The organism is Agrococcus sp. BE272, from assembly GCF_031457935.1.
Lineage (GTDB): Bacteria > Actinomycetota > Actinomycetes > Actinomycetales > Microbacteriaceae > Agrococcus > Agrococcus sediminis.
On the sequence record NZ_JAVDXL010000003.1, the window covers coordinates 1 to 56,049 of the forward strand.

Below are 56,049 nucleotides of genomic sequence, written 5' to 3' on the forward strand. Positions count from 1 at the left end.
GCTGGTCGCCGTCGGCGAGAACTTCGCCCGCATCCGCTCCGAGTCGGCGCTGGCGCGCCTGACCGGCACCGCGCCGATCCCGGTCTCCAGCGGCAGGACCCACCGGCATCGCCTCCACCGCGGCGGCAACCGGCAAGCGAACCGCGCTATCCACACGATCGCGCTCACCCGACTCGCGCACGACCCCCGCACCCGCGCCTACCGTGATCGACGGCTTGCCGAGGGCCTCTCCAAGCGCGACATCATGCGAGCGCTGAAGCGAGCTATCGTCCGAGAGATCTTCCGCAACCTCAGAACCGATCTTGCGCATCCCGAGACATAGAACTATCCAGCGGGGGGGGGCGTCCCGCTTGGTCGAGGAGCGCGCGGGCGCAGCCCGCATGCGTCACGAGACCTGGCGCACGCGGCTACCGGGTGGTCTCGAGACGCCGCCTGCGGCGGCTCCTCGACCAGCGGAGAGCGTCGCGCTTGGTCGAGGAGCGCGCGGGCGCAGCCCGCACCCGTCACGAGACCTGGCGCGCAACGCGGCCGTGTGGTCTCGAGACGCCGCCTGCGGCGGCTCCTCGACCAGCGGTGGTCAGAACTGGATGCGCGGCGGCTCCGCGACGGCGCCCGCCTGGTCGACCTCGAAGAACTCGCGCGGCACGCCCGCGGCGCCCTTGAACAGCGACGTCGGGAACCGGCGGCCCTTGGCGTTCAGCTCGCGCGCGCCCGTGTTGTAGTCGCGGCGGCGCGCCTGCGCCTCGTCGTCGAGCGCCGCGAGCGCGGCACGCGCATCCGCGGCCGCCGATCCCGTGGGCTGCGACCCGGCCGCCTGCACGAGCGGGCGCAGCGCCCGCTGCACCGCGGCCTCCGCCTCGGCCTTCTCCCCCGGCAGTCGAGCGCTCTCGAGCCGGCCGAAGGCATCCGCCGCCGTGCGGCGCTGCCCCTCTTCGGCGGTCGACAGCAGCGGATCGGCCACGCCGCGGCGGCGCTCGAGCGTCTCGGCGAGGGCGCTCCAGCGCGCGTCGACCGTCTCGGCGAGGCGCCGCATCGACGCGGCGGCCGAGGCCGTCCACACGACGAGGACGAGCACGACGACGACGATCGCGCCGATCGCGATCCAGAGCCAGAGGAGGGGGTCTTCCATGCCCTCCACTGTAGGACGGTCAGGCCCCGAGCACCCTGCGCGTCCACGAGCTCGCGAAGACGCGCGCGGGGTCGAGCTCGTCGCGCGCCTGGGCGAACGCGGCGAAGCCCGGGAAGCGCTGGGCGAGCTCGGGCGCCCGCAGCGAGTGCAGCTTGCCCCAGTGCGGCCGGCCGTCGTGCGCGAGCAGGATGGGCTCGACGATCTCGAACAGCGGCCGCGGATCCTCGCGCCACCACCGGTGCGCCGCGATGTAGCCGGTGTCGCGCCCGAGCGCCGTCGACAGGTGGGCGTCGTCGGCGGCGGCGGCGCGCAGCTCGAACGGGAACGTCAGCACGAGGTCGGCGCGCCGCAGCGCCCGGTCGATCTCGCGCAGCGCCTCGGGCACGGCCTCGACCGGCAGCCCGTACTCGAGCTCGCGGAACCGCACCGCGCGCGGCGCCGCGAACACCTCGTGGCTCGGCTCGACGAACCTCCCGCGCGGCAGCAGCCGCGCCGACAGCTCGTTGAGCGGCGCGGCCGTCGCGGGCACGAGCGCGCCGAGCGCGAGCAGCGCCCGGTGGCCGACGTCGGTGAGCAGCCGCTCGTCGACGAAGCGGCCGACGGCCGAGCGCGGCCGGAGCGGCCCGTCGACGCGCGTGTTCGACTTCGTCGCCGCGACCCGCGTGGCGGCGAACCAGTAGCACTCGAAGTGGTCGGTGCGCTCGAGGAGGCCCATCCAGTCGTCGAGCACGGCGTCGAGCGCCACCGTCGTCTCGACCGCGTCGAGCGCGAACGCGGGCACGCACTGCAGCGTCACGTCGACGAGCACGCCCAGCGCCCCGAGCCCCAGCCGCACGGCGGGGAGCAGGTCGGGCCGCTCCTCGTCGCTCACGCGCACGAGGCTGCCGTCGCCCGCGACGAGCGTCGCCGCGACGACGGATGCGCCGATCGAGCGGTGCGCGAGTCCCGTGCCGTGGGTGCCGGTCGAGATCGCGCCCGCGATCGTCTGCACGTCGACGTCGCCGAGGTTGTCGAGCGCCAGCCCGTGCTGCGCGAGCAGCAGCGACAGGTCGCGGATGCGCGTGCCGGCCAGCACCGTCGCCCGCCGGCGCTCGCGGTCGACGTCGAGCAGGCCGGTGAGGCCGTCGAGCCGCAGCTGCGCGTCGTCAGGCCGAGCGGCGCCCGAGAACGAGTGCCCGCTGCCGACGGGGCGCATCGTGCCGCCCCGCGCCGCGACGCGCTCGACGGCGCGGCGCACCGACTCGATCGTCCGCGGCGCGTCGACCTCGCGCGGCTCGGCCCGTTGCGACCGGGCCCAGTTCGTCCACGTCACAGCAGCGCCCTCCCCTCGCCACGGTACGTGGGGATGCTGGTCACCACCTGGTCGCCCGAGACGACGTGCAGGCGGTCGGTGCGCTCGCACAGCTCGCCGGCCTTCGCATGGCGCAGCCACACGCGGTCGCCGAGCCGCAGCCGGTCGGCGGCCTCCCCGAGCACGGGCGTCTGCACCTCGCCCGCCCCCTCGCGCGGATCGAGCCGTATGCCCTCCGGCCACGCGACGAGCGGCTGCTGGTCGGCGCCCGCGGGCCCGGAGGCGACCCAGCCGCCGCCGAGCAGCGTCACCGAGCCCGGCCCCGGCCGACGCACGACCGGCAGGGCGAACGCGAGCGCCGGCGCGGGCCGGAAGCTGCGGTAGCCGTCGAAGAGGTGGGGACCGAACAGGCCGCTGCCCGCCCCGATCTCGGTGACCGACGCATCCGCCGCCGTCGACTCGATCGATCCCGTGCCGCCGCCGTTGACGAGCTCGAGCTCGGCGACCTCGCGGACCGCGGCGATCGCGGCGCCTCGCCGCTCGCGCAGCTCGCGGCGCGAGAGCCCCTGCATGGCCCGCACCGCGGCGGCCGGCGCGAGCCCGCGCGACCGGGCGTCCTGCACGCCGGCGATCTGCGCCTCGTACGCCATCACGCCCACGAGCCGGAACCCGCGACGGTCGGCGACGGCCCGCGCGAGCGCGCGCAGCTGCTCGGGGCGGTGCTGGGGCGATCGCCGCACACCCGCCCGCAGGGGCCCCACCTCGAGCGACGCGTCGAGCTCGATCGCCACCCGCAGCTCGGGGTGGCCGGGAGCCGCGCGGTCGATCGCGTCGAGGTGCTCGACGCTGTCGACCATGAGCGTCACCCGCTCGCGCGCCAGGTCGTCGCTGGCGAGCGCGCGCAGCGCACCCCGGTCGACGGTCGGGTAGCCGAGCAGCACGTCGTCGACCGTCGCGGCGAGCCAGAGCGCCTCCGGCAGCGTCGCGGCGAGCACGCCGTGCCAGCCGGGCAGGCGCAGCACAGCCTCGATCACCGGGCGGCTGCGCACCGACTTCGTGGCCAGCCGCAGACGCGTGCCGGCCGCGCGGCGCGCCATGTCGGCGGCGTTGTGCGCGAGCGCCTCGAGCGACAGCGCCGCGAACGGCCCGTCGAAGTGCGCGGTCGCCGCGTCGAGCCGGCGCCAGTGGCCCTCGGCGAGCCAGGGCGCCGCACCCTCGAGCCGGATCCCGCTCACGAGCGGTCGTCGATCGTGCGCCGCACGAGCGGCACGGCGGCCTCGATGAAGCGGTGGGATGCCTCGGTGTCGTGGGTGCGCAGCCAGCAGTACGTGAGGCCGTCGGTCAGGTGCAGCACGAGCGCCGCCGCGTCGCGGGCGGGCATCGCCGCGCTCGCGCCGAAGTGCTCGCGCAGGCCCTCCACCGCATCCGTCACGGCTTCGAGGTAGCGCTCCTGCACCTCGCCCGGGAGGTGCGCGAGCGAGGGCGTGCGGCTGCAGTACGCCATGATCTCCATGATCGCGAGCTCGTACTCGGGGTGCTCGAGGAACCGCTCGAACCACAGCGTGAAGATGGCGCGGATGGCGTCGTCGAGGGTCGCGCCCTCCGGCATCGCCGCCATGGTGTTCTCCTCGGGGCGCAGCGCCACGAAGGCGTAGGCCTCGCCGATCATCTCGTCGCGCGACGAGAACACGTAGTGGAAGGTCGCGAGCGGCACGCCCGCCTCGGCGACGATCGCCCGCACGGTTGCCCCGTGCATCCCCTCGCGCGCGATCACGCGCAGCCCTGCCTCCACGAGGTCCCGACGCCGCACCGCGGCCGGCTTCCGCGCCACGCGAGCTCCGTTCTGCACGCCTACTTGGACGGGCGTCCACGACAACGATACGACAGCGCCGCGCCCCTCGGAAGGGACGCGGCGCTGTCGTGTCGCGAAGAGCGAAGCCTAGGCGTCGACCTTCGGCTTCGGGCGCGACGCGAACGTCTCGAACGCCTGGCGCGGCACCTCGCGGTCGGAGAGCTCGGCGATGTCGCGACCCAGCCAGAAGTTGTTCCACCAGCCCGTGAAGACGCGGATCTTGCGCTCCCACATCGGCATCGCGAGGCCGTGGTAGCCGCGGTGCGCCAGCCAGGCCAGCGGCCCCTTGATGGCGATCTTGCCCTTCTGGAACACGCCGTTCCAGAGGCCGAGGCCCGCGACGGCGCCCTCGTTGTCGTGGATGTACTCGCGGGGCGCGTCGCCGCGCAGCACCGCGACGATGTTCTTCGCGAGCAGCTTCGCCTGGCGCACCGCGTGCTGCGCGTTGGGCACGCAGAAGCCGCCGGGGCCGGGGGTCTTCGACTTGTCGGGCACGGCCGAGACGTCGCCCGCGGTCCAGGCGTCGGGCACGACGACGCCGTCGCGTGCCACCTGCAGCGTCGCGAGCGCGGTGATGCGGCCGCGGTCGTCGAGCGGGAGGTCGGTGGCACGAACGACAGGGTTCGCCATGACGCCGGCGGTCCAGATGATGAGGTCGGAGCCGAAGCGCTCGCCCGTGGAGAGCTCGCACACGCCGTCGAGCGCGCTCTGCAGCTGCGTCTCGAGGTGCACGTCGACGCCGCGCTTGCGGAGGTCCTCGACCACCCAGTCGGCGGTCGAGGCGCTCACCTCGGGCATGATGCGGCCCATCGCCTCGACGAGGTGGAACGCGACGTCCTCGAACGCGATCTCGGGGAAGCGCGAGAGCAGGTGCGTGGCGAAGTCGCGCAGCTCGGCGATCGTCTCGATGCCGGCGAAGCCGCCGCCGACGACCACGACGGTCAGGAGGCGGTCGCGCTCGGGGCCGGCGGGCAGCGCCGCGGCCTTCGCGAAGTTCGAGATGAGGCGGTCGCGCACGGCGGCGGCCTCCTCGATCGTCTTCATGCCGATCGCCTCGTCGGCGACGCCCGGGATCGGGAAGGTGCGCGAGACGGAGCCGGCGGTCATGACGATGACGTCGTACGCCATCGCGGTCGGCTCGCCGAGCTCGGGCTGGATCGTCGCGACCTTGGTCGCGTGGTCGACGTTCGTGACCTTCGCCTGCACGACGCGGGTGCGGCTCAGGTGGCGGCGCAGCGGCACGACCGCGTGGCGCGGCTCGATGGAGCCCGCGGCGACCTCCGGCAGGAACGGCAGGTAGGTCATGTACGACAGCGGATCCACGATGGTGATCTCGGCCTCGGCCTCCCCGAGCAGACGCTCGAGCCCGCGTGCGGTGTACAGGCCGGCGTAGCCGCCGCCGACGATGAGGATCTTGGTCAAAGCGCGCTTCTTCCCCGGTATCAGATGTGGATGTGGGAGCAGTCTATCGCGGGTGGGAGTCCGCGCCGGTCGCGCGCGGGCCCCGGTCCTCGGGCGGGCAGGCGCACACCTCGGGCGACCAGTCGGCGATCGCCAGGGCGGCGTCGCCGATCGGGTTCACGCCCGGTCCGGCGGCGAGCGAGTGCGCGATCACCGCGTGCAGGCACTTCACCCGCGTCGGCATGCCGCCGGCCGAGATGCCGGCGATCTCCTCGACGTGCCCGTGGGCCTCCCGGTCGGCGAGGTACGCCGCATGGGCCGCGGCATACGCATCCGCCGTCTCCGGCTCCTCGAGCCGCCGCTGCAGCTCGGCCATCGTGCCGTCGGCCTCGAGCCGCGACGCGGAGGCGGCGGCGGCCGGATGCGTGAGGTAGTAGAAGGTGGGGAACGGCGTGCCGTCGGGCAGTCGCGGCGCCGTCACCACGACGGTCGGCGCGCCGCACGCGCAGCGGGCGCCGATGCCGAGCACGCCGCGCATCGTGCGGCCGAGCTGGGACGCCATGATCTCGAGGTCGCGCTCGGTGGCCGGGTCGATCACTGCGGCTCCCCCACCTCGGCCGGCTCGCCGAACGACGACGGCCCGTCGTCGGTCAGGCCCGCGACGAGGAACGACGTGGCGGTCGCGGCGACCCAGTCCTCGGTCGGCTGCTCGATCGTCGCCGAGGGCACGTCGGCGGAGGCCGTCTCGAGCGCCGACCGGTCGTCGAGCAGCACGAAGCTCGTCTCGCCCGGGTAGACGAAGAACAGCCGGTCGCGCGCCTGCGCCTCGATGTAGGCGGGGTCGTCCCAGCGCGCCTGCTCCTGCTGCAGCGCCTCGACGTTCTCCTGCTGCGCCGTCACCTGCGCCTCGAGCGCGGCGATGTCGCGGCGCTGCTCGAGCAGCAGCCCGATGGAGGGCGCGAGCGTGACGACGCCGGCGAGGACGAGGCCGACCGCGACGAGCAGCAGCCACGACACGCGCAGCTGACCGGAGGCAGGACGGACGGAGGGCACCCGCCGAGGATATCGGCGAGTGCCCTCCCGTCGCGGCCGAACCGCGGGGGTCAGCCCTCGAAGCGCGGGAACGCGGCGGCGCCGGCGTACTCCGCGGCCTCGCCGAGGTCCTCCTCGATGCGCAGCAGCTGGTTGTACTTCGCGACGCGCTCGCTGCGAGCGGGGGCGCCCGTCTTGATCTGGCCCGCGTTCACGGCGACCGCGATGTCGGCGATCGTGGTGTCCTCGGTCTCGCCCGACCGGTGCGAGAGCACCGACGAGTAGCCCGCCTGCGTCGCGATGCGGATCGCGTCGAAGGTCTCGGAGAGCGTGCCGATCTGGTTGACCTTCACGAGCAGCGCGTTCGCGGCGCCGCGCTCGATGCCGTCGACGAGGCGCTCGGGGTTCGTGACGAACAGGTCGTCGCCGACGATCTGCACGCGGTCGTCGAGGCGCTCGGTGATGCCGGTCCAGCCCTCCCAGTCCTCCTCGCTCATCGGGTCCTCGATCGTGACGAGCGGGTAGGAGTCGACCAGCTCGGCGAAGTAGTCGGACATGTCGGACGCCGACCGATCCTGGCCCTCGAAGCGGTAGACGCCGTTGTCGAAGAACTCCGTCGCCGCGACGTCGAGGCCGAGCGCGATGTCGGTGCCGGGCGTGAAGCCGGCCTTCTCGATGGCCTGCACGAGCAGGTCGAGCGCCGTGCGGTTGCTCTGGAGGTCGGGCGCGAAGCCGCCCTCGTCGCCGAGGCCGGTCGAGAGGCCCTGCTCCTTGAGGATGCTCTTGAGCACGTGGTAGGTCTCCGTGCCCCAGCGCAGGCCCTCGCGGAACGACTCGGCGCCGATCGGCAGGATCATGAACTCCTGGATGTCGACGCCGGTGTCGGCGTGCGCGCCGCCGTTGATGACGTTCATCATCGGCACGGGCAGCAGGAACGCGTTCGGTCCGCCGAGGTAGCGGAACAGGGGCAGCTTCGCCGAGTCGGCGGCGGCCTTCGCGACCGCGAGCGAGACGCCGAGGATGGCGTTGGCGCCGAGGTTCTTCTTGTTGTCGCTGCCGTCGAGCTCGATGAGCGTCGCGTCGACGACGCGCTGGTCGTCGGCGGTGAGGCCCTCGATCGCCTCGGCGATCTCCTCGTTGACCGCGTCGACGGCCTGCTCGACGCCCTTGCCGGCGTAGCGGGCGCTGTCGCCGTCGCGCAGCTCGTACGCCTCGAAGGCGCCGGTGGATGCGCCGCTCGGCACCGCGGCCCGGCCGACCGAGCCGTCCGAGAGCAGCACCTCGACCTCGACGGTCGGGTTGCCGCGGGAGTCGAGGATCTCGCGCGCCTGCAGGGTGTCGATGAGTGCCACGGGTGCTCCTAGGGTTCGCAGTGGACGGCCGCTGACGAGCCTAGTCCTGGGCGCATCCCTGCACACCCGCCCGCTGCGGGCGGGGCATCCGCCCTGCCGCGCGCCCCCCTGCATCGAGTGGCGCCCCCTGACACCGAGCGGCGCGCGCGGCGGTCGAGTGGCGCCTCCCGACATCGAGTGGCGGGTCCGGGGATCGAGTGGCGCCCGCGGACATCGAGTGGCGCCTTCGCGACGGAATCGCGGATGTCGCCAGTGCAAGGGCCGGGCGTCACTCGATCGCGCGGAGCGCCACTCGATCACGCAGGGCGCCACTCGATCGCGGGGAGCGCCACTCGATCGCGCGGGGCGCCGCTCGATCGCGCGGGGCGCCGCTCGATCGCGGGAGGCGCCGCGCGAGGCGGCGGCTCAGGCGATCGGCTTCACCTCGAGGCTCGCGGCCGAGTCGCCGGGGCGCACGAAGGCGAAGCGGGTGGCCCCGGATGCGGCGAGCTGCTCGAGCATGCCGGTCACGTTCTTCGTGCGGCGCTGCATGCGCACGGTCTCGCCCGCAGCGACGAGGTCGCGCTTGATCGCGAGCGCGTCGGCCGGCGGCGTCGCCTTGTCGACGAGGAGCGCGAGCGCATCGCGCGCGCCGCCCGCGGGCAGCTCGACGAGGTCGACGAGCCGCTCGAAGCCGAGCGAGATGCCGACCGCAGGCATGTCCTGGCCGAGGAAGCGGCCGATCATGCCGTCGTAGCGGCCGCCGCCGCCGATCGAGAACGGCAGCTGGGGGTGCGCGATCTCGAAGATGGGGCCGGTGTAGTAGCCCATGCCGCGCACGAGCGTCGGGTCGAACTCGAGGCGGATGCCGACGCGGGCGTCGAGCAGGGAGCGCACGTCGTCGAGCACGGCCGGGTCGAAGCCGTCCGGCAGCGTCGCGCCGTCGCGGATCGCGTCGAGCGTCGCGAGCAGCCGGGCGCCGTCGATGCCGCGGCTGCCCAGCTCCTCGGCCACGCCCTCGCGGCCGATCTTGTCGAGCTTGTCGACCGTGATGAGCGCGCCCTCGCGCTCGGCCTCGGGCACGCCGGCGTGCTCCAGCGCCGCGGCGAGGATGCGGCGGTCGTTGATGCGCACGAACGCGTCCGGGATGCCGAGCCGGGTCAGCGCATCCCCCGTCGCGGCGAGCAGCTCGAGCTCGGCCGCGATGCCCGGCTCGCCGGCGATGTCGATGTCGCACTGCATGAACTGGCGGAAGCGCCCGCGCTGCGGCCGCTCGGCGCGCCACACCGGCGCGATCTGGATCGCGCGGAACACCGGCGGCAGCGCCGCCCGGTGCGTGGCGATGAAGCGCGCGAGCGGCACCGTCAGGTCGAAGCGCAGCCCGAGGTCGGCCAGGTCGAGCGGCGCCGCGGCCGAGCGGAGGTCGTCGACGGCGAGGCCCCGGCGCATGACCGCGAACGCGAGCTTCTCGTTGTCGCCGCCCAGGCCCGCGTGCAGGCGCTCGGCGTCCTCGACGACGGGCGTCTCGATCTCCTCGAACCCGTGGTCCTCGTAGGCGTCCCGGATGACGCGGAGCACGCGCTCGCGGCGGCGCTTCTCGACGGGCAGGAAGTCGCGCATGCCGCGCGGCGGGTGCACCTGGGTTGCCATGGCGACCATTCTCCCGCACGGCGTGCGCGGGCCGCGCCGCCCGCGCATCCGCCGATGCCATCATGGGCTGGTGCGACGTCGCTGGCCCCTCCACGACCGCGCCGTGCCCGTCGTGGCGTGGCGGGTCGGCATCCTCCTCCTCGCCGTCTCGGCCGAGGCCTGGAACATCAAGAACATGCTCGAGTCGGGCGAGCGCGCGAGCGAGCACTTCGCGTACTTCACGGTGCAGTCGAACCTGCTGGTGATCGCCCTCATCGCGTGGATGCTGGTCGTGCCGCAGTGGCGCAGGCCCCGCTGGTTCGACCACGTGCGCGGCGCGATCACCGCCTACATCGTGCTCACGGGGCTCGTCTACGCGGTGCTGCTCGCGAAGCCCGACGAGGTGTGGGCGTGGACGATCGAGTACACGAACGCCGCCCAGCACCGCTTCATCCCCTGGATGGTCGGGCTCGACTGGCTGCTCGTGCCCGCCGCGGGGCGCATCCGGCTCTCGCGGGCCGCGTGGTGGATGGGCTATCCGGTGGCCTACCTCGCCGCGTCGTGGCTGCGGGGCGCCCTCGTCGACGGCTGGTTCCCCTACCCGTTCCTCGACCCGGGCGAGCACGGCGGATGGGCGGGGCTGGTGTGGCCGACGGGGCAGGTGCTCATCGCGTTCGTCGTGGGCATCTTCATCGTCGCCGGCCTCGGGCGCCTCCGCTACCGCGAGTCGGGCGTCCAGGCCGCCAGCCGCGCCCCGATCGCGTCGAGCACGAGCTCGAGGCCGTACGCGAACTCGTCGCCGTAGTCGTAGTCGCCGCCGACGACGAGCTCGGCGACCAGCTCGGCCAGGCGCGGGAACCGGCCGGCCGGCAGCGCCAGCCCGTCGACCATCGCCTCGGCGCCGCCGGGCTCGAACGGCAGGTGCTGCTCGGTGAGCGCGAAGCCGTAGACGTAGGCGTCGAGCACCGAGAAGGCGTGGGCCGCGAGCCGCAGCGGCACGCCGTCGGCCCGCAGGCACTCGAGCACCGCCTCGTGCCCCTGCATGAGCGCCTCGCCGGGGGCGCGGCGCGACTCGACGAAGCCGAGCCCCCAGGCGTGCGCCCCCATGACGGCGCGCGCGGAGTGCGCGCGACGGCGCAGGCCCTCGCGCCACGCGTCGCCGGGCCGCGGCGGCTCGATCTGGGCCATGAGCCAGCCGGCGAGCTCGTCGAGCAGGGCCTCCTTGCTCGCGACGTGGTGGTAGAGCGACATGGCCTCGACGCCGAGCTCCCGCCCGACGCTGCGCATGCTGACGCCGGCGAGCCCGTCGCGGTCGGCGACGGCGACCGCCGCGGCGACGACGCGCTCGCGGCTGAGCGGCTCGCGGCTGCGCCGCGCTGGTCGGCTCCCCTGGCTCATGCGCCACCTCCTCGACGGGACCCTTGCGGGCTTACAACTGTAAGGCTACGCTGGCGCCAGATCGGCTTACACCTGTAAGGAGCATCGGATGCGCGCAGTGGTCATCGACCGGTACGGCCCGCCCGAGGTCGCGCGGGTCGCCGAGGTCGCGGCGCCCGTGGCGGGCCCTGGCGAGGCGCTCGTGCGGGTCGCGGCGGCGACCGTGAGCTCGGGCGACGCCCGGATCCGCGGCGCGCGCTTCCCGCGCGGCTTCGCGGTGCCCGCCCGCCTCGCGCTCGGCCTGCGCGGGCCGCGCCGGCGCATCCTCGGCTTCGCGCTCTCGGGCACGGTCGAGGCGGTCGGCGAGGGCGTCGAGGGGCTCGCGCCGGGCGACGCCGTGGTGTGCGCGAGCGGGCACGGCGGCCACGCCGAGCTCATCTCGCTGCGGGCCGACCGCCTCGTGCGGGTTCCCGAGGGCGTCGCGCTCGAGGATGCGGCGGCCGTGGTCTTCGGCGGCACGACGGCGATGCACTTCCTGCTCGACGTCGCGCAGCTGCGGGAGGGGCAGACGGTGCTCATCGTCGGCGCCGCGGGCGCGGTCGGCACGAGCGCGGTGCAGGTGGCGCGGCTCGCGGGCGCGCATGTGACCGCGGTCGTGAGCGCTCCGAACGCCGAGCTCGTGCGCCGGCTCGGCGCGGAGGAGGTGGTCGATCGCGCGACGACCGACGTCACCGCGCTCGGCCCCCGCTTCGACGTGGTGCTCGACGCGGTCGGCGCGCTCTCCCCCACGACCGGACGGCGGCTGCTCGCCGACGGCGGCACGCTCATCCTGGTCGCCGCCACGCTCTGGCAGACCATCACGGCGCGCGGCCCGGTCAAGGCAGGGATCGCCCGCGCCCGGCGCGAGCACATCGAGCGGCTGCTCGAACTGCTCGCGACCGGCGAGCTCGAGCCGGTCGTGCAGTCGCTGCCGATGGCCGAGATCGCCCGCGCGCACGCGATCGTCGACTCCGGCCACAAGGTCGGCAACGTGGTGGTGCGGCCCTAGGCCCGGCCGCGGCGGTGCCCGCGGCCACCGCTCCCCGCCGAGTGGTCACGAAGTGCTGCTCCGCCGGGGCGCAGCCGACCGATCGTGACCAATCGACCGGGGGGGATCAGGCGCGGCCGGCCTCCTCGGCGCGGAGGCTCGCCTCGAGCTCGCGGGTGGCGGCGCGGAGCGCCCGCTCGGCGTCGAGCCCGCGGGCAGCCGCGCCGCGCACGAGCGCGAGCAGCTCGGCGCCGAGCGCCTCCTCGGTGGCCGGGCCCGTCGCATCCGATGTCGTCAGGCCCGCGCGCTCGGCGCGGCGCAGCACCTTCTCGGCGCGCGCGAGCGCGGGCAGGCCCGCCGGGATGCCGTCGAGCGCGCTGCCGCGCTCGGGCTTCTCGGCGCGCTTCAGCGCATCCCAGTTCGCCACCACGTCGTCGACGCCCGAGACGGCGACGTCGGCGAAGACGTGCGGATGCCGCCGTCGCAGCTTCTCGGCGAGCCCCTGCGCGACGTCGTCGAGGTCGAACCGGCCCTCGGCGCGGGCGATGTCGGCGTGGAAGACGACCTGCAGCAGCACGTCGCCGAGCTCCTCGCGCAGGTGGGCGTCGTCGGCGTCGCCGGCCTCGATCGCCTCGGCCAGCTCGTGCGCCTCCTCGATGAGGAAGGGCACGAGCGACGCGTGCGTCTGCTCGGCGTCCCACGGGCAGCCGCCGGGCGCCCGCAGCCGCGCCATGACGGCGACGAGGTCGTCGAGGGCGCTCACGCCGTGCGCTCCCCCGCCGGCTCCCCGGCGGGCTGCGCGGCCTGGTCGTCGGCCGGCCTGGGCGGCGGGAAGATCGCCGTCAGCAGCGCATCCACCCACGCGATGAGCTCGGCATCGGGCAGCGGCTCCGCCTGCGTGCCGGCGAGCCGGCCGCCGCCGGCCGTGGGGATCGGCACGACGAGCGTCTTCGCGGTCTCGTTGACCTTCGCGCCCGGGTACATGCGCCGCAGCCGCAGCTGCACCGAGTCGGCGAGCTCGGCGGGGCCGATGCGCAGGTTCGGCCCGACCGTGATGACCTCCGAGAGCTTCGCGCGCTGCGCCTTGCGCCGCAGCCGCGCCATGGCGACGAGCGCCGTCACCTGCGCCGGTGGCGGGCCGTAGCGGTCGCGCAGCTCCTCGAGCACGTGGTCGATCGACTCGTCGTCGCGCGCCGACGCCGCGGCCGAGAGCTTCTGGTAGGCCTCGAGGCGCAGGCGCTCCGAGTCGACATAGTCCTCGGGGATCACCGCGTCGACCGGCAGCTCGAGCCGCAGCTCGCGCGGCCCCTCGTCCTCCTCGCCGCGGAAGACCGCGACGGCCTCGCCCACCATGCGCAGGTACAGGTCGAAGCCGACGCCGGCGATGTGGCCCGACTGCTCGCCGCCGAGCAGGTTGCCGGCGCCGCGGATCTCGAGGTCCTTGAGCGCCACCTGCATGCCGGCGCCGAGCTCGTTGTGCACGGCGATCGTCTCGAGCCGGTCGTGCGCCGTCTCGGACAGCGGCGTCTCGGCGTCGTAGAGGAAGTACGCGTAGGCGCGCTCGCGGCCGCGGCCGACGCGCCCGCGCAGCTGGTGCAGCTGGCTGAGCCCGTAGCGCTCGGCGCGATCGACGATGAGCGTGTTGGCGTTGGGGATGTCGAGGCCGGTCTCGACGATGGTGGTGGAGACGAGCACGTCGTACTGCTTCTCCCAGAAGTCGACGATCACCCGCTCGAGCGCCGTCTCCGGCATCTTGCCGTGCGCGACGCCGATGCGCGCCTCGGGCACGAGCTCGGCGAGCTGCGCCGCGACCTTGTTGATCGACGAGACCCGGTTGTGCACGAAGAACACCTGGCCCTCGCGCAGCAGCTCGCGGCGGATCGCGGCAGCCACCTGCTGCTCGTTGTACGCGCCGACGAAGGTGAGCACCGGATGCCGCGCCTCGGGCGGCGTCGCGAGCGTCGACATCTCGCGGATGCCCGTGACCGCCATCTCGAGCGTGCGCGGGATGGGCGTCGCCGACATGGCGAGCACGTCGACGTTGGTCTTCAGCGCCTTCAGCTGCTCCTTGTGCTCGACGCCGAAGCGCTGCTCCTCGTCGATGATGACGAGCCCGAGCTCCTTGAAGCGGATGCGGTCGGAGAGGATGCGGTGGGTGCCGATCACGACGTCGACGGTGCCGTCGGCGAGGCCCGCGATCGTCTCGCGCACCTCCTTGTCGGTCTGGAAGCGGCTGAGGGCGCGCACGTGCACCGGGAAGCCGGCGAAGCGCGACGCGAAGGTCTCGAAGTGCTGCCGCACCAGCAGCGTCGTCGGCACGAGCACCGCGACCTGCGCGCCGTCCTGCACCGCCTTGAACGCGGCACGCACGGCGACCTCGGTCTTGCCGTAGCCGACGTCGCCCGAGAGCAGCCGGTCCATCGGCACCGAGCGCTCCATGTCGCGCTTCACCTCGTCGATGGTCGTCAGCTGGTCGGGCGTCTCGGCGTACGGGAACGCGTCCTCGAGCTCGCGCTGCCACGGGCTGTCGGGGCCGAACGCGCGACCCTTCGACGCCATCCGCGCCGAGTAGAGCTGCACGAGCTCGACCGCGATCTCGCGCACGGCCTTCCTGGCCTTCGCCTTCGACTGCTGCCAGTCGCTGCCGCCCATCTTCGACAGCTGGGGCGACTCGCCGCCGACGTAGCGGCTCAGCTGGTCGAGCTGGTCGGTGGGCACCGAGAGCCGGTCGCCGGGGTGGCCGCGCTTCGAGGGCGCGTACTCGATGACGAGGTACTCGCGGGTCGTCTTCACGGCGCTGCGCCCGCCGGTGGAGACGGTGCGCTGCGTGAGCTCGACGAAGCGGCCGACGCCGTGCGTGTCGTGCACGACGTAGTCGCCGGGCTTCAGCTGCAGCGGGTCGACGACCGAGCGGCGCCGGGTCGCGAGCCGCCGCGACTGGCGCTGGTCGACGCCGACGGCGCGGCCGAAGAACTCCGCCTCGCTGACGAGCTCGAGCCGCTCCTCGGGGAGCGAGAAGCCGTGCTCGACCGACGCCTGCGTGACGTGCACGACGCCCGGCTCGAGCTCGGCCGGCAGCGCCTCCACCTCGCGGGCGGCGAGGCCGTGCTCGCCCAGCACCTGCGCGGCCCGCTCGACCATGCCGTGCCCGGCGGCGGTGACGACCATGCGCCAGCCCTCGCGGGCGCGCTCGCGCAGGTGCTCGACCGCGCCGTCGGCCTGCCCCGCGAAGCTCGGCACGGCGTCCGCCTCGAGGGCGGTGACGTCGTCGCCGCCGCGCAGCACCGAGAACGTCCACCAGGGGGCGCGCACCGACTCGCGCAGCTCGTCGAGGTCGAGAAACCCGCCGGCGAGGTCGACGGGCGCCTCGCCGCCGGCGGTCGCGGCGCTCCACGCGGCCTCGAGGAACTCGTGGTTCGTCTCGTTGAGGCTCGCGACGCGGTCGCGGATGCGCTCGGGCCCGAGCACGAGCACGCCGGCGTCGGGCAGGTAGTGCGTGATGGGGACGAGTCGCGGCAGCAGGGCCGGCGCGAGCGACTCCATGCCCTCCACGGGCATCCCCTCGGCGATCTTCTCGAGCATCTGCTGGATGCCGGGGAACTCGGGTGCGAGCTGGCGGGCCCGCTGCCGCACCGGTTCGGTCAGCAGCAGCTCGCGCGTGGGCGGCAGCACGACGCGCTCGATCGGCTCGGCGTCGGAGCGCTGGTCGGCGACGTGGAACCAGCGCATCTGCTCGACCTCGTCGCCGAAGAGCTCGATGCGCACCGGGTGGTCGTCGGCGGGCGCGAAGACGTCGACGATGCCGCCGCGCACCGCGAACTCGCCGCGGCGGGTGACCATGTCGACCCGCGCGTAGGCGAGGTCGACGAGGTGGCGCGAGAGCGCCGCGAGGTCGATGCCGCGCGCACCCGCGACGAGCTCGATCGGCTGCACCGACAGCAGGTTGTCGGCGACGGGCTGCAGCGCGGCGCGCACCGAGGCGATCACGATCGTCGGGCGGGAGCCGTCGCGCTCGGCGACGGCTCGGAGCGTGGCGCCGCGCCTGCCGACGGTCTCGGCGGAGGGGCTGAGCCGCTCGTGCGGGAGGGTCTCCCACGCGGGCAGGTCGAGCAGCTCGGCCTCGGGCAGCCACGCGGCGAGGTCGTCGCGCACCGCCTCCGCCTCGCGGCGGGTCGCGGTGATGACGAGCAGCGGCCGCTCGTGGGCGCTCGCGATCGACGCCGCGACGGGCGCGCGCATCGCCTCGATGCCGGTGAGCGCGCCCCCGCGGCTCGCCTCGACGACCGGGGCGAGCGCGCCGCGCTCGAGCAGCTCGAGCAGCGGCCGGAGGCTCACGAGGTCATGACGACCGCGCCGGAGGCGTCGGTCACCTCGAGCCGCCATCCCTGGTCGTTCGCCTCGTAGTCGGGCAGCACGAGCGCGAACACGGAGGGGGCGTCGTCGGCCTCGCGCTCGCCGGCAGTGAGCGGGAGGCTCTCGCCGTACCAGCTGAGGGTCGCGGTGGTGCCCTCGGGCGGCCCGATGACGAGCAGCATCGCGGGCTCGAGCGGGTCGTCCCAGCACATGAGCGGCCCGGAGCCGAGGCACGAGTGGATCATGCGGCCCTCGGGCGTCTCGAGGATGAGGTCGGTGAGCCCCGACTCGGGGCTGCGGTCGGACCAGAGCTCGGATCCGTCGTCGAGCGTGGCGGCGAGCTCGTAGCCGTTCGGGCCCTGCGCCTCGGCGGGCGCCTCGGGGTCGCCGCTCGCGCAGCCGACGAGCACGAGGCTCGCCGCGATGAGGGCTGCGGCTCGCAGGGCGGTTCGGCGCACGGGCGCACTCCTTCCGATTCGGCTCCCCATGCTACGGGGCGTGGATGCGCTGCTGCGCCTCCAGGAAGCCCTCGGCGATGATCCGCTCGACGGCGTCGGCGCCGAGCTGCACGAGCAGGTCGGCCTCGTCCTGCTCGGCCTTCGCGAAGGGCCGGAGCACGAAGTCGGCGGCGTCCTGCCTGCCGGGCGGCCGACCGATCCCGAGCCGCACCCGCAGCACGTCGCCGCCGCGCGCGGCGATGATGTCGCGCATGCCGTTGTGGCCGCCGTGGCCGCCGCCCTGCTTGAGCCGCACGGTGCCGAGCGGCAGGTCGAGCTCGTCGTGCAGCACGATGACGTGGTCGGGCTCGACGCCGTACCAGTCCATGAGCTTCGCGACCGGACCGCCGGAGCGGTTCATCCAGCTGGTGGGGAACGCGGTGACGACCTTCGGGCCGCCGATGATGCGCGACTCGGCGACGAGCGCCTCGGCGCGGCCGTGGCGCTTCGGCGTCGCGCCGGCGCGCCGCTCGACCTCGGCGAGGGCCATCTGGCCGATGTTGTGGCGCGTGCGCGCGTAGTCGGGCCCGGGATTCCCGAGCCCGACCACGAGCCACGTCTGCGCCACGGAGCGCTCCTCGCGGACTACTCCGCCGACTCGCCCTCAGCCGACTCCTCGGACTCGCCCTCAGCCTCGGCCTCGGCCGTCTCGCCCTCGGCGGGCGCGGCGTCCTCGTCCTCGAGCACGGGGGCCGCGGGCACGATGATGCCGACGACGAGCGCCTCGGGGTCGGTGAGCAGCGTGGAGCCCTTGGGGAGCTCGACCTGGCCGGCGAGCACGTGCGCGCCCTCCTCGAGGCCCTCGATGGAGACCGTGATGGAGTCGGGGATGTGCAGCGCCTCGACCTCGATGGAGATGGAGGTCGACTCGAAGTTGGTGATGGTGCCGGGGGCCGACTCGCCCTCGAGGTGCACGGGCACGTCGACCGTGACCTTCTCGCCGCGCTGGACGATGACGAGGTCGAGGTGCTCGATCGCCTGCACGCCCTGGAGGACGGGGTTGCGCTGGATGTCCTTCACGAGCGCGAGCTGCGACGAGCCCTCGATCTGCAGGTCGAGCACCGCGTTCGAGCGGCGCACGAGCATGAAGACGTCGTGCGCGTCGAAGGTGAGGTGCTGCGGCTCGGTGCCGTGGCCGTAGAGGACCGCGGGGACCTTGCCGGCGGCGCGCAGCTTGCGGGCCGCGCCCTTGCCGAAGGACGAGCGGATCTCGCTGGAGAGCTTGTTGTCGTCGGTGCTCATGGAAGTGCTCCTCGTGGGCCGGGGCCCGTCAGTGTGTGTCGACTCGAACGCGCGAGGCGTGAGGACTGCGCCTGTTGGAGACTGTGTCCGCTGCTGCCACCGCGTCGATCACGGATGCCGATGCACCCCTCGCCGAAGTCCAGCCTCCCACTCTACAGCACCGGGGGCCCCTCGCGAGGCCCCCGGTGCTGCACAGCGCGATCCGCGGTCAGCCGAACAGGCCGCCGACCAGGAAGATCGCGTAGCTGATCACGAAGCCGACGATGGCCATGAGGCCCTGCGCGACCGTCCAGGTCTTCAGCGTCGTCTTGACGTCGAGGCCGAAGAACTTGCTGACGAGCCAGAAGCCCGAGTCGTTCACGTGGCTGAAGCCGACCGAGCCTGCCGCGGTCGCGAGCACGATCGCCGCGACCTCGACGGGGTTGAAGCCGCCGTTCACGACGACCCCCGCCATGAGCGACGCGGCGGTCGTGAGGGCGACGGTCGCCGAGCCCTGCGCGATGCGCACGATGAGCGAGATGAGGAACGCGGCGACGATGACCGGCATGCCGATCGAGTTGAGCGAGTCGGCGATCGCGTCGCCGATGCCGGTGACGCGCAGCACGCCGCCGAACATGCCGCCGGCGCCGGTGACGAGCACGACCGAGGCGATCGGCCCGAGCGCGCTGTCGGCGACCTTGTCGATGAGGCTGCCGGACTTGCCCATGCCCCAGCCGAGGAGCCACATCGAGACGAGCACGGTGATGAGCAGCGCGATGGGCGTCTCGCCGAGGGTGCGCAGCAGCGCGATGACGGGCTCTGCCTTGAAGGCGTCGGGGTCGTCGGTGGTCGAGGCGTACATGTTGAGGCCGGTGTTCATGAGGATGAGCACGAGCGGCAGCGCGAGCAGCAGCATGATCTTGCCGAACGACGGGTTCGACTCCATCTCGCGGTCCTCGTCCGGGGTGCCGTCGAGGATCGTGGGCACCGCGATGTCGTACTTGCGGCCGACCCAGCCGCCGAAGAGCACGCCGACGAGGTACCAGACGGGGATCGCGACGACGAGGCCGAGGATGAGCACGAGGCCGACGTCGGCGCCGAGGATGGCGGATGCCGAGACGGGGCCCGGGTGCGGCGGCACGAAGATGTGCATGGAGCTGAAGGCGAGCGCCGCGGGGAACGCGACGGTCAGCAGCGATCCGCCGAGGCGGCGCGCCACGGCGTAGATGATCGGCATCATGACGACGAGGCCGGCGTCGAAGAAGATCGGGAAGCCCATCAGCAGGCTCGCGACGCCGACGGCCATCGCGGCCCGCTGCTCGCCGAAGCGCTCGATGAGCTTGTCGGTGAGCACGCGCGCGCCGCCGGAGGTCTCGATCATGCGGCCGAGCATCGCGCCGAGCGCGACGAGCAGCATGACGTTGCCGAGCGTCGGGTTGAAGCCGAAGGCGATGGCCTCGAGCAGGCGGTTGAAGGGGATGCCGGCGGCGATCGCCGTCAGCAGGCTCGTCATCATCAGCGCGACGAACGCGTGGATCCGGAACGCCATGATGAGCACGAGCAGCAGGGCGATGCCCGCGGCTGCGAGCAGCAGCAGGCCTCCCGTGCCGAGCTCCCAGTTGAGGACGAGGTCATCCATCGGTGTCTCCTGTGTGTGGGGTGGTGCGGTGGGGACGCAGTGGGGTCCGACTGCGGCGGTGGGACAGGTGCGGGCGGGTCAGGCGCGCGGCAGGTCGATCGCGCCGGTGAGGGCGGCGCCGGGGCCCGGCTCGACGGGCCGGCCGGCTGCGCGGCCGATGAGGATACGGGTCACCTCGTCGACGATCGCCGCCGGGGTCTGCTCGACCGAGATGACGATGCCGCGCTCCCAGTCGGCGAGCGGCTCGAGGGTCTCGAGCTGGCTCGTGAGCAGGGTCGTCGGCATGAACTCGTGGTCGCGGTGCGCGAGGCGGTCGGCGAGGAGGCCCTGCTCGCCCGACAGGTGCACGAAGACGAGCTCCTGGTCGCTCGAGCGCAGCAGCTCGCGGTACCAGCGCTTGAGCGCCGAGCACGCGACGATCGTCACCCGGCCGGCGGCGCGCCCGTCGGCGATCGTCTGGCCGATCGTCTTCAGCCACGGCACGCGGTCCTCGTCGGTGAGCGGCGTGCCCGCGGCCATCTTGGCCTTGTTGGCCGGCGGGTGCAGGTCGTCGCCGTCGACGAAGTCGATGTTCAGCCGCTCCGCGAGCGCCTTCCCGATCGTCGACTTCCCCGAGCCCTGCACGCCCATGATGATCATCGACGGGTAGCGCGTCTCGCTCATCGCCCTGCTCCTTCGTCAGTCTCAGCCGCGAACGTCAGCAGCACCTTCGAGGATACGGATGCGTCGCGCGCGAGCTCGAGCGCCACGGCGCCCTGCTCGATCGGCAGCTCGTGGCTGATGACCGCCTCCGCGTCGAGCGAGCCGTCGGCGAGCGCGGCGAGCACCTCGTCGATCTCGTCGTTGAACCGGAACGAGCCGACGAGCGTCAGCTCGCGGGTGATGGCGCTCGCCATCGGCACCGGCACCTCGCCGGCGCGCTGGAGGCCCAGCAGCACGACGGTGCCGCCGCGGCGCGCGCCGCTGATCGCGGCGGCGAGCCCCGGAACGGTGCCCGACGACTCGATGACCACGTCGGCGTGCACGGCCGCGATGCCCTCGGCATCCGCCGCGTCGAGGGCGCGGGCGCCGAGCCGCTCGGCCAGCGCGCGCGGATGCGGGTGGAGGTCGGTCGCGACGACCTCGGCCGCGCCGTGGTGGCGCGCGACGGCGACCGCGAGCGCCCCGATCGGGCCGGTGCCGATCACGAGCACCCGGCGGCCGGCGATGTCGCCCGCCTGGCCGACGCCGTGCCAGGCGACGGCGGCGGGCTCGGCGAGCGCCGCGAGGCGCAGCGGCAGCGCGGTCGGGATCGAGCGCAGCATGCGCGCGGGCAGCGCGACGCGCCGCGCGAACGCGCCGTGCGTGTGCGGCATGCGCGCCGCGGAGCCGAGGTAGGTGCCGGCGGGGCTGAGGTTCGGCCGATCGGCCGGGTAGGGCGCCGAGCCGTCGTCGACGGGCGTCGCGGGGTGCACGGCGACGGGCTGCCCCGCCGCGGGGCCCGTGCCGTCGGCGGCGGCGGCCAGCACCGTGCCGACGATCTCGTGGCCGAGCACCATCGGCTCGCGGAGGATCGAGGCGCCCGCGGCGCCGTGCAGCCAGTAGTGCAGGTCGGAGCCGCAGATGCCGCCGTAGGCGATCTCGACGACCGCCTCGTCCGGCGCCGGCTGCGGCTCGGGCAGGGCCTCGACGCGCACGTCGCCCTTCGCGTGGGCCACCAGGGCCAGGTTCTCGCTCAACTCGTGCTCCTCAGACGACCGCGGTCATGCCGCCGTCGACGTAGATGGTCTGGCCGTTGACGAAGGCGCTCGCGTCGCTCGCGAGGAAGACGAGGGTGCCGACGAGGTCCTCGACGCGGCCCCAGCGGCCAGCGGGCGTGCGCTGGGCGACCCAGGCCGAGAACTCCGGGTCGTCGACCAGCCGCTGCGTCAGCTCGGTGGCGAAGTAGCCGGGCGCGAGCGCGTTGACGCTGATGCCGTGCGGCGCGAGGTCGGCGCAGAGACCCTTCGTGAGCATCACGATCGCGCCCTTGGTCGCGCTGTAGGGCGCGATCGAGGGGCGTGCGAGCTGCGACTGCACGCTGCCGATCGAGACGATGCGGCCCGAGCCGCGCTCGACCATGCCGCGGGCGACTCGGCGCGAGAGCAGGAACGCGCTCGTGAGGTTGGTGGCGACGAGGTCGTGCCAGTCCTCGTCGGTGAACTCCGTGATCGGGGCTCGGCGCTGGATGCCGGCGTTGTTCACGAGGATGTCGGGCGTGCCGAGCCGCGCCTCGACCTCGGCGATCCCGGCGTCGACCGCCGACGCATCCGTCACGTCGAAGGTCGCGACGTGCGCCTCGCGGCCCGTCGCGGCCGCGATCTCGGCGGCGGCGCGCTCGGCCTTCGCCCGGTCGCGGCCGTGCACGACGACCGTCGCCCCGGCCTCGGCCAGGCCCTGCGCGAGGGCGCGGCCGATGCCCTGGCTGGAGCCGGTGACGAGCGCGGTGCGCCCCGTCAGGTCGAACAGGGCGGGGCCGGTGCTCGGCATCAGTAGAACTCCTTGGTGTCCATCACGTTCTCGAGCGGGGCGCCGTCGAGCAGGCGGGTCGCGTTCGCGGCGAACAGCTCGGCGATGCGACGCGGCTCCTGGGTCGAGAGCGCGGCAGTGTGCGGGCTGAGCAGCACGCCCGGGTGCGACCAGAGCCGGCTCTCCTCGGGCAGCGGCTCCACGGCGGTGACGTCGAGCGCGGCGAAGCCGATGCGGCCGTCGTCGAGGGCGTCGAGCAGTGCGGCCTCGTCGACGACGGAGCCGCGGCCGACGTTGACGAGGATCGTGTCGGGGCGCACGGCGGCGAGCACCTCGGCGCCGACGAGGCCCTCGGTGCGCGCGGTGCCCGGCAGCGTCACGACGATCGCGTCGACCTCGGCGGCAGCCTCCGCGAGGTCGTCGATGTGCACGAGGCGGTCGACGTGGGCGACCGGATCGCCGCGCCGCGTCGTGCCCCACACGGTCGCGCCGAGCCCGGCGAAGCGCTCGGCGACGACCTTGCCGATGCCGCCGAGGCCGACGACGAGCACCGTCATCTCGCCGACGTGCCGCATGATGCGGCGGCCGTCGCCCCACGTGCGGCTCGCCTGGTCGGCCTCGAGGCGGCGGAGCCCCTTGGCGCCGGCCAGCACGCCGAAGAGCGCCCACTCGGCGAGCGTCGTCGCGTGCATGCCCGCGCTCGTCGTGACGGCGACGCGCGCGAGCTCGTCCTGCGTGAGCTGCGCCTTCCGCACCTGGCCGCCGCCGCCGGCCGCGGTCGTGTGCACCCAGCGCAGGCGCGGGTTCGCGCGCACGGTGCGGGCGAGCGCGGCCGGATCGACGTCGGGCAGCCCGAAGAGCGCGTCGGCGCCGTCGAGCAGCGCCTCGAAGGCGGCCTGCTGCTCGGGTGTGCGCTCCCAGTCGGGGTCGCCCTCCCAGTCGCCGCTCCACCGCCACGGGCGGGTGAGCGCGGGGTCGCGCAGCAGCTCGACGCGCGGCTCGAGGGCCCGGACGCGGTCGGCGGATGCGTCGTCGAGGGTCACCGCGACGGCGACCTTCAGGGTGTGCTCGGGCATGGCTGTCCTCCGAAATCAGACTACCCGGGCGGCATGCCCTCGCCGGGCCCGTCAGCGCGCGCGGAGCCGCGGCCCGAGCTCGTCGGCGAAGAACGCGAAGAACGCGTCGGGGTCGGGTCCGCCGTCCATGAGGGCGAGGTGGTCGAAGCCCGCATCGGCGAACTCGCCGAACGCCTCGACGTGCCGCTCAACGTCGGGACCGCACGCGAACGCATCCGCCATGTCCTCGACGCGCACGTGCTGCGTGGCCTGGTCGAACGCGGTCGGGTCGGGCAGCTCGGCGAGCACCTTCCAGCCGAGCGGGCCGAAGCGGAAGCGCGCGTGCGCGGCCTCGGCGCCGGCGCGCTCATCGGGCGCGAACGCCGTCGGGACCTCGGCGTAGCGCGGGCCGGAGCCGCCCGCGCGCTGCCACGCCTCGATGAGCGACACGTCGGGGTCGGTCGCGAAGAGCCCGTCGCCGAGCTCGGCCGCGAGCGCCGCCGACTGCGGGCCGCCGGCCGCGACGACGATCTCGGGCAGCACGTCGGGGAGGTCGTAGACGCGCGCGTCCTGCAGCTGCAGGAAGTCGCCGCGGTAGGAGTGGGTGCCGCCCGACCAGAGCAGCCGGATGATCTCGAGCGCCTCGCGCAGGCGCCGGTGGCGGTCGCCCACCTCGGGCCAGCCCTGCCCGACGATGCGCTCGCTGAGCCGCTCGCCCGCGCCGATGCCGAGCGTGAATCGGCCGTCGGAGATGATCTGCAGCGTCGCCGCCGCCTGGGCGATGATCGCCGGGTGGTACCGGATCGACGGGCACGTGACGCCCGTCGCGAGCCGCAGCGTGTCGGTCTTGGCGGCGATCGCCGACAGGATCGCCCACGCGAACGGCGAGTGCTGGTGCTCGGGCAGCCAGGGGTGGAAGTGGTCGCTGATCTCGACGAAGTCGAAGCCGGCGCGCTCGGCCTCGACGGCGCGGCGGATCAGCTCCTTCGGGGCGACGTCCTCGGCGAAGAGCTTGTATCCGATCTGCATGCCCCGACGGTAGGAGCCGCGCCTGGGTGCGCGGTGGGCGCGGTGCGGCTCAGCGGGGCTCAGTGCGCGGCGGCCGTCGTGGCGGTGCGGATGCGGTAGACGCTCGTGGTCGCGGCGATCCACAGCCAGCCGTCGTCACCGAAGCAGAGGTTGGCGACCGTCTCGGGGACCGGCACGTGCGCGAGCCGCGTCCCGTCGGGCGCGATGACGTGCACGCCGTCGGCGCTCGACGACCAGATGCGGCCCTCGGCGTCGACCGCGATGCCGTCGGGCGTGCCGGCGTCCATCGCGAAGACGCGACGCCCGTCCACCGCACGGGCGTCGGCCCCGGAGCCCTCGAGCCGGTAGGCGCGGATCGTGCTCGCCTCCGGCGTCTCGTCCTCCCCCGCCGACTCCGTCACGTAGAGCGTCGCGAGGTCGGGGCTGAAGGCGATGCCGTTGGGCCGGGCCATGTCGGTGACCACCGCGCGGATCCCGTCGTCGGCGCTCCAGCGGAAGACGAAGCATCCGCCGTACTCCTGCTCGCCGGGGTGGCCCTCCTCGGTCTTCTCGATGCCGTAGGGCGGATCGGTGAACCAGACGGAGCCGTCGGGGTGCCCCGCGACGTCGTTGGGCGAGTTGAGGCGGTGCCCCTCGAAGCGGTCGACGAGCACGCGCACGTCGCCGTCGGCCTCCAGCTCGACGGCGCGGCGGCCGTGCGAGCACTGCACCACGCCGCCGAGGCCGAGCGCCCGCCCGTTGGTGAACTCCACCCCGGTGCGGTGCTCGCGCATCCGCCCGGCCTCGTCGACCTCGAGGATGCGATCGCCGTGGATGTCGCTCCAGCGCAGCACGCGCTCGCCGGGCAGCCACAGCGGCCCCTCGCTCCAGGAGGCGCCCGTGGCCATGCGCTCGAGGCGCGCCCCGGGGGCGAGCAGGTCGGTCGTCGCGTCGTCGCTCATGCGGCGATCGAAGCACGCGCGCCTCCGCGGCCGCTGGGCGGCGGAGGCGCGCGCAGGCGTCACCAGTTGTGCATCGACCCGTCGAGCAGGCGCGCGACCGGCAGGTACGCCGGCGAGTAGGCGTGGCCGGCGCCCGCCTCGTCGTCGTACTCGACGCCCAGGCCGACCGCCTCGCCGGGCTTCAGCATGCCGTCCTCGAACGCGAAGTCGGTGCGGAAGACCTCGTGGGTCGCGGCGGAGTGCTTCATGTACTCCTGGATGCCGAAGTTCGGGATGGCGATGCCGAGGTGGATGGCCGCGGCGAGGCCGACCGGCGAGACGTCGGTGGGTCCGTGCACGCCCGACTTGATCTGGTACACCGACGCGTAGTCGAAGATGCGGCGCAGCGCCGTGATGCCGCCGGCGTGCGTGATGGGGCTGCGCACGTAGTCGATCAGCTGCTCCTCGAAGAGGTCCTTGTAGTCGTAGATCGTGTTGAAGACCTCGCCGATCGCGAGCGGCGTCGTGGTGTGCTCGCGCACGCGGCGCAGGGCCGCCTGGTTCTCGGCGGGCGTGACGTCCTCGAGCCAGAAGAGGTCGTAGGGCTCGAGCAGCTTCCCGACCTTGGCGGCCTCGATCGGCGTCAGGCGGTGGTGCGCGTCGTGGAGCAGCGGCAGCTCGGGGCCGAACTCGTTGCGGACCGCCTCGAAGACGGTCGGGATGTGGCGGATGTAGGCGCGGGTGTCCCACGACTCCTCGACCGGGCGCTCGCCGGGCCGCGCGGGCTCGTGGTCGTAGCGGGTCGTGACGCCCATGCCGCCCTGCTGCGCGTTCGCGCTCGAGGCGACGCCGTAGACGCTCGGCAGGCCAGGCACGCCGGTCTGCACGCGGATCGCGCGGTACCCCTCCTCCTGGTGCTCGCGGATCGAGTCGAACAGCTCGGGCAGCTCGGCGCCCGACGCGTGGCCGTAGACGAGCAGTCCCTCGCGGCTGCGGCCGCCGAGCAGCTGGTAGAGCGGCATCTTCGCGACCTTGGCCTTGATGTCCCACAGCGCCGTGTCGACCGCCGCGATCGCCGCCATCGTGATCGGCCCGCGGCGCCAGTAGGCGCCCCGGTAGAGGTACTGCCAGGTGTCCTCGATGCGGTGCGCGTCGAGGCCGATGAGCAGCGGCACGACGTGGTCCTCGAGGTACGAGGCGACGGCGAGCTCGCGCCCGTTCACGGTCGCGTCGCCGAGGCCCGTGTAGCCGTCGTCGGTGGTGATGCGCAGCGTGACGAAGTTGCGGCCCGGGCTCGAGACGAGCACCTCGGCGGATTCGATCTTCATGGTCAGGGCTCCTTGGTTGCGGTGGTGTGCGCTGCGGCGCGGGCTGCAGCGAGGAATCGCTCGTCGTCGGCGAGTCGGGGGTCGACCGCTGCGACGAGGGCGCGGACGGGGTCGGATGCGGCGCGTGCGGCGGCGAGGTCGGCCTCGCCCCGGTCGGGCTCGCCGAGGCCCGCGGCCACCCGGCCCGCCCAGGCGCCGATCGCGCTCGCGGCGCCCTCGGGCGTGCGGCCGGCCGCCAGCTCGGCGAGCGCGACGGGCGCGACGCGCACGCGCAGCTTCTGCAGGCTGTCCTGCGCGATCTGCGCGAGCCGGTGCCGGATGCGGGCGTTCTCGAAGCGCTCGACGAGCGCCGAGCGGTAGGCGGGCACGTCGAGCTCGAAGGGCAGGTGCCGCTCGGCCTCGTCCCACAGCGCGTCGACGGCGCGGCGCAGCCCGGGGTCGGCGATCGCCTCGGCGACCGTCTCGTGGCCGCGCGCCGGGCCGGCGTTCGCGAGCAGGGTGTGCGCGCCGTTCAGCAGCCAGAGCTTGCGCTGCTCCCACGGCTCGAGGTCGTCGACGAACCGCGCGCCGGCGGCCTCCCAGGCGGGGCGGCCCGCGGGGAAGTCGCCCTGGATCACCCAGTCGCGGAACGGCTCGGTCACGACGGGCGAGCGGTCGTCCCAGCCGGTGAGCGCTCGCACCGCGTCGACGTCGTCGGCGGTGGTGCGCGGCGTGATGCGGTCGATGGAGGTGGAGGCGAAGGCGACGTGGGCGTCGATCCAGCCCGCGAGCCCGGCATCGAGCTGCTCGGCGATCCCGAGCACCGCGGCTCGGGCGAGCGGCCCGTTCTCGGGCAGGTTGTCGCACGGGACGACGGCGATCGGTCCGGCGGCGGCGCGGCGGCGCGCGTCGAGCGCGGTCACGAGGCGCGCGATCGCGCCGCGCGGCTCCCTGCCCGCCGCGATCGCGGCGACGTCGTCGGACCACGCCGCCGCATCCGTCGGGTAGCCCGCCTCGGTGATCGTGAGGGTGACGACGGCGGTCGCCGATGCGGCGACGATGCGGCGGAGCGCGGCGACGTCGGCGCCGTCGTGCGCCTCGCTGATCGCGCGGATCACCTCGACCTCGTCGTGGTCGGCGTGCTGCGTGAGGAGCGCGTAGAGGCCGTCCTGCGCCGCGAGCTCGTCGGCGGCCTTCGGGCTGCGGCCGGTGAACGCCGCGATGCCCCACTCGCGCGCGGCGTCGACCTGCTCGGTGTACCAGGCCTGGTGGGCCCGGTGGAAGGCGCCGAGCCCGATGTGCACGATGCGCACCGGGGCGGCGGCCGAGTCGACGCCGGAGCGGGCGAGCGCGGCGCGGTCGAGCGCGGTCACAGCTTGAACACCCGCTTCGGCAGGTCGACGGTCAGGTCGCGGGCGATGCGCTCCGCCTGCGGCACCGAGAGCCTGCCCTCGCGCACGTACCGGGCGAGGAAGCCCGCGTCGGCGCGCCGCGCCATGTCGTGGCGGGCCGGGATGGACAGGAAGGCGCGCGTGTCGTCGATGAAGCCCGAGCCGCGAGTGAACCCGGCCGTCTCGGTCGTCGCCTGCCGGAAGCGGGCGATCGCGTCGGGCGCGTCGATGAACCACCACGGCACGCCGATGTAGACGCTCGGGTAGAACCCGGCGAGCGGCGCGACCTCGCGCGAGTAGATCGTCTCGTCGATGCCGAACAGCACGAGGTGCAGGCCGGGCTCGAGGCCGTGCCGCTCGAGCAGCGGCCGCAGCGAGCGCGTGTACTCGACGGCGGTGGGGATGTCGTGGCCGGTGTCCGGGCCGAAGCGCTCGAAGGTGGCGGTCGAGTGGTTGCGGAGGACGCCCGGGTGGATCGTCATGACGAGCCCGTCCCGCGCGCTCATGCCGGCCATCCGGGTCAGCATCGTCGCCTGGAAGAGCCGCTGCCCGTCGGCGTCGAGGTCGCCCGCGACGGCGGCGCGGTAGAGGGCTGCCGCGGCGTCGTCGTCGAGGTCGGCGGTCAGCGCCGTCTCGACGCCGTGGTCGGCCGAGACCGCGCCGTGCTCGATGAAGTGGGCGCGCCGCGCCTCGAGCGCCTCGAGATAGCCGCCGAAGTCGTCGGCGCTGCGGCCGATGCCGGCGGTGAGCCGCTCGACGCGGTCGGCGAAGTCGGGCCCCGCGGGGTTGAGGTAGGCGTCCGGGCGGAAGGTGGGCAGCACGCGCCCGCGGAACGTCGGGTCAGCCGCGAGCGCCGCGTGCTCGGCGAGGTCGTCGAGCGGGTCGTCGGTCGTCGCGAGCACGTCGATGCCGAAGCGCTCGAAGAGCGCTCGCGGACGGTAGGCGTCGGTGCGCAGCCGCTCCTGGATGCGGTCGAAGATCGCGTCGGCGGTCTCGGCGCTCGGCTCGACGTCGATGCCGAACAGGGTGACGAGCTCGTGCGTGAGCCAGGTGCCGCTCGCGGTGCCGAGCAGCACGTGCCAGTGCGCGCACAGGATGCGCCACGCCTCTCGCGGGTCGACGGCGCCCGAGCGGCCGACGCCGAGGCGCGCGAGGTCGACGCCGGATGCGTGGAGCAGCCTCGTGACGTAGTGGTCGTGGGTGATGAAGAGGTCGGCCGGGTCGCGGAACGGCTGGTCGTCGAGCAGGAGCGACGGCGCGACGTGGCCGTGCGGCGAGATGATCGGGAGGTCGGCGATCCCCTGGTACAGGTCGCGTGCGATCGCGCGCGTCGCAGGGTCGGCGGGCAGCAGCCGGTCGGGGTCGAGCTCGAGCGTCATGGCGGGCCTCTCAGCGTGCGGGTGCGCCGGTCGAGCCGCGCACGATCAGGGTGGACGGCAGCGGCTCGTGCCGCTCGGGCTCCTCGTCGGCGACGATCGCCTGCAGCGCGCGCACCGCCTGCTCGCCGAGCTCGGTGAGCGGCGCCTTCACGGTCGTGAGCTGCGGCGTGGTGAAGTCGGCCCCGAAGATGTCGTCGAAGCCTGCGACGCTGAGCCGGCCCGGCACGGCGATGCCGGCGGCGGTCGCGGCGCGCAGCAGGCCGATCGCCATCACGTCGTTGTACGCGACCGCGGCGGTTGCCTCGGACTCGAGCACCGCACCGAGCTGCGCGGCGCCGCCGTCGAGGGTCGGCTCCCCCGGGCCGATCTCGACGGCCTCGATGCCGCGCTCCGCTGCCGCGTCGCGGATCGCCTCCCAGCGGCGCGCGCTCGTCCACGACTGCGCGGGCCCGTCGAGGTACGCGATGCGGCGGTGCCCGAGGTCAGCGAGGTGCGCGACGAGCTCGGCGATGCCGGCCTCGAAGGCGGGCACGAGCGACTCGACGCAGTCGACGCGGCGGTTGACGAGCACGACGGGGCTGGTCGAGGCGACCTCGCGGATGGCCTCGTCGTCGAGTCGCGACATCGCGAGCACGAAGCCGTCGACGGCGGGCAGCAGCCGGTCGAGCACGCTCGACTCCTCGGTGCCCGACTCCTGCGACTCGGCGATCACGAGCGTGTAGCCGCCCGCCGCGGCGCTGCGCTCGGCCCCGCGGATGATGTCGAAGACGACCGGGTTCGTGATGTCGGCGACGAGCAGCGCGAGGGTGCGGGTGCGCCCGGTCGGGAGCGCGCGCGCCGCGGGGTTCGCGCGGTACCCGAGCTCCTTCGCCGCCTGCATGATGCGCGCCTCGGTCTCCTCGCTCACGCGCCCTGGGCGGGTGAGCGCGCGGGACACCGTCGACGGGTTGACGCCCGCGCGCTGCGCGATGTCGTAGATGGTCGCCCTCCCGCGCCGCTTGCGCGGGAGGGGCTCTGCGGCTTCGAGGCTCATCGTTCTCTTCCGTCGTTCGAGGTCGGGTGCGGCGTCAGCCGACGATCAGGCCGAGCGCGGTGGGCAGCCACATCGACAGCTGCGGCACGAACACGACGATGAACAGGCCGATCACGAGGGCCAGCAGGAACCAGCCCAGCCGGGTGATGACCGGTTCGATGCCGAGCCTGGCCACGCGCGATCCTACGAACAGCACGTTGCCGACCGGCGGCGTGATGACGCCGACGCACAGGTTGTAGACGATCATCGTGCCGAAGTGGATCGGGTGGATGCCGAACTCGGTGACGATCGGCAGGAAGATCGGCGTGAAGATCAGGATGGCCGGGGTGGGATCCATGAACGTGCCGATCACGAGCAGGATCGCCATCATGATCACGAGGATGATCTGCGGGTTGTCGGTCAGGCCGATCAGCGCGTTCGAGATGAGCTCGGGGATGCGGGCGAACGACATCACCCAGGACAGCGCCGCCGAGACCGCGACCAGCAGCATCACGATCGCCGTGGTGCGCGATGCGTCGAGCAGCACGCTCGGCAGCTCCTTGACCTTCAGCTGCCGGTAGGCGAAGCCGAGGATCAGGCAGTAGACCACCGCGATGGCGCTCGACTCGGTCGCCGTGAACCAGCCGACCAGGATGCCGCCCACGACGATCACGATCATCAGCAGGCTGGGGATGGCGCGCCACAGCACCAGCGCCGCCTGTCCCAGCGTGGGACGCGCAGCGCTGCGCAGCTCGCGGTGGCGGAGCGAGTAGAGCACCACGACCACGCCGCACGCCGCGGCCCAGACGAGCCCCGGGCCGAGCCCGGCCATGAAGAGCGCTGCGATGGACGTCGAGGAGACGAGCGAGTAGACGATGAACGTGTTGCTCGGCGGGATGAGCATGCCGGCGGGCGCCGAGGCGACGTTGACCGCGGCCGCCCAGGCCGGGTCGTAGCCCTCCTTCTTCATGCGCGGGTGCATCACGGTGCCGACCGCCGCAGCGGCCGCGACCGCGGCGCCCGAGACCGCGCCGAACATCGCGTTGGCGGCGATGTTCGTGTGCGCGAGCGACGCCGGCATGCGGCCGACGAGCACCTGCGCCGCGTCGATGAGCCGTGCCGCGATGCCGCCGCGGTTCATCAGCACGCCCGCGAGCACGAAGAACGGGATCGCGAGCAGCGGGAAGGAGTTGATTCCCGTGAACATGCGGTTCGACGAGGCGAGGATCGCCTGGTCGAAGCCGAGCAGGCTGACGGTCGCGAGGATCGCGGTGAGGCCGATGCCGACCGCGATCGGCACGCTCGTGACGATGGCGATGACGATGCCGACGACGAGGATGACGCCTGCCAGTGTGACGGGATCCATCAGACGACCTCCGCGTCCTCGATCGTGGGCTGGGGGTAGGGGTCCTTCGTGCCGCGCAGGATGCCGATGGCGTTGAGCAGCGCGAACAGGATGATGAGCACCCCGACGATCGGCATCACCAGGTACATCTGACCGAGCGTCAGCGGGAGCGAGCCGAGTCCCTGTCCCCACGCGCCGGCGGCGGCGCGCGAGCCGCCCCAGACGAGGCCGATGCCGGCGAAGGCGATGATGACGAGCTCGACGTAGACGCCGGCGAGGCGCTGGCCGAGCTTCGGCAGCAGGCGGACGAGGAAGTCGACGGCGATGTGGCCCCGCTCGCTGAACACGAGCGCGGCGGCGAAGAAGCCGACCCACACGAACGTGAAGCGCGCGGCCTCCTCCGTCCAGGTGGCGGGGGCGCCGAGCATCCTCGACGCCACCTGCCACACCACGATCACCACGAGCAGCGCGAAGAGCGTGACGGCTGCCACCTGCAGCACGCGCTCGAGCGCCTTCTGGATCCTGTCCATCTCAGTACCGCCTGCCGCCGTGCCGGGTCACTCCGCCGACGCCCGGATGGCGTCGAAGAGCGCCTGCTGCTCGTCGGTCTCGATGAACTCCTCGACCATGGGCGCGAGCGCGTCTGCGAAGGCGTCGGAGTCGAGCTCGTGGAACGTGGCGCCGCCCGCCTCCGCCTGCGCGATGGCGTCGTCGGTGGCGGTCTGCCAGAGCTCGGTGTGCTCGGCCCAGGTGGCGTCCCACTCCTCCTCGAACGCCGCGCGGTCCTCCTCCGACATGCCGGCGAGGCGGTCGGAGTTCACGATCACGTAGTCGGTGCCGATGAGGTGGTTCGTGCTCGTGAAGTGGGGAGCGACCTCGAAGTGGCGCTGGGTGAAGTACGACACGGCGTTGTTCTCGGCCGCGTCCACGACGCCCGACTGCAGCGCGCCGTAGAGCTCGCCGAACGCGAGCGGCGTCGCGGAGGCGCCCATGGCCTCGGCCATCGCGATGTGCAGCTCGGACTCCTGCACGCGGAGCTTCTTGCCGCTCAGGTCGCCCGGCTCCTGGACGGGGCCGAACGTCGTGTAGACGTGCCGCTCGCCCTGCGTGAGGCCACCGAGCACCGTGATGGCGTTGGACTCCTCGAGCGACGCGTAGAGGTCGCCCACGACCTCGTCGTCGCTCAGCGCACCCATCTGGTGGTCGATGGAGCTGAAGACCGTCGGCAGGTTGAGCACGCCGAAGTCGGGGTTGAGGTTCTCGAGCTGCGTGCCGGAGACGACCGACAGGTCGACCGAGCCGTCGGAGACGAACTGCAGCGTCTCGGCCTGGGCACCGAGCAGCTCGTTGGCGTAGACCTCGATCTCGTAGCGGCCGTCGGTGGCCTCGGAGAGCCGCTCGCCGAAGCCCGTCAGCGCGATGTACGACGGGTGCTCCTCGGCCTGGTTGAGCGCGAGGCGGAGCGTGGTCGTGGTGCCTGCCGCCGGCTCTCCGGAGCCGCTGGGAGCAGCTGCGCCGCTGCAGGCGGAGAGCATCAGGGCTGCGGCGCCGACGGCGGCGACGATGCCGAGCGTCTTGGTGGTGCGCATGGTGTTCCTCACTGTGCGTAGGTGCGACCAGGAGGAGCTGGCGGGCATCGCTCGCAGGTTCGCATCATCGGGAACCCGCGGTGGTCCGGGGCTCGAGCACCACTGAAGCATGGATCGGGGCAGTTGTGCAACCGGTTGCCAAACTTTTTGGCAACCGGATGCCAACGCGTTGTCCGGGTCGTGGTGAGGGGCGCCCCCGACCCGGCCGCCGCATCCGGCCCGGGCTACGCTGGCACCGTGACCCAAGCCAACATCGCCGTCGTCGGCCTCGCCGTGATGGGCTCGAACCTCGCCCGCAACCTCGCCAGCCGCGAGGGCAACACCGTCGCCGTCTACAACCGCACCACCGCGAAGACCGACGACCTCATCGCCGCGCACCCCGAGGCCGGCTTCGTGAAGGCCGCCACGATGCAGGAGCTGGCCGACTCGCTCCAGCAGCCGCGCACCGCGATCATCATGGTCAAGGCCGGCCGCGCCACCGACGCCGTCATCGACGAGCTCGTGAGCGTGTTCGAGCCGGGCGACATCATCGTCGACGGCGGCAACGCGCTCTTCACCGACACCATCCGCCGCGAGGCCGCCGTGCGCGAGACCGGCATCCACTTCGTCGGCTGCGGCATCTCGGGCGGCGAGGAGGGCGCGCTCAACGGCCCGTCGCTCATGCCCGGCGGCACGGCCGAGTCGTACGAGACGCTCGGCCCGATCCTCACCGGCATCGCCGCGGTCGCCGAGGGCGAGCCCTGCGTCACGCACGTCGGGACCGACGGCGCCGGCCACTTCGTGAAGATGGTGCACAACGGCATCGAGTACGCCGACATGCAGCTCATCGCCGAGGCCTACGACCTCATCCGCCGCGGCACGGGCAAGAGCCCGGCCGAGATCGCCGACGTCTTCGACGAGTGGAACCGGGGCGAGCTCGAGTCGTACCTCATCGAGATCACCGCCGAGGTGCTGCGCCAGGTCGACGCCGCGACCGGCCAGCCGCTCGTCGACGTCATCCTCGACGCCGCCGGCGCCAAGGGCACCGGTGCCTGGACGGTGCAGACCGCGCTCGACCTGGGCGTGCCCGTCTCCGGCATCGCCGAGGCCGTCTTCGCCCGCTCGCTCTCCTCGCGGCTCGCGCAGCGCGCCGCCGCCTCCGACCTGCCCGGCCCCGCTGAGGCGTGGCAGGTCGACGACACGGATGCGTTCATCGAGGACGTGCGGAAGGCCCTGTTCGCGTCGAAGATCGTCGCCTACTCGCAGGGCTTCGACGAGATCGTGGCCGCCGCCGAGGAGCACGGCTGGGACATCCGGAAGGGCGAGGTCGCGCGCATCTGGCGCGCCGGCTGCATCATCCGCGCCCGCTTCCTCAACGACATCACCGACGCCTACGCCGCCGACCCCGACCTGCCGGCGCTCATCCTCGCGCCGTACTTCCGCGACGCGATGGCCGAGACGCAGGAGGCATGGCGCCGCGTGGTCGTCGCGGCTGCGCAGGCCGGCATCCCGTCGCCGGCGTTCTCGTCGAGCCTCGCCTACTACGACGGGCTCCGCGCCGACCGGCTGCCGGCCGCCCTCGTGCAGGGCCAGCGCGACTTCTTCGGCGCGCACACCTACCGCCGCGTCGACCGCGAAGGCACCTTCCACACCCAGTGGTCGGGCGACCGCACCGAGATCGAGGCGGTCGACACGCACTGACCGTGGCACGACCGAGGGCCGCTCCCTGCCGGGGGCGGCCCTCCGTCGTCCGTGCCCAGGTCGTGCGCGTCAGCGCCGTCCGAGTCAGGCGCTCGCGAGCTCCAGCCCGAGCGCCGCGGCGACCCCGGCGTGCTCGATGCGGCCCGCGCGCACGTTGAGGCCCTTCGCGAGCGCCGCGTCCTGCGCGAGCGCCGCATCCGTGCCGAGGTCCGCGAGCCGCAGCACGTACGGCAGGGTCGCGTTCGTCAGCGCCCGGGTCGAGGTCTCCGGCACCGCGCCGGGCATGTTGGCGACGCAGTAGTAGAGCGACTCGTGCACCGGGAAGGTGGGCGCGTCGTGCGTGGTCGGGCGCGAGCCCTCGAAGCAGCCGCCCTGGTCGATCGCGATGTCGACGAGCACCGAGCCGGGCCGCATGGCGCGCACCATGTCGTCGGTGACGAGCTTCGGCGCGGCGGCGCCCGGGATGAGCACCGACCCGATCACGAGGTCGGCGTCGGCGAGCTGCTCGGCGATCTCGAGCCGCGAGGAGTGCCGGGTCTGGATGCTCGTGCCGAACGAGGCCTCGAGCTGCCGCAGGCGCGGCAGCGACAGGTCGATCACGGTCACGTCGGCGCCGAGGCCGACGGCGTTGCGCGCGGCGTGCTCGCCCGCGACGCCGCCGCCGAGCACGACCACCTTCGCGCGGCGCGTGCCGGGCACGCCGCCGAGCAGGGTGCCGCGGCCGCCCGCCGGGCCCATGAGGTGGTAGGCGCCCATCGCGATCGAGAGGCGGCCGGCGACCTCGCTCATGGGCGCGAGCAGCGGCAGCGAGCCGTCGGGCAGCTGCACCGTCTCGTAGGCGATCGCGGTCGTGCCCGCGTCGAGCAGCGCACGCGCGCACTCGGGGGCTGCCGCGAGGTGCAGGTAGGTGAAGACGGTCTGGCCGTCGCGCATGCGGGCGAACTCGGGCGCGATCGGCTCCTTGACCTTGAGCAGCAGGTCGCCCTTCGCCCACGCCTCGTCGGCGTCGGCGGCGAGCCGCGCGCCGGCCGCGACGAACTCCTCGTCGGGGATGCGGGAGCCGAGGCCCGCACCCGACTGCACCCACACCTCGTGGCCGCGGCGCACGAGCGCGTCGACACCGGCGGGCGTGATGGCGACCCGCTGCTCGTGGGGCTTGATCTCGGTGGGGACGGCGATGCGCATGGGAGACCTCTCGTCTGGTTGCATCGATCATGGGAGAGGATCCGGCGATGCAGAGCACTCGCCGAAGCATTCGTCGATGGATGGGCGCATCTGGTGGAAAGATGCAGGCATGACTCCCGCAGCGCCCCCCGAGCCGAAGCCGTCGCAGCCCGTCGACGGACTCGACCCGGTCGACCATGAGCTCGTCGCCGCGCTGCGGGCCGACGCGCGCACCACGAACCGCGAGCTCGCGCGCGCGGTCGGCATCGCCGAATCGACCGCGCACGCCCGCGTGCGCCGCCTCGAGGAGCGCGGGGTGATCGCCGGCTACGAGGCGGTCGTGCGGCAGGAGCGGCTCGGCCGCGGGCTGCAGGCGCTCGTGCACGTCACGCTGCGCGCCGGCGCGCGCGCCACGATCCCCGACTTCGCCGAGCGGGTGCAGGCGCTCCCCGAGGTGAGCCAGGTCTTCTTCCTCGGCGGCAACGACGACTTCATCGTCCACGTCGCGGTGCCCGACTCGACGGGGCTGCGCCGCTTCGTCGTCGACCACCTCTCGGCCGACGCGACCGTCGCATCGACCCGCACGAGCATCGTCTTCGAGTACCGGCGCAACGTCTCGACCGCGGCCTTCTCCTAGCCCACCGGGACGGCCTCGAAGCGCTGGCGCGGCAGCGCGTCCGGGTGGTGCTCGCGCAGCCACGCCACGAGCCGCTCGCGCACGTCGGCCCGCAGCGACGCGAGCTCGCCGCCGTCGGCCGCGGTGACGAGCACCCGGACGCGCACGACGCCGCCCACCGCATCCGTCACCTGCAGCACGCTGTCGCGCCCGTCCCAGTGCGGATGGCCGTCGAGGATGCGCGCGAGCTCGTCGCGCATGCCGTCGACCGGCACGCTCCAGTCGACGTCGAGCTCGACGGCGCCCATGACCTCGCTCGAGGTGCGGGTCCAGTTCTCGAAGGGCGTGGTCGTGAAGTGCGTCGACGGCAGCACGAGGCGGCGGTCGTCCCAGATGCGCACCACGACGTAGGTGAGCGTGATCTCCTCGATCGTGCCCCACTCCCCCTCGACCACGACGACGTCGTCGACGCGGATCGCGTCGGAGGCGACCAGCTGGATGCCGGCGAACACGTTGCCGAGCACCGACTGCGCCGCGAGCCCCGCCACGAGCGACGCGACGCCGGCCGAGGCGAGCAGGCTCGTGCCGGCCACCCGCGCGGCCTCGAAGGTGAACAGCACCGCGCCGCACGCGATGACCACGACGATCACCGCGAGCACGCGCCGGAGGATCTCGACCTGCGTGCGCACCTTGCCGGCGCGGCGGTCGCCGTGCGCGACCCCGTAGCGCGCGAGCACCGCGTCGCCCGCGACCCGCAGGAGGCGAACGAGCAGCCAGGCGCCTGCGACGATCGCGAGGATGAGCAGCGCGTGCGCGAGCAGCGGCCCGCCCTCGCCCATCGCGCGCTGCAGGCCCGTCGCCGACGACGCGAGGCCGAATGCGACGAGCAGCGCGAGCACCGCGACCGGCCAGCGCAGCGGCCGCCGCACCGCGGCGATGCGGCTGCGGGAGCGCGTCGCGGCGGCGGCGCCGGCGACGAGCAGCAGGCTCGCCGCGACGGCTGCGGCGACCGCGACGCCGATGGAGATGCCCAGCAGGGCGAGGACGTCGATCACGGGCACGGGGCTCCTCTCGCTCGGGAGCGGGCCACGCTATCGCAGCCGCCCGGCGGCCCTGGTCAGCCCCGGGAGTACTCGAGCTCAGGCCGGCCGCGCGCGCCGTAGCGCGGGCTGCGCTCGACGTCGCCGGTCGCCGCGAGGTGCTCGAGGTAGCGGCGCGCCGTGACGCGCGAGAGCCCGACCTCGGAGGCGACCTCGGCCGCGGAGCGCGCGGTGCCGTCGGCGAGGAGCGCCGCGACCGCCTCGAGCGTCTCGGCGCTCAGGCCCTTCGCGAGGCCGGGGGCGTTCGTGGTGCGCAGCGCCGCGATCGCCTGGTCGACCTCCTGCTGCGTCAGTCGGCCCGCGCCGTCGAGCCGCTCGTGGTACTCGCGGTAGCGCTCGAGCCGCTCGGCGAGCGCCGCGAACGCGAACGGCTTGATGAGGTACTGCACCACGCCGACCGCGATCGCGTCGCGCACGGTCTCGAGCCCGCGCTCGGCCGTCACGGCGATGACGTCGACCAGGTGGCCCTCGGCGCGCATCCGCCGGCACACCTCGAGCCCGTGCCCGTCGGGCAGCTGCATGTCGAGCAGCACGAGCTGCATCGGCACGCCGCTCGCGGCCGCGTCGCGCATCGCCGCCATCGCCGCCGCGGCCGTGTGCGCGACGGCGGCGACCTCGAAGCCGGGGCATCGCCGCACGTAGGCGACGTGCGCGGCGGCGGTGCCCCGCTCGTCCTCGACGACGAGCACCCGGATCACGAGGGCGCCCCCGGCCTCGGCAGCAGCACCGTCACCACCGCGCCCGCGTGCCGCGCATCCGCGCCGCCGGGCTGCCCGATCTCGACGCTGCCGCCCAGTCGCTCGACCGTCTCGCGCACGATGCCGAGCCCGAAGCCGCGTCCGTGCGGGCCCGGCTCCTTCGTCGACCAGCCCGGCGCGAACGCCTGCTCGCGCCGAGCCTCGGGCACGCCGTCGCCGCTGTCGCTCACCTGCACCACGATCGCCCCGTCGTCCTCGTCGAGGTAGACCTCGACCCACGCGTCGGCGCGCGCGCCCGTGCCGATGAGGCGGCCGGCGCGCTCGGCGGCCGCGTCGATCGCGTTGTCGACGAGGTTGCCGAGCACCGTGACGAAGTCGACCGGGTCGATCCCGTGCGTGCCGGGCGCGAGGTGCGTCTCGACGTGCAGCTCGACGCCGCGCTCGTGCGCCTGCGCCGCCTTGCCGAGCAGCAGCGCGGCGATCACCGGCTCCTCGTCGTCGCCGACGACCCGGTCGGCGAGCCGCTGGCCGAGGTCCCGGCCGGCGGTCGCGACCTCGAGCGCCCGCTGCGGCTCGTCGAGCTCGATGAGGGTCGCGACGGTGTGCATTCGATTGCCGAACTCGTGCGTCTGCGCCCGCAGCGCGCTCGCGAGCGTGCGCACCGCGTCGAGCTCGCCGGTCATGCGCCGCAGCTCGGTGCGGTCGCGGATCGTGAGCGTCGTCGTGCCCGCGCGATCGGTCGCCTGCCGCTCCACGAGCAGCCACCGGTCTCCGACCCGCACCTGCCCGTGCGCGGCGAGCGCGTCGCGCACCCCCGCCGGCAGCGGCGCATCCGCCCCGATCGGCAGCGCCCGCTCGCCGAGCCCCAGCAGCGCCCGCGCGCGGTCGTTCGCGAGCACGACGGTGCCGTGCTCGACGAGCACGAGGCCGTCCTCCACCGAGTGCAGCGCCGCCTCGTGCGCGGCGAAGAGCCGTGCGAGCTCCTCCGGGCGCCGGCCGCCCGTGGCGCGGTCGAGGCGGCGGGCCAGCAGCCACGCGCCGAGCGCCGCCACCGCGAGCGCGCCGACGAGCAGCAGGCCCACCGCGAGCAGCCGCTCGACGACGAGCGAGCCGACCCGCTCGATCGTGACGCCGGCCGCGACGAGGCCGACGACGCGGTCGCCGTCCAGCACCGGCGTGACCGCGCGCACCGAGGGCCCGAGCGTGCCCGCGAACACCTCGGTGAAGGTCTCGCCCGCGAGCGCGGGCGCCGTCGAGCCGAGGAAGGTGCGGCCGATCTCGTCGGGGTCCGGATGCGTGTAGCGCGTGCCGTCCGGATGCATGACGGTGACGAAGTCGAGCCGCGTCGCCCGCCGGACGTCCTCGACGTACGACTGCAGCGCATCCGTCGCGCCCGCGACCGCGCCCGCCGGGTCGGCCTCGTAGCGCTCGTGCGCCTCGGCCACCGCCGCGCGCACCGTGGGCGTCGCTGCCATCGCCAGCGCGAGCTCCTGGCTCGCGAGCGCCGCCTCGCGCTCGTGCGCCTGCTGCGCGTCGAGCGCGAGCAGCCCGAACGCGGCGAGCGCGGCCGCCACGAGCAGCGCCGCGGTCTGCACGAACACGCGCGTGGCGATGCTCGCGGACCGCCACCATCGCCGCATCGCCGGGCCCCCTCCGCGTTCGCGCTGAGAACACTATGCACGAAACGGGCCCCGCGCCGAGCCGCGCCCGCAGGCTGGCCACTCGAGAGCACCGCGCAGTGGCGGTGCCCGATGCGAGGAGCACAGCATGGCAACGACGCCCAGCACCGACCGACCGAGGCTCTCGAGGCTGCGGCGGATCGACAAGACCCACTGGCTCTACATCTCGGTGATCGTCGCCGTCGTGCTCGGCGTGATCGTCGGGCTCGTCTCCCCCACCACCGGCGAGGCGCTCGCCCCCATCGGCAAGGGCTTCGTCGCGCTCATCAAGATGATGATCGCGCCCGTCATCTTCTGCACGATCGTCGTCGGCATCGGCTCGATCGCGAAGGCCGCGACGGTCGGCAAGGTCGGCGGGCTCGCGCTGATCTACTTCCTGGCGATGTCGACCTTCGCGCTCGCCATCGGCCTGGTCGTCGGCAACTTCGTGCACCCGGGCGAGGGCCTCAACATCGCCGGCGCCACCTACGAGGCCTCCGGCGAGGCCGAGACCACGACCGACTTCCTGCTCGGCATCATCCCCACGACGCTGTTCTCCCCGCTGACGGGCGAGTCGGTGCTGCAGACGCTCTTCGTCGCGCTGCTGGTGGGCTTCGCGGTGCAGGCGATGGGCGAGCGCGGCAAGCCGATCCTCACCGTGGTGAAGCACCTGCAGGCGCTCGTGTTCCGCGTGCTGACGATGATCCTGTGGGTCGCCCCCATCGGCGCCTTCGGCGCGATCGCCGGCGTGGTCGGATCCACCGGCTGGGGCGCGGTCGTCGCCCTCGCGACGCTCATGCTCGGCTTCTACCTCACCTGCATCGTCTTCATCGTCGTCGTGCTCGGCACGCTGCTGAAGCTCGTCACCGGCGTCAACATCTTCACGCTCATGAAGTACCTCGGCCGCGAGTACCTGCTGATCGTCGGCACCTCCTCCTCCGAGTCGGCGCTGCCCCGCCTCATCGCCAAGATGGAGCACGCGGGCGTCTCGAAGCCGGTCGTCGGCATCACCGTGCCGACGGGCTACTCGTTCAACCTCGACGGCACCGCGATCTACCTGACGATGGCGTCGCTGTTCATCTCGACCGCGATGGGCATGCCGATGTCGATCCCCGAGCAGATCGGCCTGCTGGTCTTCATGATCATCGCCTCGAAGGGCGCCGCCGGCGTCACGGGCGCCGGCCTCGCGACGCTCGCGGGCGGCCTGCAGACGTACCGCCCCGACCTCGTCGACGGCGTCGGCGTCATCGTCGGCATCGACCGCTTCATGTCGGAGGCGCGCGCGCTGACGAACTTCACCGGCAACGCCGTGGCGACGCTGCTGATCGGCACGTGGACGAAGCAGATCGACATGGAGCAGGTGCGCGGCGTGCTCGCGGGCGAGCGGCCCTTCGACGAGCGCACGATGCTCGCCGACGACCACGGCGCGGACGCCGAGCCCGACGCCGACGCCGAGCCCCTGGAGCAGCGCGCGCAGGCGGCCCCGGACGACGAGCGCGAGCTCGAGCCGAGCGCTCGCTGACCACGACGGGCCCGTGCGCCGCGCTGCGGCGTGCGGGCCCGTCCGCGTGTGCGGGCCCTGCCGCGCTCAGCGTCGCGCGACCGCCCGCACGGCCAATCCGAGCCCCAGCCACGCGGCCGCGGCGACGACCCCCTGCCACGGCAGCGTCAGCACGAGCACGGCGCAGAGCGCGATGCCGACGACCGGCACCCAACGGGGCAGCCACCACGGCACCGGGCGCGCATCCGGGTCGGCCGACGCCGCCGCCGGCCGCCCGGCGCCGCGCATCGCGCTCAGATGGGCGACCGCGTAGTAGGTGAGGACGCACGTCGAGGAGAAGGCGACCAGCTGCCCGACCGGCAGCAGCAGCACCGCTGCGGCCGCCACCGCGGCCGTCGTCGCCTCGGCGACCGCCGGCGCCTTCGTCACCGCCCAGATCGTCGACAGGGGGCCCGGGAGGTCGCGGTTTCGGGCCATCGCCAGCCCCGTGCGCGACAGGCCCGCGAGGATGCCGGTGAGGCTGCCGACGCTCGCGAGCGCCGCCGCGGCGAGCAGCGCCACGTGCAGCCATCCCGCGCCGACGAGATCGGCCACCGGCGTCGCCGACGACGCGAGCGCATCCCCCAGCCGCGCCGTCGTCGCCCATGCGACGAGCCCGTAGAGCACGAGCACGATCGCGAGCCCCGTGCCGATCGCGCGCGGCAGGGTGCGCACCGGGTCGCGCACCTCCTCGCCGAGCGTCGCCATGCGGGCGTAGCCGGCGAACGCGAAGAACAGCAGCCCGGCCGCCGGCAGGATGCCGAGCGGGCCGCTCAGCGCCCCGTCGACGCGGTTGGCCTCCACCGGCGCGAGCGTGCCGATGCCCGCGTCGGATGCGGTGGGCAGGCCGAGCGTCGACCACACGAGCGCCGCCGTCACGAGCAGCAGCACGACGCTCACGATCGCGGTCGTGACGCGCACGGTGGAGCGGATGCCCGCCATGTTGACGAGCGCCAGGCCGATGATGAGCGCGGCCGCGAGCCACGGCGCGCCCTCGGGCCACACGTGCCGGGCGGCGATGAGCGCGATCGCGCCCGCGGAGGCGGTCTTGCCGGTGAGGAACATCCAGCCGGCGGCGAAGCCGACCGCGGGCGACACCTCGGCGCGCCCGTAGGCGTACGCGCCGCCGGAGACCGGGTGCCGCATCGCGAGCTGCGCCGTCGACATGGCATTGAGCGTCGCGACCGTCGCCGCGAGCAGCAGCGCCGCCCACAGCCACGGCCCGGCGAGCTGCGACGCGGGCACCCAGACGAAGAAGAGCCCGGCGCCGATCATCGAGCCGAGACCGACCATGATCGCGCCGGGGATGCCGACGCGGCGCTGCAGAGCCGTCACCCGCCCAACCTATGCGGCGCGGGTGAACGGTCGGTGCTGGAGCTACCGCCCCACCGCGCCGCGCAACCTCCGCCGCGGCCGACCTTCTCCAGCACAACGCAAGCCCGCAGTGACGGAACCGCGGCGGATCCCGGATGCGTCGCCGATCGGGCGTGGAACGCGCGGCGCGGGCTTGCGTTGTGCGCTCGGCCCGCGGCATCTGGCCCGCGGGCGGGCGGTCAGCCGCGGACGAGCTCGACCAGCACCTCGGCGTGGCCGGTGTGCGGGAACATGTCGAACACGCGGCCGCGGAGCGGCACGAGGCTCGGCATCGCCTGCAGGTCGCGCGCGAGCGTCACCGGGTTGCAGCTCGAGTAGACGACGCGGCGCACCGCGCTCGCCTCGAGCCGCTCGGCGAGCTCGCCGATGCCGCGCCGGGGCGGGTTCACGACCACGAGCTCCGGCGCCCCCGCGCCCTCGAGGTCGACCGAGCCGGCGTCGCCGACCGAGAACGTCGCATCCGCGCCGAGCTCGGCCGCGCTCTCGCGAGCGGCGTCGATCGCCTCGGCCGTCACCTCGACGCCCGCGACCCGCCGGCCCGGCCGCGCCGCGTGCAGCGCGAAGCCGCCCACCCCGCAGTAGAGGTCGAGCACGCTCGTGGGGTCGGCCTCGTCGATCCACGCCGTCGCCTGCCGGTAGAGCGCCGCCGCGACCGCCGTGTTGGTCTGGAAGAAGCTGCGCGGGCGCAGCCGCAGCGGCACGTCGTTGACGCGCATGCGCAGCACGCCGTCGCCGGCGAGCAGCAGCTCCTCGTCGCCCTCGAGCACCGCCTTGTGCTCGGGCTGCAGGTTGACCGAGACGCTCACGAGCGGCAGGGCCGCGAGCAGCGGCAGGTGCTTGCGGATGCGCGGCACCGCCTCGCTCGAGCGCAGCACGAGCCGCAGCGCGAGCTCGCCGTCGGGCGAGGCGGTGAGGATGAGGTGCTTCAGCTCGCCGCGCCGGCTCGGCACGTCGTAGGGCGTCAGGCGCGCCTCGCGCACGAGCTGCTCGAGCAGCGGCATCGCCGCCACGATGGGCGGCTCGTGGAGCGGGCACGCCTGCAGGTCGATGCCGGTGCCGTCGGCGGCGAGGATGCCGATCGTCGGGGCGTCGACGGTGCCCGCGACCGCCATCTTGGCCTTGTTCCGGAACCCGCCGACGGCGCTGGCGTGCGGCGCATCCCACGCCATCGGCGGCAGCATCGCCTCGATGCGCGCCTGCTGGTCGGCCAGCTGGCGCTCGTACGGCGTCGGCAGCAGGGTGCAGGAGCGGCAGCGCCCGGCGTCGAAGTAGGCGCAGTCGAGCGCGACCGAGACGGGCTCAGTGGTCGGCATCGCTCGGCGACGGCCCTCCCGCGTCCTCGATGCGCTCGACGAGGAACGCGGCGACGACCTCGGCGCGCAGCCGCTCGACGTGCGACTCGAGCTGGTGGCGCTCCGTGGCCGACCCGCCGGCGCCCACGAGCGCGTGCACGCGCTCGAGGCGGTCGAGCTTCGCGTCCCACGCCTCCGCGCGCCGGCGCTCGGCTGCGTCGTCGGCGCTCGCGTGCAGGTAGGCGACGTGCTCGCGGAGCGTCGCGATGGTGGCGCCGACGTCGGCGGCTCCCCCGTCGTCGACCCGGGCGGCGCCGCTCGGCGCCTCGGTCGGTGCGGACGCAGCCGCGTCCGTGCGCTCATCGTCCTGACGCGGCCGGGTGCGCGCCTGGGCGACGAGGTCGCGCACGAGCTCCGGGTGCTGGCGCGCCCATGCGAGCGCGGCGGGGCCGTACTGCTTGGCGAGGTGCGGGGCCTCCCGCAGCACGAGAGCCAGCCATGGCGGGATGGGCATGCGAGCCTCCGGAGATGGGCTAGGCGGCGCCGTCGAACAGGCTCGTGACCGAGCCGTCCTCGAAGACCTCGGTGATGGCCCGCGCGAGCAGCGGCGCGATCGAGAGCACCTGCAGCTTCTCGAAGCGCTGCTCGTCGCGCAGCGGCAGGGTGTCGGTGACGACCACCTTGTCGATGAAGTCGGAGTTGAGGATCTCGGGCGCGGGGTCGGAGAAGATCGCGTGCGTCGCCGCCACCACGACCCCTGTCGCGCCGTTCTTCTTCAGCGCCTCGGCGGCCTTCACGATGGTGCGGCCGGTGTCGATCATGTCGTCGACGAGGAGGCACACGCGCCCCTCGACCGTGCCGACGATCTCGTGCACCGACACCTGGTTCGGCACGAGCGGGTCGCGGCGTTTGTGGATGATCGCGAGCGGCACGCCCAGCTTGTCGCTCCAGACGTCGGCGACGCGCACGCGGCCCATGTCGGGCGAGACGACCGTGAGCGTCTCGGGGTCGATCGTGTGCTGGAAGTGCTCGAGCAGCACGGGCATCGCGAACAGGTGGTCGAAGGGGCCGTCGAAGAAGCCCTGGATCTGCGACGCGTGGATGTCGATCGACATGATGCGGTCGGCGCCGGCGGTCTTGAAGAGGTCGGCGATGAGGCGCGCGGAGATGGGCTCGCGGCCGCGGCCCTTCTTGTCCTGGCGCGAGTACGGGTAGTACGGCATGACGACCGTGATGCGCTTCGCCGAGGCGCGCTTGAGCGCATCGACCATGATGAGCTGCTCCATGAGCCACTCGTTCACGGGCCGGCCGTACGACTGCAGGATGAACGCGTCCGAGCCTCGCACCGAGCCCTCGAAGCGGGCGTAGATCTCGCCGTTCGCGAACGTGCGGCTGTCGACGTCCATGAGCTCGGTGCCGATCTCGCGGGCCACCGCCCTCGCCAGCTCGGGGTGCGACCTGCCGGTCGCGAGCACGAGGTGCTTGCGGTTCTTCGCGACGATCGATCCCACTCGGGTGCCTCCTAGGCCTCAGGTGCTTCCGTGCTCGCCGCCGCTGCCGCGTCAGCTGCCTTCGATCCGGGACGGTTCGCCTGGACCCAGCCCGCCATGTTGCGCTGCGGTGCGACCGAGATCGCGAGCGCGCCGGGCTCGACGTCCTTGCGGATCACGGCACCTGCGCCGGTCTTCGCACCAGCGCCAATCCTAACCGGCGCCACGAAGCTGTTGTGGACGCCCGTCTGCACCTGGTCGTCGATCGTGGTGCGGTGCTTGCGCTCGCCGTCGTAGTTGGCGGTGATGGCGCCGCCGCCGACGTTGACCCCGTCGCCGATCGTCGCGTCGCCGATGTACGACAGGTGCGGCACCTTGCTGCCGGCGCCGATCTGCGAGTTCTTCGTCTCGACGAACGTGCCGACCTTGCCGCCCTCGCCGATGACGGAGTTGGGGCGCAGGTACGCCCAGGGGCCGACGGATGCGCGGGCGCCGATCACCGACAGGGTCGCGTCGGTGCGCTTCACGACCGCGTCCTCCCCCACCTCCGTGTCGACGAGCGTGGTGTCCGGGCCGATGATCGCGCCGGCGGCGACGGCGGTCGCGCCGTGCAGCTGCGAGCCGGGCAGGATCGTGACGTCCTCGGCGAGCGTCACGTCGATGTCGATCCAGGTGGAGGCCGGGTCGACGACCGTCACGCCCTCGGCCTGCCAGCGGCGGATGATGCGGTCGTTCAGCTCGTGCGCCGCCGCGGCGAGCTGGATGCGGTCGTTGATGCCCCAGATCGCCCAGTGGTCGGCGGCCGGCACGGCCTGGATGCGGCCGCCGGCGGCCTGGATCCGCACCGCGGCATCCGTCAGGTACATCTCGCCCTGCGCGTTGGCGCGGTCGATGGTCGCGAGCGCCGAGCGCAGCGCCGCCGCGTCGAAGACGTAGATGCCGCCGTTGACCTCGTCGATGGCGCGCTCGGCGTCGCTCGCGTCCTTCTGCTCGACGATGCGCACGAAGGCGCCGGCCTCGTCGCGCACGATGCGGCCGAGGCCGGTCGGGTCGCCGAGGTGCGCCGACAGCAGCGTGAGCTGGTTGCCCTCGCGCTCGTGGCGCTCGACGAGCCCGCGGAGGGTGTCGGCGTCGATGAGCGGCACGTCGCCCGAGAGCACCACGACGTGGCCCTCGAAGCCCGCGATCGCCTCGAGCCCGAGCTCGACGGCGCGGCCCGTGCCGGGCACGTCGTCCTGGTCGGCGATCCGCACGTGCGGCGCGAACTCGAGCACCGCCTCCGCCATCCGGTCGCGCTCGTGGCGCACGACGGCGACGATGCTCTCGGGGTGCAGCTCGCCCGCGGTGCGCAGCACGTGCGCGATGAGCGGCTTGCCCGCGAGCGGGTGGAGCGGCTTCGGCGTGCGACTCTTCATGCGGGTGCCTGCGCCTGCGGCGAGGACGATCACGGCTACCTGGGGCACGGTCTCTCCGATCGGGACTTGCGGTTCGGCCCCAGGCTATCGGCGCGCGGCGGGCGGCGGCCCCTGGCGACCGCGCCACCCGTCGCGGGCGCCGCGCAGCATCGCGCGGGCGTTGGGGATGCGCGGCGCGGCGAAGGCGGTCATGCGGGCGAGCTTGAAGAGCATCCTGGGCACGTCCTGCGCCGTCCAGATGCCGGGGGTGCCGCGCCTGCGCCAGAGCGCGACGCGGTTGCGGGTCATCATGTAGAGCCGCAGCGGCGAGTGCACGAACATCGTCGCGCCGCCCGGCAGCTCGACCAGCTCGTCGCCGATCGTGTGCAGCATGCGCGCATCCGCCACCCCGACGAGCTGCAGCCCGGCGCGCTTGGCGCGGAAGCACCACTCCATGTCGACGCTGTCGATGAAGAGGCCCTCGTCGAACGGACCGGCCGCCTCGAGCGCCTCGAGCGGGATGAGGGAGCCGGAGGAGATGAGGAAGTCGACGTCGACGTCGCCGCCCGCGGGCGCGTCGAGCTTGCGGTTGAGCGGGAACCCGAAGCGCACGAACGGCGCCGTCTCGCCCGAGCGGGCGTCGACGAAGGTCGGGCCGACGGCGCCGAGCGGCCCGCGGGCGGCACGCAGGTCGGCATGGCGCAGCAGCGCGTCGACGCAGCCGGGCTCGAGCAGCGAGTCCTGGTCGAGCAGCAGCACGAAGCGGGCGCCCCGCTCGCCGGCGATCGCGGCGGCGCGGTTGTAGGCGGCGCCGAGCCCGGCGTTCGTCGGGCTGCGCTCGACGTCGACGCCCTCGGGCAGGCGGATGCGCTCGGTCCAGTGCGCGCCGTCGGCCTCGGGCGTCGCGTTGTCGAGCACGACGAGCGCCCCGACCTGCGCTGCGGCGCGCGCCAGCACCTCGCCGATCGCGCCCTCGTCGGGCCGGTACGTGACGGCGACGGCGACGACGTCGGCGGGGGTCGATGGCATGCCGTCCATCCTGGCGCACCGCACGCGGTGCCGTTCGCTCCGCCCTCGCTCCCTCCGGTCGCGACTGGCGGCGTCGCGAACGACACATCGGTGTCGTTCGCTCCGCCACCAGGATTCGAACCTGGACAAACGGCTCCAAAGGCCGCTGTGCTGCCGTTACACCATGGCGGACGGCACCGTCCAGGGTACTGGCGCGCCCCGGGCGGACGTGCGGCGGCGACATGGCACGCTGGGCGCACCATGACCATGCCGCCGATGCTCGTCGCCGAGGCCGATCCCGCGCGACGCTTCGTGTCGGGGTTCTCGCGCGGCCTGTCGTGGTTCGGGATGCTGATCTTCGTCGCGCTCGCGTTCGTCGGGCCCGGCTGGACGGCGCTCGCGATCGCGACCTTCGCCATGACGATCCTCGGCGAGCGGCGCATCCGCCGCATGCGGTGGGAGCTCGACGCGCCGAGCCCCGAGGGGCGCTTCCGCTTCGGTCGCGACGCCTCGCGCAGCGTGCGCGTCGCCGACCTGGGCGGCGTCGTCGTCATGCTCCACGCGGGCGCGCAGTCGCGCGGCATCCCCATCACCCGGCCGCACGAGCACTGGTGGCTCGTCGGCCACGACGGCGCGCTGCTCGGCGACGCCTCGTCCCAGGGGCTCGACCCGATGGCTCCGGAGCGCTTCGGCGCTGCGCTCGGGGTGCCGTTCGTGACCTTCGCCGAGGCTCGGCGCGCGGGCGCTCTGCCGCACGGGCTCCCCTGGTACGCGCTCCGCCCGGGCCTCGCCGTGGTCGTCGCGATCGTCGTCTCCGTCGCGGTGATGGCCGTCGTGCTGCTGCTGCCCACCTACTGGGCCTGACGCAGCCCCATGGGAGACTGACGCCATGGCAGCACCCCGCGGCGACGACGTCGACCGCATCATGGAGCAGTGGATGCGCGTGCGGCCCGACGCCGACGTCACCCCGCTCGCGGTGCTCAGCCGCATGACCCGCATCTCGCGCCAGCTCGGGCGCGTGCGCGCGGAGGCCTTCACGCAGGCGGGGCTGGAGCCGTGGGAGTGGGATGTGCTCGCGGCGCTCCGGCGCTCGGGCGGGCCGCTCAGCCCCAAGGACCTCATCGCCCAGACGATGGTCACGAGCGGCACGATGACGAACCGCATCGACAACCTCGTCGCATCCGGCCTCGTCGAGCGCGTGGAGGGCTCGACCGACCGCCGCGTGCGGCTCGTGCAGCTGACCGACGAGGGCGTCGACCGCGTCGACGTGGCGCTCGACGCCCTGCTCGAGTCGGAGCGGCGGCTGCTGCGGTCGATCCCCGCCGACGACCAGTCGCGCCTCGCCGAGCTGCTGCGCGTGCTCGCCGACGCGATGCTCTAGGGGGCGGGCGCCAGCGCCTGGGCGATCCTGCTCGTCACCCGGCCCACGGGCAGCGACGCGTCGAGGCGGAGCCGGTCGTCGGCCCACTCGTCGAACGCGGCCCGTCGCGACTCGACCTCCGCCCAGGCCGGCTCCGGGAAGCCGTCGAGGTCGCGGACCCGCTGCTCGAGCCGCCGCCGGTGCTCGGCGCGATCCTCGAGCAGCACCTCGGCGAACAGCAGCCGCGCCCCGGTGCGCGCGGCCAGGTCGCGCCACTGCTCGCGCGCCGCGGGGTGGTCGTTGACCGCGTCGACGACCACGGCGCCGCCGAGCCGCAGCTGGGCCTCGGCCACCGCCTCCGCGACGACGTAGGCCGCGAGGCCGGTGGGTGCGTCGCGCGGCACGCCGGCGCGCCACATGGCCGCCTCGAGCGGGTCGACCGAGACGAGCGTGCACCGCAGCGCCGCCGCGGTGGATGCCGCCACGGCGCTCTTCCCGACGCCCGGCAGCCCGGCGAGCACGATCAGAGCGGGCTCGCCGAGCGGAGGCCGCCCGGGCGTCATCAGTCGCGCCCGACCGGGATGCGGGCGAGCGCGAGCTCGGTGCGGAGCGCGCGCAGGCCCTCGAAGGGGATGCCGAGGTCGGAGGCGCGCGCGAGGCGCGCCCCGTCGTGCCCGATCAGCTCCCAGAGGTCCAGTGCCGGCCCGTACCCGCCCGGCACGTGCCCGAGCCGCACCCGCGCGATCGAGCGCAGCGGCGTGCGCGTGCGCCCGAAGGCGCTCCCGAGCTCGAGCACCGGCTCGGGATCCAGCTCGAGCGCGAAGCGCGCGGTGGCCGCCCGGACCGTCAGCAGCACGAAGACCACCACGAGCGGGCACGCCAGCACGGCGACGACCCAGAGCACCGTGCCGCGGTCGACGGCGTCCCAGATGCAGACGGCGGAGAGCGCCAGCAGAAGGAGCGCGAGCCCGACGTAGACGAGGGGCGGGCGCCCCTGCAGCCGCAGCGGCCGCACGTCAGTATCGGTAGTGCTCGGGCTTGAACGGACCCTCCACCGGCACGCCGATGTAGGCGGCCTGCTGGGGCGTGAGGGTCGTCAGGCGAGCGCCGAGCGCGTCGAGGTGCAGGCGCGCGACCTCCTCGTCGAGCACCTTCGGCAGCCGGAAGACGCCGAGGTCGTAGTCGCCCGTCGCGAGCTCGATCTGCGCGAGCACCTGGTTCGAGAAGGAGTTCGACATCACGAACGAGGGGTGGCCGGTCGCGTTGCCGAGGTTCATCAGGCGCCCCTCGGAGAGCACGAGGATCGAGCGGCCGCCCTCGAAGCGCCACTCGTGCACCTGCGGCTTGATCTCGATGCGCTCGGCGCCCGAGCGCTCGAGCCCGGCGATGTCGATCTCGTTGTCGAAGTGGCCGACGTTCGCGACGATCGCGAGGTGCTTCATCGAGCGCAGGTGCTCGAGCGTGATGACGTGCTCGTTGCCCGTCGTCGTCACCCAGATGTCGGCCTCGTCGAGGCAGTCCTCGACGCGCGCGACGCGGAAGCCGTCCATCGCCGCCTGCAGCGCGCAGATCGGGTCGACCTCGCTCACGATCACGCGGGCGCCCTGGCCGCGCAGCGCCTCGGCCGCGCCCTTGCCGACGTCGCCGTAGCCGACGACGAACGCCGTCTTGCCGCCGATGAGCACGTCGGTCGCGCGGTTCAGCCCGTCGGGCAGGGAGTGGCGGATGCCGTAGCGGTTGTCGAACTTCGACTTCGTCACCGAGTCGTTCACGTTGATCGCCGGGAAGAGCAGGCGCCCCTCCGCGAAGAGCTGCTCGAGCCGGTGCACGCCGGTGGTGGTCTCCTCGGTGACGCCGCGCAGCTGCTCGGCGATGCGCGTCCAGCGCTGCGGGTCGTCGGCGAGGGTCGCAGCGATGAGCGCGTCGATCACGCGCAGCTCGTCCGGCGCGCCCTCGGGCGTCACGTGCGCCGCACCCGCGAGCTCGGCGTCCCGCCCGCGGTGCACGAGCATCGTGGCATCGCCGCCGTCGTCGAGGATGAGCGTGGGGCCCTCGGGGAAGTCGAAGATGCGGTTGGTGCACGCCCAGTACTCCTCGAGCGTCTCGCCCTTCCAGGCGAACACCGGCACGCCGGCGGGCGACTCGGCCGAACCGCTGCCGACGACGACGGCGGCGGCCGCCTCGTCCTGCGTCGAGAAGATGTTGCAGCTCGCCCACCGCACGTCGGCGCCGAGGGCGACGAGCGTCTCGATGAGCACCGCCGTCTGCACCGTCATGTGCAGGCTGCCCGCGATGCGCTGGCCTGCGAGCGGCTGCGCGTCGGCGTAGCGGCGCCGCAGCTCCATGAGGCCGGGCATCTCGTGCTCGGCGAGCCGGATCTGGTGGCGTCCGGCCTCGGCGAGGCCGAGGTCGCGCACGTGGTGCTCGAGGGTGCCGTGCTCGTGGGTGCGGGAGGCGGTGTCGGTCATGCCGACCATCCTCCCACCCTTCGCCCGGCGGCCGCCCTCACGCCGAGGGCAGCGACGTCACGAACTCCTCGAGCATCGCGAGCTGGTCGCGGGGCTCGAAGCCGGTGGCCTCGAGCTTGGCGAGGCTGAGCGCGCTGTGGCGCGGCCTGGGCGCGATGCCCGTCTTCGAGGCGAAGTAGGCGTCGGTCGTCACCGGGCGCACCGCGCCCTCGTCGGCGCCGACGAGCGCGAACACGCGCCGGGCGATCGCCGCCCAGCTGGCGGGCTCGCCGCCGTTGGAGGCGTTGTAGACGCCGGAGGCAGGCCGGATCGTGAGCAGGTGGTCGATCGCGCGGGCGAGCTCGTCGGCGAACGTGAGCCGGCCGACCTGGTCGTCGACGACCTCGGGGGCGACGCCGCGGCGCGCGAGGGAGGCCATGGTGGCGACGAAGTTCCTGCCCTCGCCGACGACCCAGGAGGTGCGGACGATGTAGTGGCGGGGCGCGGCGGCGGCGGCGAGGTCGCCGGCGGCCTTCGTCTGCGCGTACACGCCGAGCGGGCCGAGCGGGTCGTCCTCGCGGCGCTCGCCCTCGCGGTCGGCGTAGACGTAGTCGCTCGAGACGTGCACGAGCGTGAGCCCGTGCTCGGCGGCGGTCGCGGCGAGCCGGGCGGGGGCGACGGCGTTGACCGCCCACGCGTCGCGGCGTCCCTCGTCGGTCTCGGCCGCATCCACCGCCGTGTAGCCGGCGGCGTTGACGATCGTGTCGTAGCCCGACCAGCGGATGCCCTCGAGCGCCGCCGGGTCGGCGAGGTCGATGCGGTCGCGGCCGGCGAACTCGACGTCGGCGCGGTCTGCCCAGCGGTGCCGCAGCGCCCGGCCGAGCTGCCCGTTCGCGCCCAGCACGAGGGTCTTGCGCGGCGGCATGGGCGTGACGTCGGCGAGCATCGGGTGCGCGCGGTCCTTGTCGCTCAGCTCGGCCTGCTCGAGCGGGATCGGCCAGGCGATCGCGGCGGTCGGGTCGGCGAGGTTGAGGAACGTGTACTCGCTCTGCGCCTCGGCCGACCAGTGGTCGTTCACGAGGTACGAGTAGGCGGTGTCCTCCTCGAGCGCCTGGAACGAGTTGCCGACGCCGCGCGGCACGAACACCGCGATCGACGGGTCGATCTCGATCGTGAACGTCGCGCCGAACGATGGGCCCTCGCGCAGGTCGACCCACGCGCCGAACACGCGGCCGGCGGCGACCGAGATGTACTTGTCCCACGGCTCGGCGTGGATGCCGCGGGTCACGCCCGCGGTGGCGTTGAAGGAGATGTTGTTCTGCACCGGGCCGAAGTCCGGCAGCCCGAGCGCCAGCTGCTTCTCGCGCTGCCAGTTCTCCTTGAACCAGCCGCGGTTGTCGCCGTGCACCGGCAGGTCGATCACGAGGAACCCCGGGATCGGGGTCTCGCGCACCGCGAGCTGCTTGCCCGTCTCCATCAGCGCCGCCCTCGGTCTCAGTGCCCGGCCTGGGCGTACTTCGCCTCGGCCTCGGCCTTCTGCTTGCGCCACCACGGCTCGTTCGCGCGGTACCAGTCGATCGTCGACGCGAGGCCGGCCTCGAAGTCGGTGAACGCCGGTGCCCAGCCGAGCTCCTCGCGCAGCTTCGTCGCGTCGATCGCGTACCGCATGTCGTGGCCCGGGCGGTCCTTCACGTGGTCGAACGCATCCGGCTCCTGCCCCATCAGCCGCAGGATCGCCTGCACGACCTCGAGGTTCGAGCGCTCGCCGTCGGCGCCGATCAGGTACGTCTCGCCGATCCGGCCCGACTCGAGGATGCGCAGCACCGCCGAGGAGTGGTCGTCGGCGTGGATCCAGTCGCGCACGTTCTCGCCCGCGCCGTACAGGCGCGGCCGCACGCCGTCGATCACGTTGGTGATCTGCCGCGGGATGAACTTCTCCACGTGCTGGCGCGGCCCGTAGTTGTTCGAGCAGTTCGAGATCGTCGCCTCGAGCCCGAACGAGCGCACCCACGCGCGCACCAGCAGGTCGGAGCCCGCCTTCGTCGACGAGTACGGGCTCGACGGGTTGTAGGGCGTCTCGGGCGTGAACTTCGCCGGGTCGTCGAGCTCGAGGTCGCCGTAGACCTCGTCGGTCGAGATGTGGTGGAAGCGCGTGCCGTGCTTGCGCGCCGCCTCGAGCAGCGTGAACGTGCCGATGAGGTTCGTGTGCACGAACGGCGACGGGTCCGACAGCGAGTTGTCGTTGTGCGACTCGGCCGCGTAGTGCACGACCGCGTCGGCGTCGGCGACCAGCGCGTCGACGACCTCCGGGTCGGCGATGTCGCCCACCACGAGCCGCACCCGGTCCTCCGGCAGCCCCGCGAGCGTCTCGCGGTCGCCCGCGTAGGTCAGCTTGTCCAGCACCACCACGTCGTGGTCGGTGTTCGCGACCGCGTAGTGGACGAAGTTCGAGCCGATGAAGCCGGCGCCGCCGGTGACGAGGAGCTTGCTCATGCCCCCCAGCGTAGTGTCCGGGCAGCGGTGCGCCGGGCCGTCAGGCGCGGATGAGCGCCAGCACCTCGTCGCGGATCGCGGCCATCGTCGCCGCCTGCTCGCCCTCGACGTTGAGCCGCAGCAGCGGCTCGGTGTTCGAGGGGCGCACCGAGAACCACCACGCGCCGTCGGCGGCCATCACCGTCAGGCCGTCGAGCTCGTCGAAGTGGCCGCGGCCCGCGAAGGCCTCGACGATGCGCGTGTACGCGGCGGGCACATCGGCGACCGTCGAGTTGATCTCGCCGGACGACGCGTAGGGCGTGTAGCGGGCGGCGAGCTCCGACATCGGCTCGTCGTCGGCACCGAGCGTCGCGAGCACGTGCATCGCCGCGAGCATGCCGTTGTCGGCGCCCCAGAAGTCGCGGAAGTAGTAGTGCGCCGAGTGCTCGCCGCCGAAGACGGCGCCCGTCTCGGCCATGCGGTCCTTGATGAGCGAGTGGCCGACGCGCGTGCGCACGGGCGTCGCGCCCGCGGCAGTGATCGTCTCGGGCACGGAGCGGCTCGTGATGAGGTTGTGGATCACCACGACGTCCTGCTCCCCCGCCGCCTGCACGCGGCGGATCTCGCGCTCGGCGACGATCGCCGCGACCGCCGACGGCGACACCGCCCCGCCGCGCTCGTCGATCACGAAGCAGCGGTCGGCGTCGCCGTCGAACGCGAGGCCCAGGTCGGCGCCGTGCTCGACGACGGCGGCCTGCAGGTCGACGAGGTTGGCCGGGTCGAGCGGGTTGGCCTCGTGGTTCGGGAACGTGCCGTCGAGCTCGAAGTACAGCGGCACGACCTCGATCGGCAGCTGGCCGAGCCCGGCGGCCCCGCCGAGCACCGCCGGCACCGTCATCCCGCCCATGCCGTTGGCCGCATCCACGACGACCTTGAGGGGCCGGATGCGCGTGAGGTCGACGAGCGAGCGCAGGTGCGCCGCGTAGTCGGGCAGCACGTCGCGCTCGGTGAGCCCGCCGCGCTCGGGCGCCTCGGCGAGGCCCTCGTCGAGGTACCGCTGCGCGCCGTCGCGGATGGCGGCGAGGCCCGTGTCCAGGCTCACGCCGCGCGCGCCGGCGCGCGAGAACTTGATGCCGTTGTAGGCGGCGGGGTTGTGGGATGCGGTGAACATCATCGCGGGCGCGTCGAGCGAGCCGGAGGCGAAGTAGGTCGCGTCGGTGGAGCAGAGCCCGATCATGACGACGTCGGCGCCGCGCGCCCGCGCGCCGTCGGCGGCAGCCGCGGCGAGCGCGGGCGACGAGGGGCGCATGTCGTGGCCGATCACGATCGGAGCGGCCCCGGGCCGGCCGGCGTCGACCTCGTCGGCGAACGCCGCGCCGAGGGCGCGCACGACCTCCTCGGTCAGCTGGCCGTCGACCAGGCCCCGCACGTCGTACGCCTTCACGATGTCGCTCAGCGCCATG

The 56,049-nt window shown here is 73.7% G+C and carries 53 protein-coding genes and 1 tRNA gene; 8 read left to right on the forward strand and 46 right to left on the reverse strand.

Features of this window, described 5'->3' with window-relative positions; translation table 11 throughout:
* Positions 1-322: transposase (locus tag J2X49_RS10865; protein ID WP_310126085.1), on the forward strand; the 322-nt coding region annotated here is incomplete at its 5' end.
* A 255-nt stretch (positions 323-577) separates the two neighbouring features.
* Here J2X49_RS10865 and J2X49_RS10870 read toward each other — a convergent pair.
* The 9 genes from J2X49_RS10870 to J2X49_RS10910 all read right to left on the reverse strand — a co-directional run bounded on the left by J2X49_RS10870 (position 578) and on the right by J2X49_RS10910 (position 9,686).
* A complete protein-coding gene (locus tag J2X49_RS10870; protein WP_310126087.1) occupies positions 578-1,129 on the reverse strand; it encodes a LemA family protein in 552 nt (183 codons plus the stop codon).
* Between the two features lie 19 nt (positions 1,130-1,148).
* The gene (locus J2X49_RS10875) at positions 1,149-2,441 is read right to left on the reverse strand and encodes a D-arabinono-1,4-lactone oxidase (RefSeq protein ID WP_310126090.1); all 1,293 of its coding nucleotides are present in this window, start codon (positions 2,439-2,441) and stop codon (positions 1,149-1,151) included.
* Positions 2,438-3,655: an alanine racemase gene (locus tag J2X49_RS10880; RefSeq protein ID WP_310126093.1), complete on the reverse strand. Its 1,218-nt coding sequence runs from the start codon at positions 3,653-3,655 to the stop codon at positions 2,438-2,440. The genes J2X49_RS10875 and J2X49_RS10880 overlap by 4 nt, the downstream gene beginning before the upstream one ends.
* The gene (locus J2X49_RS10885; protein ID WP_246991956.1) at positions 3,652-4,251 is read right to left on the reverse strand and encodes a TetR/AcrR family transcriptional regulator; all 600 of its coding nucleotides are present in this window, start codon (positions 4,249-4,251) and stop codon (positions 3,652-3,654) included. The genes J2X49_RS10880 and J2X49_RS10885 overlap by 4 nt, the downstream gene beginning before the upstream one ends.
* A 108-nt stretch (positions 4,252-4,359) precedes the next feature.
* Positions 4,360-5,694 carry an NAD(P)/FAD-dependent oxidoreductase gene (locus J2X49_RS10890; protein ID WP_246991958.1) on the reverse strand — a complete coding sequence of 445 codons (1,335 nt, stop codon included), beginning with the start codon at positions 5,692-5,694 and terminating at the stop codon, positions 4,360-4,362.
* A gap of 43 nt (positions 5,695-5,737) precedes the next feature.
* The gene (locus J2X49_RS10895) at positions 5,738-6,235 is read right to left on the reverse strand and encodes a DUF501 domain-containing protein (RefSeq protein ID WP_310126542.1); all 498 of its coding nucleotides are present in this window, start codon (positions 6,233-6,235) and stop codon (positions 5,738-5,740) included.
* A gap of 32 nt (positions 6,236-6,267) precedes the next feature.
* On the reverse strand, positions 6,268-6,726 hold the full coding sequence (locus J2X49_RS10900) for a septum formation initiator family protein (RefSeq protein WP_246991960.1): 459 nt from the start codon (positions 6,724-6,726) through the stop codon (positions 6,268-6,270).
* Between the two features lie 50 nt (positions 6,727-6,776).
* A complete protein-coding gene (gene eno, locus J2X49_RS10905) occupies positions 6,777-8,057 on the reverse strand; it encodes a phosphopyruvate hydratase (RefSeq protein WP_310126103.1) in 1,281 nt (426 codons plus the stop codon).
* A gap of 405 nt (positions 8,058-8,462) precedes the next feature.
* A complete protein-coding gene (locus tag J2X49_RS10910) occupies positions 8,463-9,686 on the reverse strand; it encodes an ATP phosphoribosyltransferase regulatory subunit (RefSeq protein ID WP_310126108.1) in 1,224 nt (407 codons plus the stop codon).
* Between the two features lie 70 nt (positions 9,687-9,756).
* Here J2X49_RS10910 and J2X49_RS10915 point away from each other — a divergent pair, with 70 nt between their 5' ends.
* Positions 9,757-10,470 (forward strand): Pr6Pr family membrane protein, encoded by a 714-nt coding sequence (locus J2X49_RS10915; protein WP_310126111.1) that lies wholly within the window; start codon positions 9,757-9,759, stop codon positions 10,468-10,470.
* On the opposite strand, the gene J2X49_RS10920 is transcribed toward J2X49_RS10915, so the two are convergent.
* A complete protein-coding gene (locus J2X49_RS10920; protein WP_310126115.1) occupies positions 10,383-11,063 on the reverse strand; it encodes a TetR/AcrR family transcriptional regulator in 681 nt (226 codons plus the stop codon). The two genes, J2X49_RS10915 and J2X49_RS10920, sit on opposite strands and share 88 nt — an antisense overlap.
* A gap of 88 nt (positions 11,064-11,151) precedes the next feature.
* Between J2X49_RS10920 and J2X49_RS10925 the strand changes: the two genes are divergently transcribed.
* Positions 11,152-12,090: an NAD(P)-dependent alcohol dehydrogenase gene (locus J2X49_RS10925; protein WP_310126118.1), complete on the forward strand. Its 939-nt coding sequence runs from the start codon at positions 11,152-11,154 to the stop codon at positions 12,088-12,090.
* 106 nt (positions 12,091-12,196) lie between these two features.
* Here the strand turns inward: J2X49_RS10925 and J2X49_RS10930 are convergent, their stop codons facing one another.
* From J2X49_RS10930 to J2X49_RS11020, 19 genes are all read right to left on the reverse strand, one after another.
* Positions 12,197-12,832: a MazG family protein gene (locus tag J2X49_RS10930; RefSeq protein ID WP_310126121.1), complete on the reverse strand. Its 636-nt coding sequence runs from the start codon at positions 12,830-12,832 to the stop codon at positions 12,197-12,199.
* A complete protein-coding gene (mfd, locus tag J2X49_RS10935; RefSeq protein ID WP_396131293.1) occupies positions 12,829-16,404 on the reverse strand; it encodes a transcription-repair coupling factor in 3,576 nt (1,191 codons plus the stop codon). The genes J2X49_RS10930 and mfd overlap by 4 nt, the downstream gene beginning before the upstream one ends.
* Complete coding sequence (locus J2X49_RS10940) at positions 16,401-16,880, reverse strand: hypothetical protein (RefSeq protein ID WP_310126124.1); 480 nt, start codon at positions 16,878-16,880, stop codon at positions 16,401-16,403. The genes mfd and J2X49_RS10940 overlap by 4 nt, the downstream gene beginning before the upstream one ends.
* A gap of 31 nt (positions 16,881-16,911) precedes the next feature.
* Positions 16,912-17,487, reverse strand: a complete 576-nt coding sequence (gene pth / locus J2X49_RS10945; protein ID WP_146357999.1) for an aminoacyl-tRNA hydrolase — start codon at positions 17,485-17,487, stop codon at positions 16,912-16,914.
* A gap of 17 nt (positions 17,488-17,504) precedes the next feature.
* Positions 17,505-18,161 carry a 50S ribosomal protein L25/general stress protein Ctc gene (locus tag J2X49_RS10950; RefSeq protein WP_310126131.1) on the reverse strand — a complete coding sequence of 219 codons (657 nt, stop codon included), beginning with the start codon at positions 18,159-18,161 and terminating at the stop codon, positions 17,505-17,507.
* Between the two features lie 208 nt (positions 18,162-18,369).
* Positions 18,370-19,779, reverse strand: a complete 1,410-nt coding sequence (locus tag J2X49_RS10955) for a GntP family permease (protein ID WP_310126136.1) — start codon at positions 19,777-19,779, stop codon at positions 18,370-18,372.
* 78 nt (positions 19,780-19,857) lie between these two features.
* Positions 19,858-20,442, reverse strand: coding sequence for a gluconokinase (locus J2X49_RS10960; protein WP_310126139.1), 585 nt, complete (start codon positions 20,440-20,442; stop codon positions 19,858-19,860).
* Positions 20,439-21,497: a zinc-binding dehydrogenase gene (locus J2X49_RS10965; RefSeq protein WP_310126142.1), complete on the reverse strand. Its 1,059-nt coding sequence runs from the start codon at positions 21,495-21,497 to the stop codon at positions 20,439-20,441. Before J2X49_RS10965 ends, J2X49_RS10960 begins: the two co-directional genes overlap by 4 nt.
* A 10-nt stretch (positions 21,498-21,507) precedes the next feature.
* Positions 21,508-22,287: an SDR family oxidoreductase gene (locus tag J2X49_RS10970; RefSeq protein ID WP_310126146.1), complete on the reverse strand. Its 780-nt coding sequence runs from the start codon at positions 22,285-22,287 to the stop codon at positions 21,508-21,510.
* Positions 22,287-23,342 (reverse strand): D-2-hydroxyacid dehydrogenase, encoded by a 1,056-nt coding sequence (locus J2X49_RS10975; protein ID WP_310126150.1) that lies wholly within the window; start codon positions 23,340-23,342, stop codon positions 22,287-22,289. The genes J2X49_RS10970 and J2X49_RS10975 overlap by 1 nt, the downstream gene beginning before the upstream one ends.
* A 51-nt stretch (positions 23,343-23,393) precedes the next feature.
* Positions 23,394-24,350, reverse strand: a complete 957-nt coding sequence (locus J2X49_RS10980) for a TIGR03557 family F420-dependent LLM class oxidoreductase (RefSeq protein ID WP_310126152.1) — start codon at positions 24,348-24,350, stop codon at positions 23,394-23,396.
* A 59-nt stretch (positions 24,351-24,409) separates the two neighbouring features.
* Positions 24,410-25,291: an SMP-30/gluconolactonase/LRE family protein gene (locus J2X49_RS10985; RefSeq protein WP_310126156.1), complete on the reverse strand. Its 882-nt coding sequence runs from the start codon at positions 25,289-25,291 to the stop codon at positions 24,410-24,412.
* Positions 25,292-25,350: 59 nt separating this feature from the next.
* Complete coding sequence (gene manD / locus J2X49_RS10990; protein ID WP_310126158.1) at positions 25,351-26,598, reverse strand: D-mannonate dehydratase ManD; 1,248 nt, start codon at positions 26,596-26,598, stop codon at positions 25,351-25,353.
* Positions 26,599-26,600: 2 nt separating this feature from the next.
* Positions 26,601-27,950, reverse strand: a complete 1,350-nt coding sequence (locus J2X49_RS10995) for a mannitol dehydrogenase family protein (protein ID WP_310126160.1) — start codon at positions 27,948-27,950, stop codon at positions 26,601-26,603.
* A complete protein-coding gene (gene uxaC, locus J2X49_RS11000) occupies positions 27,947-29,347 on the reverse strand; it encodes a glucuronate isomerase (protein ID WP_310126163.1) in 1,401 nt (466 codons plus the stop codon). The genes J2X49_RS10995 and uxaC overlap by 4 nt, the downstream gene beginning before the upstream one ends.
* A 10-nt stretch (positions 29,348-29,357) precedes the next feature.
* Positions 29,358-30,380, reverse strand: coding sequence for a LacI family DNA-binding transcriptional regulator (locus tag J2X49_RS11005; RefSeq protein WP_310126166.1), 1,023 nt, complete (start codon positions 30,378-30,380; stop codon positions 29,358-29,360).
* A 34-nt stretch (positions 30,381-30,414) separates the two neighbouring features.
* A complete protein-coding gene (locus J2X49_RS11010; protein ID WP_310126169.1) occupies positions 30,415-31,725 on the reverse strand; it encodes a TRAP transporter large permease in 1,311 nt (436 codons plus the stop codon).
* Positions 31,725-32,234 (reverse strand): TRAP transporter small permease, encoded by a 510-nt coding sequence (locus J2X49_RS11015; RefSeq protein WP_310126172.1) that lies wholly within the window; start codon positions 32,232-32,234, stop codon positions 31,725-31,727. Before J2X49_RS11015 ends, J2X49_RS11010 begins: the two co-directional genes overlap by 1 nt.
* A gap of 27 nt (positions 32,235-32,261) precedes the next feature.
* A complete protein-coding gene (locus J2X49_RS11020) occupies positions 32,262-33,293 on the reverse strand; it encodes a TRAP transporter substrate-binding protein (RefSeq protein WP_310126175.1) in 1,032 nt (343 codons plus the stop codon).
* A gap of 237 nt (positions 33,294-33,530) precedes the next feature.
* Between J2X49_RS11020 and gndA the strand changes: the two genes are divergently transcribed.
* The gene (gndA, locus tag J2X49_RS11025; protein ID WP_310126178.1) at positions 33,531-34,973 is read left to right on the forward strand and encodes an NADP-dependent phosphogluconate dehydrogenase; all 1,443 of its coding nucleotides are present in this window, start codon (positions 33,531-33,533) and stop codon (positions 34,971-34,973) included.
* A gap of 84 nt (positions 34,974-35,057) precedes the next feature.
* On the opposite strand, the gene ald is transcribed toward gndA, so the two are convergent.
* Entirely contained in the window at positions 35,058-36,158 is a 1,101-nt protein-coding gene (gene ald / locus J2X49_RS11030; protein ID WP_310126181.1) for an alanine dehydrogenase, read from the reverse strand.
* Between the two features lie 109 nt (positions 36,159-36,267).
* On the opposite strand from ald, the gene J2X49_RS11035 reads away from it, so the two are divergent.
* Positions 36,268-36,774 carry an Lrp/AsnC family transcriptional regulator gene (locus J2X49_RS11035; protein ID WP_310126183.1) on the forward strand — a complete coding sequence of 169 codons (507 nt, stop codon included), beginning with the start codon at positions 36,268-36,270 and terminating at the stop codon, positions 36,772-36,774.
* On the opposite strand, the gene J2X49_RS11040 is transcribed toward J2X49_RS11035, so the two are convergent.
* From J2X49_RS11040 to J2X49_RS11050, 3 genes are read right to left on the reverse strand one after another with little or no spacing between them, the layout of a single operon-like run.
* Positions 36,771-37,814, reverse strand: coding sequence for a mechanosensitive ion channel domain-containing protein (locus J2X49_RS11040; protein ID WP_310126186.1), 1,044 nt, complete (start codon positions 37,812-37,814; stop codon positions 36,771-36,773). The two genes, J2X49_RS11035 and J2X49_RS11040, sit on opposite strands and share 4 nt — an antisense overlap.
* Positions 37,815-37,870: 56 nt before the next feature.
* Positions 37,871-38,551, reverse strand: coding sequence for a response regulator (locus tag J2X49_RS11045; protein WP_246991995.1), 681 nt, complete (start codon positions 38,549-38,551; stop codon positions 37,871-37,873).
* Positions 38,548-40,152: an ATP-binding protein gene (locus tag J2X49_RS11050; RefSeq protein WP_310126191.1), complete on the reverse strand. Its 1,605-nt coding sequence runs from the start codon at positions 40,150-40,152 to the stop codon at positions 38,548-38,550. Before J2X49_RS11050 ends, J2X49_RS11045 begins: the two co-directional genes overlap by 4 nt.
* 166 nt (positions 40,153-40,318) lie before the next feature.
* Here J2X49_RS11050 and J2X49_RS11055 point away from each other — a divergent pair, with 166 nt between their 5' ends.
* Positions 40,319-41,731, forward strand: coding sequence for a cation:dicarboxylate symporter family transporter (locus J2X49_RS11055; protein ID WP_310126194.1), 1,413 nt, complete (start codon positions 40,319-40,321; stop codon positions 41,729-41,731).
* Between the two features lie 66 nt (positions 41,732-41,797).
* Here J2X49_RS11055 and J2X49_RS11060 read toward each other — a convergent pair whose 3' ends face one another.
* The 7 genes from J2X49_RS11060 to J2X49_RS11090 form a co-directional block, all read right to left on the reverse strand.
* Positions 41,798-43,084, reverse strand: a complete 1,287-nt coding sequence (locus J2X49_RS11060; protein WP_310126197.1) for an APC family permease — start codon at positions 43,082-43,084, stop codon at positions 41,798-41,800.
* A gap of 218 nt (positions 43,085-43,302) precedes the next feature.
* Complete coding sequence (locus J2X49_RS11065; protein WP_310126200.1) at positions 43,303-44,436, reverse strand: methyltransferase domain-containing protein; 1,134 nt, start codon at positions 44,434-44,436, stop codon at positions 43,303-43,305.
* On the reverse strand, positions 44,423-44,929 hold the full coding sequence (locus J2X49_RS11070; protein ID WP_310126203.1) for a hypothetical protein: 507 nt from the start codon (positions 44,927-44,929) through the stop codon (positions 44,423-44,425). Before J2X49_RS11070 ends, J2X49_RS11065 begins: the two co-directional genes overlap by 14 nt.
* A 19-nt stretch (positions 44,930-44,948) precedes the next feature.
* Positions 44,949-45,926: a ribose-phosphate diphosphokinase gene (locus J2X49_RS11075; protein WP_128189261.1), complete on the reverse strand. Its 978-nt coding sequence runs from the start codon at positions 45,924-45,926 to the stop codon at positions 44,949-44,951.
* An 11-nt stretch (positions 45,927-45,937) separates the two neighbouring features.
* Positions 45,938-47,380, reverse strand: coding sequence for a bifunctional UDP-N-acetylglucosamine diphosphorylase/glucosamine-1-phosphate N-acetyltransferase GlmU (gene glmU, locus J2X49_RS11080; RefSeq protein ID WP_396131324.1), 1,443 nt, complete (start codon positions 47,378-47,380; stop codon positions 45,938-45,940).
* A gap of 24 nt (positions 47,381-47,404) precedes the next feature.
* Positions 47,405-48,328 carry a glycosyltransferase family 2 protein gene (locus J2X49_RS11085; RefSeq protein ID WP_310126207.1) on the reverse strand — a complete coding sequence of 308 codons (924 nt, stop codon included), beginning with the start codon at positions 48,326-48,328 and terminating at the stop codon, positions 47,405-47,407.
* Positions 48,329-48,428: 100 nt separating this feature from the next.
* Positions 48,429-48,499, reverse strand: a tRNA-Gln gene (locus J2X49_RS11090).
* A 69-nt stretch (positions 48,500-48,568) separates the two neighbouring features.
* Here J2X49_RS11090 and J2X49_RS11095 point away from each other — a divergent pair.
* Both J2X49_RS11095 and J2X49_RS11100 read left to right on the forward strand, forming a co-directional pair.
* Positions 48,569-49,171 carry a hypothetical protein gene (locus J2X49_RS11095; RefSeq protein WP_310126210.1) on the forward strand — a complete coding sequence of 201 codons (603 nt, stop codon included), beginning with the start codon at positions 48,569-48,571 and terminating at the stop codon, positions 49,169-49,171.
* 25 nt (positions 49,172-49,196) lie between these two features.
* On the forward strand, positions 49,197-49,688 hold the full coding sequence (locus J2X49_RS11100) for a MarR family winged helix-turn-helix transcriptional regulator (RefSeq protein WP_128189264.1): 492 nt from the start codon (positions 49,197-49,199) through the stop codon (positions 49,686-49,688).
* Here J2X49_RS11100 and J2X49_RS11105 read toward each other — a convergent pair.
* Genes J2X49_RS11105 through J2X49_RS11130 form a run of 6 tightly spaced genes read right to left on the reverse strand, consistent with a single transcriptional unit; the run spans position 49,685 to position 56,048 of the window.
* Positions 49,685-50,230: an AAA family ATPase gene (locus tag J2X49_RS11105; RefSeq protein WP_310126216.1), complete on the reverse strand. Its 546-nt coding sequence runs from the start codon at positions 50,228-50,230 to the stop codon at positions 49,685-49,687. The two genes, J2X49_RS11100 and J2X49_RS11105, sit on opposite strands and share 4 nt — an antisense overlap.
* Positions 50,230-50,682 carry a hypothetical protein gene (locus tag J2X49_RS11110; RefSeq protein WP_310126219.1) on the reverse strand — a complete coding sequence of 151 codons (453 nt, stop codon included), beginning with the start codon at positions 50,680-50,682 and terminating at the stop codon, positions 50,230-50,232. The genes J2X49_RS11105 and J2X49_RS11110 overlap by 1 nt, the downstream gene beginning before the upstream one ends.
* Position 50,683: 1 nt before the next feature.
* Positions 50,684-52,135 carry an adenosylhomocysteinase gene (gene ahcY, locus J2X49_RS11115; protein ID WP_310126222.1) on the reverse strand — a complete coding sequence of 484 codons (1,452 nt, stop codon included), beginning with the start codon at positions 52,133-52,135 and terminating at the stop codon, positions 50,684-50,686.
* Positions 52,136-52,172: 37 nt separating this feature from the next.
* Positions 52,173-53,591: a bifunctional dTDP-4-dehydrorhamnose 3,5-epimerase family protein/NAD(P)-dependent oxidoreductase gene (locus J2X49_RS11120; protein WP_310126225.1), complete on the reverse strand. Its 1,419-nt coding sequence runs from the start codon at positions 53,589-53,591 to the stop codon at positions 52,173-52,175.
* Between the two features lie 17 nt (positions 53,592-53,608).
* Entirely contained in the window at positions 53,609-54,607 is a 999-nt protein-coding gene (gene rfbB, locus J2X49_RS11125; protein ID WP_146357004.1) for a dTDP-glucose 4,6-dehydratase, read from the reverse strand.
* A 40-nt stretch (positions 54,608-54,647) separates the two neighbouring features.
* Positions 54,648-56,048 carry a phosphomannomutase/phosphoglucomutase gene (locus J2X49_RS11130; RefSeq protein ID WP_310126229.1) on the reverse strand — a complete coding sequence of 467 codons (1,401 nt, stop codon included), beginning with the start codon at positions 56,046-56,048 and terminating at the stop codon, positions 54,648-54,650.
* Between the last annotated feature and the right edge of the window lies 1 nt (position 56,049).

Bases quoted from the DNA above. Each gene is read 5' to 3' on its own strand.
- J2X49_RS10980 (WP_310126152.1), bottom strand. From the start codon at position 24,350: ATGCAGATCGGATACAAGCTCTTCGCCGAGGACGTCGCCCCGAAGGAG.
- J2X49_RS10920 (WP_310126115.1), bottom strand. From the start codon at position 11,063: ATGAGCCAGGGGAGCCGACCAGCGCGGCGCAGCCGCGAGCCGCTCAGC.
- J2X49_RS11095 (WP_310126210.1), top strand. From the start codon at position 48,569: ATGACCATGCCGCCGATGCTCGTCGCCGAGGCCGATCCCGCGCGACGC.
- ald (WP_310126181.1), bottom strand. From the start codon at position 36,158: ATGCGCATCGCCGTCCCCACCGAGATCAAGCCCCACGAGCAGCGGGTC.
- J2X49_RS10985 (WP_310126156.1), bottom strand. From the start codon at position 25,291: ATGAGCGACGACGCGACGACCGACCTGCTCGCCCCCGGGGCGCGCCTC.
- J2X49_RS11020 (WP_310126175.1), bottom strand. From the start codon at position 33,293: ATGCGCACCACCAAGACGCTCGGCATCGTCGCCGCCGTCGGCGCCGCA.
- J2X49_RS11130 (WP_310126229.1), bottom strand. From the start codon at position 56,048: ATGGCGCTGAGCGACATCGTGAAGGCGTACGACGTGCGGGGCCTGGTC.
- J2X49_RS11120 (WP_310126225.1), bottom strand. From the start codon at position 53,591: ATGGAGACGGGCAAGCAGCTCGCGGTGCGCGAGACCCCGATCCCGGGG.
- J2X49_RS10925 (WP_310126118.1), top strand. From the start codon at position 11,152: ATGCGCGCAGTGGTCATCGACCGGTACGGCCCGCCCGAGGTCGCGCGG.
- J2X49_RS10950 (WP_310126131.1), bottom strand. From the start codon at position 18,161: ATGAGCACCGACGACAACAAGCTCTCCAGCGAGATCCGCTCGTCCTTC.
- J2X49_RS10895 (WP_310126542.1), bottom strand. From the start codon at position 6,235: ATGGCGTCCCAGCTCGGCCGCACGATGCGCGGCGTGCTCGGCATCGGC.
- J2X49_RS10870 (WP_310126087.1), bottom strand. From the start codon at position 1,129: ATGGAAGACCCCCTCCTCTGGCTCTGGATCGCGATCGGCGCGATCGTC.
- manD (WP_310126158.1), bottom strand. From the start codon at position 26,598: ATGAAGATCGAATCCGCCGAGGTGCTCGTCTCGAGCCCGGGCCGCAAC.
- rfbB (WP_146357004.1), bottom strand. From the start codon at position 54,607: ATGAGCAAGCTCCTCGTCACCGGCGGCGCCGGCTTCATCGGCTCGAAC.
- J2X49_RS11085 (WP_310126207.1), bottom strand. From the start codon at position 48,328: ATGCCATCGACCCCCGCCGACGTCGTCGCCGTCGCCGTCACGTACCGG.
- J2X49_RS10910 (WP_310126108.1), bottom strand. From the start codon at position 9,686: ATGGCAACCCAGGTGCACCCGCCGCGCGGCATGCGCGACTTCCTGCCC.
- J2X49_RS11065 (WP_310126200.1), bottom strand. From the start codon at position 44,436: ATGCCGACCACTGAGCCCGTCTCGGTCGCGCTCGACTGCGCCTACTTC.
- uxaC (WP_310126163.1), bottom strand. From the start codon at position 29,347: ATGACGCTCGAGCTCGACCCCGACCGGCTGCTGCCCGCCGACCCTGCG.
- J2X49_RS11015 (WP_310126172.1), bottom strand. From the start codon at position 32,234: ATGGACAGGATCCAGAAGGCGCTCGAGCGCGTGCTGCAGGTGGCAGCC.
- J2X49_RS11070 (WP_310126203.1), bottom strand. From the start codon at position 44,929: ATGCCCATCCCGCCATGGCTGGCTCTCGTGCTGCGGGAGGCCCCGCAC.
- J2X49_RS11105 (WP_310126216.1), bottom strand. From the start codon at position 50,230: ATGACGCCCGGGCGGCCTCCGCTCGGCGAGCCCGCTCTGATCGTGCTC.
- J2X49_RS11055 (WP_310126194.1), top strand. From the start codon at position 40,319: ATGGCAACGACGCCCAGCACCGACCGACCGAGGCTCTCGAGGCTGCGG.
- J2X49_RS11035 (WP_310126183.1), top strand. From the start codon at position 36,268: ATGACTCCCGCAGCGCCCCCCGAGCCGAAGCCGTCGCAGCCCGTCGAC.
- J2X49_RS10955 (WP_310126136.1), bottom strand. From the start codon at position 19,779: ATGGATGACCTCGTCCTCAACTGGGAGCTCGGCACGGGAGGCCTGCTG.
- J2X49_RS10960 (WP_310126139.1), bottom strand. From the start codon at position 20,442: ATGAGCGAGACGCGCTACCCGTCGATGATCATCATGGGCGTGCAGGGC.
- J2X49_RS11005 (WP_310126166.1), bottom strand. From the start codon at position 30,380: ATGAGCCTCGAAGCCGCAGAGCCCCTCCCGCGCAAGCGGCGCGGGAGG.
- J2X49_RS11100 (WP_128189264.1), top strand. From the start codon at position 49,197: ATGGCAGCACCCCGCGGCGACGACGTCGACCGCATCATGGAGCAGTGG.
- ahcY (WP_310126222.1), bottom strand. From the start codon at position 52,135: ATGACCGACACCGCCTCCCGCACCCACGAGCACGGCACCCTCGAGCAC.
- J2X49_RS11010 (WP_310126169.1), bottom strand. From the start codon at position 31,725: ATGGATCCCGTCACACTGGCAGGCGTCATCCTCGTCGTCGGCATCGTC.
- J2X49_RS10970 (WP_310126146.1), bottom strand. From the start codon at position 22,287: ATGCCGAGCACCGGCCCCGCCCTGTTCGACCTGACGGGGCGCACCGCG.
- J2X49_RS10975 (WP_310126150.1), bottom strand. From the start codon at position 23,342: ATGCCCGAGCACACCCTGAAGGTCGCCGTCGCGGTGACCCTCGACGAC.